At 69.8% G+C, this 56,742-nt stretch carries 48 protein-coding genes (2 of these 48 cut by a window edge); 26 read left to right on the forward strand and 22 right to left on the reverse strand.

Annotation, left to right across the window (positions count from 1 at the left end):
- Together ACIQ6S_RS00570 and ACIQ6S_RS00575 are read right to left on the reverse strand one after the other, a co-directional pair.
- Window positions 1-121, reverse strand: the beginning of a protein-coding gene (locus ACIQ6S_RS00570; RefSeq protein ID WP_397606631.1) for a DUF4197 domain-containing protein. The gene continues 656 nt to the left of window position 1, outside the view; 121 of the gene's 777 nt are visible here — the first part of the coding sequence; it begins with the start codon at window positions 119-121; its stop codon lies off the left edge, out of view.
- A gap of 41 nt (window positions 122-162) precedes the next feature.
- The gene (locus ACIQ6S_RS00575; protein ID WP_397606632.1) at window positions 163-2,304 is read right to left on the reverse strand and encodes a TonB-dependent receptor family protein; all 2,142 of its coding nucleotides are present in this window, start codon (window positions 2,302-2,304) and stop codon (window positions 163-165) included.
- Window positions 2,305-2,461: 157 nt separating this feature from the next.
- Here ACIQ6S_RS00575 and ACIQ6S_RS00580 point away from each other — a divergent pair, with 157 nt between their 5' ends.
- Both ACIQ6S_RS00580 and ACIQ6S_RS00585 read left to right on the forward strand, forming a co-directional pair.
- Window positions 2,462-3,184, forward strand: coding sequence for an NAD(P)H-binding protein (locus ACIQ6S_RS00580; protein ID WP_397606633.1), 723 nt, complete (start codon window positions 2,462-2,464; stop codon window positions 3,182-3,184).
- A gap of 35 nt (window positions 3,185-3,219) precedes the next feature.
- The gene (locus tag ACIQ6S_RS00585) at window positions 3,220-4,704 is read left to right on the forward strand and encodes an aminotransferase class V-fold PLP-dependent enzyme (protein WP_397606634.1); all 1,485 of its coding nucleotides are present in this window, start codon (window positions 3,220-3,222) and stop codon (window positions 4,702-4,704) included.
- A gap of 6 nt (window positions 4,705-4,710) precedes the next feature.
- Here the strand turns inward: ACIQ6S_RS00585 and ACIQ6S_RS00590 are convergent, their stop codons facing one another.
- Both ACIQ6S_RS00590 and mfd read right to left on the reverse strand, forming a co-directional pair.
- Entirely contained in the window at window positions 4,711-5,298 is a 588-nt protein-coding gene (locus tag ACIQ6S_RS00590) for a GNAT family N-acetyltransferase (protein WP_397606635.1), read from the reverse strand.
- Window positions 5,299-5,305: 7 nt separating this feature from the next.
- Window positions 5,306-8,755, reverse strand: a complete 3,450-nt coding sequence (gene mfd / locus ACIQ6S_RS00595; protein WP_397606636.1) for a transcription-repair coupling factor — start codon at window positions 8,753-8,755, stop codon at window positions 5,306-5,308.
- A gap of 205 nt (window positions 8,756-8,960) precedes the next feature.
- Here mfd and ACIQ6S_RS00600 point away from each other — a divergent pair, with 205 nt between their 5' ends.
- The 7 genes from ACIQ6S_RS00600 (at window position 8,961) to ACIQ6S_RS00630 (ending at window position 22,923) form a co-directional block, all read left to right on the forward strand.
- Complete coding sequence (locus ACIQ6S_RS00600) at window positions 8,961-9,779, forward strand: hypothetical protein (protein ID WP_397606637.1); 819 nt, start codon at window positions 8,961-8,963, stop codon at window positions 9,777-9,779.
- A gap of 3 nt (window positions 9,780-9,782) precedes the next feature.
- Window positions 9,783-11,225 carry a cytochrome c3 family protein gene (locus ACIQ6S_RS00605; protein ID WP_397606638.1) on the forward strand — a complete coding sequence of 481 codons (1,443 nt, stop codon included), beginning with the start codon at window positions 9,783-9,785 and terminating at the stop codon, window positions 11,223-11,225.
- A 137-nt stretch (window positions 11,226-11,362) separates the two neighbouring features.
- On the forward strand, window positions 11,363-13,162 hold the full coding sequence (locus ACIQ6S_RS00610; RefSeq protein WP_397606639.1) for a heme-binding protein: 1,800 nt from the start codon (window positions 11,363-11,365) through the stop codon (window positions 13,160-13,162).
- Entirely contained in the window at window positions 13,159-15,261 is a 2,103-nt protein-coding gene (locus ACIQ6S_RS00615) for a hypothetical protein (protein ID WP_397606640.1), read from the forward strand. Before ACIQ6S_RS00610 ends, ACIQ6S_RS00615 begins: the two co-directional genes overlap by 4 nt.
- A 4-nt stretch (window positions 15,262-15,265) precedes the next feature.
- Window positions 15,266-19,054, forward strand: coding sequence for a hypothetical protein (locus ACIQ6S_RS00620; protein WP_397606641.1), 3,789 nt, complete (start codon window positions 15,266-15,268; stop codon window positions 19,052-19,054).
- A complete protein-coding gene (locus tag ACIQ6S_RS00625) occupies window positions 19,051-20,454 on the forward strand; it encodes a multiheme c-type cytochrome (protein WP_397606642.1) in 1,404 nt (467 codons plus the stop codon). The genes ACIQ6S_RS00620 and ACIQ6S_RS00625 overlap by 4 nt, the downstream gene beginning before the upstream one ends.
- 3 nt (window positions 20,455-20,457) lie before the next feature.
- The gene (locus ACIQ6S_RS00630) at window positions 20,458-22,923 is read left to right on the forward strand and encodes a cyclic nucleotide-binding domain-containing protein (protein WP_397606643.1); all 2,466 of its coding nucleotides are present in this window, start codon (window positions 20,458-20,460) and stop codon (window positions 22,921-22,923) included.
- A gap of 33 nt (window positions 22,924-22,956) precedes the next feature.
- Here ACIQ6S_RS00630 and ACIQ6S_RS00635 read toward each other — a convergent pair whose 3' ends face one another.
- Window positions 22,957-23,490, reverse strand: coding sequence for a GNAT family N-acetyltransferase (locus ACIQ6S_RS00635; protein WP_397606741.1), 534 nt, complete (start codon window positions 23,488-23,490; stop codon window positions 22,957-22,959).
- Window positions 23,491-23,626: 136 nt separating this feature from the next.
- Between ACIQ6S_RS00635 and ACIQ6S_RS00640 the strand changes: the two genes are divergently transcribed.
- The 9 genes from ACIQ6S_RS00640 to hisIE are packed head-to-tail and all read left to right on the forward strand — an operon-like array spanning window position 23,627 to window position 31,359.
- Window positions 23,627-24,016, forward strand: a complete 390-nt coding sequence (locus ACIQ6S_RS00640; RefSeq protein ID WP_397606644.1) for a YerC/YecD family TrpR-related protein — start codon at window positions 23,627-23,629, stop codon at window positions 24,014-24,016.
- A 37-nt stretch (window positions 24,017-24,053) separates the two neighbouring features.
- On the forward strand, window positions 24,054-24,953 hold the full coding sequence (gene hisG, locus ACIQ6S_RS00645) for an ATP phosphoribosyltransferase (protein WP_397606645.1): 900 nt from the start codon (window positions 24,054-24,056) through the stop codon (window positions 24,951-24,953).
- Window positions 24,954-24,975: 22 nt separating this feature from the next.
- Window positions 24,976-26,274, forward strand: coding sequence for a histidinol dehydrogenase (gene hisD, locus ACIQ6S_RS00650; protein WP_397606646.1), 1,299 nt, complete (start codon window positions 24,976-24,978; stop codon window positions 26,272-26,274).
- A complete protein-coding gene (gene hisC / locus ACIQ6S_RS00655; protein ID WP_397606647.1) occupies window positions 26,271-27,374 on the forward strand; it encodes a histidinol-phosphate transaminase in 1,104 nt (367 codons plus the stop codon). Before hisD ends, hisC begins: the two co-directional genes overlap by 4 nt.
- 9 nt (window positions 27,375-27,383) lie before the next feature.
- Entirely contained in the window at window positions 27,384-28,526 is a 1,143-nt protein-coding gene (gene hisB, locus ACIQ6S_RS00660; RefSeq protein ID WP_397606648.1) for a bifunctional histidinol-phosphatase/imidazoleglycerol-phosphate dehydratase HisB, read from the forward strand.
- Window positions 28,523-29,158, forward strand: a complete 636-nt coding sequence (gene hisH, locus ACIQ6S_RS00665) for an imidazole glycerol phosphate synthase subunit HisH (RefSeq protein WP_397606649.1) — start codon at window positions 28,523-28,525, stop codon at window positions 29,156-29,158. Before hisB ends, hisH begins: the two co-directional genes overlap by 4 nt.
- A gap of 8 nt (window positions 29,159-29,166) precedes the next feature.
- A complete protein-coding gene (hisA, locus tag ACIQ6S_RS00670) occupies window positions 29,167-29,946 on the forward strand; it encodes a 1-(5-phosphoribosyl)-5-[(5-phosphoribosylamino)methylideneamino]imidazole-4-carboxamide isomerase (RefSeq protein ID WP_397606650.1) in 780 nt (259 codons plus the stop codon).
- On the forward strand, window positions 29,946-30,719 hold the full coding sequence (gene hisF / locus ACIQ6S_RS00675) for an imidazole glycerol phosphate synthase subunit HisF (RefSeq protein ID WP_397606651.1): 774 nt from the start codon (window positions 29,946-29,948) through the stop codon (window positions 30,717-30,719). The genes hisA and hisF overlap by 1 nt, the downstream gene beginning before the upstream one ends.
- Window positions 30,712-31,359, forward strand: a complete 648-nt coding sequence (gene hisIE, locus ACIQ6S_RS00680) for a bifunctional phosphoribosyl-AMP cyclohydrolase/phosphoribosyl-ATP diphosphatase HisIE (RefSeq protein WP_397606652.1) — start codon at window positions 30,712-30,714, stop codon at window positions 31,357-31,359. Before hisF ends, hisIE begins: the two co-directional genes overlap by 8 nt.
- On the opposite strand, the gene ACIQ6S_RS00685 is transcribed toward hisIE, so the two are convergent.
- On the reverse strand, window positions 31,349-32,551 hold the full coding sequence (locus ACIQ6S_RS00685; RefSeq protein ID WP_397606653.1) for a diguanylate cyclase domain-containing protein: 1,203 nt from the start codon (window positions 32,549-32,551) through the stop codon (window positions 31,349-31,351). The two genes, hisIE and ACIQ6S_RS00685, sit on opposite strands and share 11 nt — an antisense overlap.
- Before the next feature lie 97 nt (window positions 32,552-32,648).
- Here ACIQ6S_RS00685 and ACIQ6S_RS00690 point away from each other — a divergent pair, with 97 nt between their 5' ends.
- Window positions 32,649-34,253 (forward strand): calcineurin-like phosphoesterase C-terminal domain-containing protein, encoded by a 1,605-nt coding sequence (locus ACIQ6S_RS00690; protein ID WP_397606654.1) that lies wholly within the window; start codon window positions 32,649-32,651, stop codon window positions 34,251-34,253.
- A gap of 19 nt (window positions 34,254-34,272) precedes the next feature.
- Here ACIQ6S_RS00690 and ACIQ6S_RS00695 read toward each other — a convergent pair whose 3' ends face one another.
- Window positions 34,273-35,412 carry a glycosyltransferase gene (locus tag ACIQ6S_RS00695; protein WP_397606655.1) on the reverse strand — a complete coding sequence of 380 codons (1,140 nt, stop codon included), beginning with the start codon at window positions 35,410-35,412 and terminating at the stop codon, window positions 34,273-34,275.
- Window positions 35,413-35,594: 182 nt separating this feature from the next.
- On the opposite strand from ACIQ6S_RS00695, the gene ACIQ6S_RS00700 reads away from it, so the two are divergent.
- Complete coding sequence (locus ACIQ6S_RS00700; RefSeq protein ID WP_397606656.1) at window positions 35,595-36,674, forward strand: alkene reductase; 1,080 nt, start codon at window positions 35,595-35,597, stop codon at window positions 36,672-36,674.
- On the opposite strand, the gene mtnC is transcribed toward ACIQ6S_RS00700, so the two are convergent.
- Genes mtnC through ACIQ6S_RS00715 form a run of 3 tightly spaced genes read right to left on the reverse strand, consistent with a single transcriptional unit; the run spans window position 36,664 to window position 38,560 of the window.
- Window positions 36,664-37,371 carry an acireductone synthase gene (mtnC, locus tag ACIQ6S_RS00705; protein ID WP_397606657.1) on the reverse strand — a complete coding sequence of 236 codons (708 nt, stop codon included), beginning with the start codon at window positions 37,369-37,371 and terminating at the stop codon, window positions 36,664-36,666. The two genes, ACIQ6S_RS00700 and mtnC, sit on opposite strands and share 11 nt — an antisense overlap.
- Entirely contained in the window at window positions 37,368-37,928 is a 561-nt protein-coding gene (locus ACIQ6S_RS00710; RefSeq protein WP_397606658.1) for a 1,2-dihydroxy-3-keto-5-methylthiopentene dioxygenase, read from the reverse strand. The genes mtnC and ACIQ6S_RS00710 overlap by 4 nt, the downstream gene beginning before the upstream one ends.
- On the reverse strand, window positions 37,925-38,560 hold the full coding sequence (locus ACIQ6S_RS00715; protein WP_397606659.1) for a methylthioribulose 1-phosphate dehydratase: 636 nt from the start codon (window positions 38,558-38,560) through the stop codon (window positions 37,925-37,927). The genes ACIQ6S_RS00710 and ACIQ6S_RS00715 overlap by 4 nt, the downstream gene beginning before the upstream one ends.
- Window positions 38,561-38,696: 136 nt before the next feature.
- Here ACIQ6S_RS00715 and ACIQ6S_RS00720 point away from each other — a divergent pair, with 136 nt between their 5' ends.
- Entirely contained in the window at window positions 38,697-39,005 is a 309-nt protein-coding gene (locus tag ACIQ6S_RS00720) for a high-potential iron-sulfur protein (RefSeq protein WP_397606660.1), read from the forward strand.
- A gap of 52 nt (window positions 39,006-39,057) precedes the next feature.
- Here ACIQ6S_RS00720 and rmuC read toward each other — a convergent pair whose 3' ends face one another.
- From rmuC to ACIQ6S_RS00735, 3 genes are all read right to left on the reverse strand, one after another.
- On the reverse strand, window positions 39,058-40,599 hold the full coding sequence (rmuC, locus tag ACIQ6S_RS00725; protein WP_397606661.1) for a DNA recombination protein RmuC: 1,542 nt from the start codon (window positions 40,597-40,599) through the stop codon (window positions 39,058-39,060).
- A gap of 118 nt (window positions 40,600-40,717) precedes the next feature.
- Window positions 40,718-42,052, reverse strand: a complete 1,335-nt coding sequence (locus ACIQ6S_RS00730; RefSeq protein WP_397606662.1) for an amino acid permease — start codon at window positions 42,050-42,052, stop codon at window positions 40,718-40,720.
- Between the two features lie 15 nt (window positions 42,053-42,067).
- A complete protein-coding gene (locus ACIQ6S_RS00735) occupies window positions 42,068-43,606 on the reverse strand; it encodes an amino acid permease (protein ID WP_397606663.1) in 1,539 nt (512 codons plus the stop codon).
- 142 nt (window positions 43,607-43,748) lie between these two features.
- On the opposite strand from ACIQ6S_RS00735, the gene ACIQ6S_RS00740 reads away from it, so the two are divergent.
- Entirely contained in the window at window positions 43,749-44,294 is a 546-nt protein-coding gene (locus ACIQ6S_RS00740; RefSeq protein ID WP_397606664.1) for an NUDIX hydrolase, read from the forward strand.
- A gap of 3 nt (window positions 44,295-44,297) precedes the next feature.
- On the opposite strand, the gene yeiP is transcribed toward ACIQ6S_RS00740, so the two are convergent.
- Window positions 44,298-44,861 carry an elongation factor P-like protein YeiP gene (yeiP, locus tag ACIQ6S_RS00745; RefSeq protein WP_397606665.1) on the reverse strand — a complete coding sequence of 188 codons (564 nt, stop codon included), beginning with the start codon at window positions 44,859-44,861 and terminating at the stop codon, window positions 44,298-44,300.
- Window positions 44,862-44,870: 9 nt separating this feature from the next.
- Window positions 44,871-45,641 (reverse strand): SDR family NAD(P)-dependent oxidoreductase, encoded by a 771-nt coding sequence (locus tag ACIQ6S_RS00750; protein WP_397606666.1) that lies wholly within the window; start codon window positions 45,639-45,641, stop codon window positions 44,871-44,873.
- A 101-nt stretch (window positions 45,642-45,742) separates the two neighbouring features.
- Between ACIQ6S_RS00750 and ACIQ6S_RS00755 the strand changes: the two genes are divergently transcribed.
- The gene (locus ACIQ6S_RS00755; protein ID WP_397606667.1) at window positions 45,743-47,113 is read left to right on the forward strand and encodes an HD-GYP domain-containing protein; all 1,371 of its coding nucleotides are present in this window, start codon (window positions 45,743-45,745) and stop codon (window positions 47,111-47,113) included.
- A 16-nt stretch (window positions 47,114-47,129) separates the two neighbouring features.
- Here ACIQ6S_RS00755 and ACIQ6S_RS00760 read toward each other — a convergent pair whose 3' ends face one another.
- Genes ACIQ6S_RS00760 through ACIQ6S_RS00780 form a run of 5 tightly spaced genes read right to left on the reverse strand, consistent with a single transcriptional unit; the run spans window position 47,130 to window position 52,207 of the window.
- Window positions 47,130-47,996 (reverse strand): GNAT family N-acetyltransferase, encoded by an 867-nt coding sequence (locus tag ACIQ6S_RS00760; RefSeq protein ID WP_397606668.1) that lies wholly within the window; start codon window positions 47,994-47,996, stop codon window positions 47,130-47,132.
- Entirely contained in the window at window positions 47,983-48,891 is a 909-nt protein-coding gene (locus tag ACIQ6S_RS00765) for a hydroxymethylglutaryl-CoA lyase (RefSeq protein WP_397606669.1), read from the reverse strand. The genes ACIQ6S_RS00760 and ACIQ6S_RS00765 overlap by 14 nt, the downstream gene beginning before the upstream one ends.
- Window positions 48,888-50,891 (reverse strand): biotin carboxylase N-terminal domain-containing protein, encoded by a 2,004-nt coding sequence (locus ACIQ6S_RS00770; RefSeq protein WP_397606670.1) that lies wholly within the window; start codon window positions 50,889-50,891, stop codon window positions 48,888-48,890. Before ACIQ6S_RS00770 ends, ACIQ6S_RS00765 begins: the two co-directional genes overlap by 4 nt.
- Window positions 50,891-51,415, reverse strand: a complete 525-nt coding sequence (locus ACIQ6S_RS00775; protein ID WP_397572515.1) for a cupin domain-containing protein — start codon at window positions 51,413-51,415, stop codon at window positions 50,891-50,893. The genes ACIQ6S_RS00770 and ACIQ6S_RS00775 overlap by 1 nt, the downstream gene beginning before the upstream one ends.
- Before the next feature lie 3 nt (window positions 51,416-51,418).
- The gene (locus tag ACIQ6S_RS00780; protein WP_397606671.1) at window positions 51,419-52,207 is read right to left on the reverse strand and encodes an enoyl-CoA hydratase-related protein; all 789 of its coding nucleotides are present in this window, start codon (window positions 52,205-52,207) and stop codon (window positions 51,419-51,421) included.
- Between the two features lie 146 nt (window positions 52,208-52,353).
- Here ACIQ6S_RS00780 and ACIQ6S_RS00785 point away from each other — a divergent pair, with 146 nt between their 5' ends.
- The 3 genes from ACIQ6S_RS00785 to ACIQ6S_RS00795 are packed head-to-tail and all read left to right on the forward strand — an operon-like array spanning window position 52,354 to window position 54,673.
- Window positions 52,354-52,605: a ferrous iron transport protein A gene (locus tag ACIQ6S_RS00785; protein WP_397606672.1), complete on the forward strand. Its 252-nt coding sequence runs from the start codon at window positions 52,354-52,356 to the stop codon at window positions 52,603-52,605.
- A complete protein-coding gene (locus tag ACIQ6S_RS00790) occupies window positions 52,605-54,446 on the forward strand; it encodes a ferrous iron transporter B (protein WP_397606673.1) in 1,842 nt (613 codons plus the stop codon). Before ACIQ6S_RS00785 ends, ACIQ6S_RS00790 begins: the two co-directional genes overlap by 1 nt.
- On the forward strand, window positions 54,446-54,673 hold the full coding sequence (locus tag ACIQ6S_RS00795; protein WP_397606674.1) for a DUF6587 family protein: 228 nt from the start codon (window positions 54,446-54,448) through the stop codon (window positions 54,671-54,673). Before ACIQ6S_RS00790 ends, ACIQ6S_RS00795 begins: the two co-directional genes overlap by 1 nt.
- 38 nt (window positions 54,674-54,711) lie before the next feature.
- Here the strand turns inward: ACIQ6S_RS00795 and ACIQ6S_RS00800 are convergent, their stop codons facing one another.
- Entirely contained in the window at window positions 54,712-56,319 is a 1,608-nt protein-coding gene (locus ACIQ6S_RS00800) for a hypothetical protein (protein ID WP_397606675.1), read from the reverse strand.
- Window positions 56,316-56,742, reverse strand: partial view of an Hsp70 family protein gene (locus tag ACIQ6S_RS00805; protein WP_397606676.1) — the end only. Its footprint extends 1,271 nt past the window's final position; 427 of the gene's 1,698 nt are visible here — the last part of the coding sequence; its start codon lies off the right edge, out of view; the stop codon is at window positions 56,316-56,318. Before ACIQ6S_RS00805 ends, ACIQ6S_RS00800 begins: the two co-directional genes overlap by 4 nt.

A 56,742-nucleotide genomic window follows, 5' to 3' on the forward strand; every position in this document is an offset into this window, starting at 1 on the left:
TGCGTTGCAGGGCGCGCTCCAGGCCGGACTGCGCAAGCAGCGAGGGTGCCGCCGCAAGGGCGGGGAGGCCGACAAGGAGCGCGGCGAGCAGTTCGCGGCGGCGGGCGGATGGCTGGCGCATGGCGGGGCTCCGGCGGGGGAGCCCCGAGCATACGCCGGGGCTTACCAGCCGTAGCGCAGGCCGGCGACGATCTGCCGCGGGTTGCCGAACAGCAGGCCGCGCGTGCGGTCGACGATGTACTCGCGGTCGGTGAGGTTCTTCACCGCGACATAGGCGCTCCAGGCGCTGCCCGTCGGTTCGTAGTTCAGGGTGGCGTTCCAGGTGGCGTAGCCGTCGAGCTGGCCGAACTGGCCGTCGCCGTTCACCACCGGGTGGCGCGAGTTGGCGAAGTCCCCCCACTGGCGGCCGATCTGCTGCACTTCCACCGAGCCGTCCCAGGCGCCCCGCACGTAGCCGACGCGGAAGGTGGTGGTCAGGTCCGGGGCGTAGGGCAGGCGGTTGCCGGCCAGGCTGCCGTTGGCGGCGGCGCCGGTGTCGACGCGGCGTAGCACCGTGCTCTGTTCGGCGGTGGGCAGCCAGGTGACGGCCAGGTTGGCGTAGAACTCGCCGCTGCGTCGCTGCAGCGCGCCGCGGTTCATGCCCGCGGCGAATTCGAAGCCCGCGTACTCGGTTTCGCCCTGCGCCAGCGGCGTGCTGCCACCGGCGATCGAGCCCACCACGACCTGATTGTCGAAGTCGGTGCGGAACATGGTGGCCTCGATGTCGATGCCCTGCCAGCGCGTGCGCAGGCCGAGTTCGAGGTTCAGGCTGTCCTCGGCGCCCACGGCGACGCTGGTGCCGTTGCCGGCGATCAGGTCTTCGACGCGCGGCGGGGCGAAGCCTTCGTGGACCGAAGCGAACAGCACGACGGCGTCGCTGACGAACCAGTTGGCGCCCAGGCCCCAGGTGGTTTCGGCGACGTCGTCGGAGCCGCCCAGGCCGCCGGGCAGGCGGTTCAGGCGGGTGAATTCGATGTCCTCGCGACGCACGCTCGGGGTCAGCTGCAGCGCGCCCAGATCGAAGGTGGTCGTGGCGAAGGCGGCCAGCGCTTCCGCCGTGCGCAGGTTGTTCTCGACGAGGGTGCCCGTGCGCGCGGCCGGGGACGTGCCGTTCACCTGGAAGCGCACCTGGTCCTCCTCGTGCCAGCGCAGGCCCACCTCGCTGTTGCCCGCCGTCCCGAACAGGCTGGTGTCCCACGTCAGGCGGGTGTCCACGCCCCACGTGTAGTACCGCCGCAGCCGGCCTTGGGCCGAGTTGCACAGCGCCGGATTCACGCGCTCGCCGCGCAGGCGGGCATCGCGGAACGCGGTACCGCACTGCGTGTCGGAGGTCGTGCTGGACTGGCGCCACCAGTCGCGGACGAACTCGGTGTAGTAAGCCGAGGTCAGCAGTTGCAGGCCTTCGCGCGGGGTCCAGGCGTGGCTGGCCGAGAGCGCACCGTGCTCGATGTCGAAGAGGTCGTCCTCGAACGGGTAGTACTCGGCGCCGAAGTTGCGGTACTCGGCATCCGTGAGGCCGGAGTAGCCGACCTCGGATTTTTCCCGAAGCGTGTTGGCCCGGAAGGTCAGGGCGTGTTGCTCGGTCACCTGCCACTGGTACTTCGCGAACAGGTCCGTCTGCTCGAGTTCGGTGTTGTCACGGGCGCCGTCGCCCTGCTTGTGGCCGAGATCGACCAGCAGGTTGTTGCCGCCGACGCTGGCGTGCAGCGCGCGGTAGCCCCGCGTGCCGGCGGAGAGTTCCGCGTGTCCGGCGGCCTCTTCCGGCGGGATCGGGGTGATGTAGTTGATCGCGCCGGTGATCGTCTGCGGGCCGAAGCGCAGCAGGCCGGCGCCCTTCAGGACTTCGATGCGGTCATAGCGCTGGATCGGCGCGTGGTAGTAGCTGGCGTTGTCGCCGTAGGGCGCATACATCGCCGGCAGGCCGTCCTCGAGGATCAGCACCTTGGTCGAGCGCGTCGGGTTGCTGCCGCGGATGCCGATGTTCGGGCGCAGGCCGAAGCCTTCCTCGTCGCGGACGGTCACGCCGGGCACCTTGCGCAGCGCCTCGTTCACGGTGAGCGCGCGCGCCGACACGAGCACGCTCTGATCGAGGGTGGTGGCGCTGCCTTCGGCCGTCTCCGGGGCGGGCAGGCGGCCTACCACCTCGATCGTCGCCAAAGTGCGCTTGGCGTTCGCCGGTTCGGGGGCCGGGGCGGGCGCGGCGAGGCCGGGAAGGGGAGCGAGGGCAAGGGCGAGGGCGAGCGAAAGCGGGGTGCGGCGGGTCATGGTCCGGACGAGTTGCAAATGCGAATGGTTATTATGCGGGAATGATTCCGTTTCGTCATCCGTCCGCGTTCACGGCGCAAAACCGTGGCGGCCATCGGATTTCCGGAAAGAAGCCCGTGCTAGCCTCGGGCGTCCTTCACGCCCCCACCACGTCGCCATGCAGGCTCGTCTGCCGCTGCCGGAAACCGACGCGCAGACCCGCCGGGTGCTGTTGACTGGGGCGTCGGGGCTGGTCGGTGGGCAGGTGCTGAAGCGCTTGTTGGCATCGGGCGAGCCTTTCGAGGTCGTGGCGCCGACGCGCACGCCCTTGATGGCCCAGTCGCCTCGTCTCCGCAATATCGTCTACGACTCCAGCACGGCCGAGCGCCGCACCGACAGCGGTCTGCGCCGCAGTCTCGCCGGCTTGAAGGCGGACATCTGGATCTGCGCTCTTGGCACGACGATGGGCAAGGCGGGCAACCAGGCGGCCTTCGTGGCCGTCGATCGCGACCTCGTCCTGAAATTCGCCGCGCTCTCGCGGGCCCTCGGGGCGCGCCACGCCATCCTCGTGTCCTCGGTCGGCGCGGACGCGAAATCGGGCAACTTCTACCTTCGCGTCAAGGCCGAAGCCGAGCGTGGCCTGGCCGAGCAGAACTTCCCGCGCGTCGACATCCTGCGCCCCGGCCTGCTGCTGGGCGAGCGTGGCGAGCGCCGGCCCGGCGAGCATCTGGCCCAGCGCTTGGCGCCCCTCTACAACCCGCTGCTCTGGGGGCCGCTGGCGCGCTTTCGCGCCATCGAAGCCAGTGCCGTGGCCGGGGCGGCGGTGTCCCTTGCGCGTGACGGCGGAAGCGGCTGGTTCGTGCACGAGTACGCTTCTCTGCGAAAATTGGCCGGCCGCTGAGCCGCGCCATCGCGCGGCCGCCCATGAGGTCCACCGTGCCGACGTCGCTCGAATCCCGCTTCACCCCCTTCCGCGAACAGATCATCGGCATCGACCAGACGTTCCGGTCGCCGTTCGGAGAGCAGGCGATCCGCTACGCGGACTGGACCGCGAGCGGTCGGCTCTATGCACCGATCGAGCGCGCCTTGCTCGAGCGGTTCGGGCCCTTCGTGGCGAACACGCACAGCGAATCCAACACGACGGGAACGCTGATGACGCGCGCCTACCAGGCGGCGCAGGCGATCATCAAGCAGCATGTCAACGCCGGCCCGTCCGACGTGATCATCACCCAGGGCAGCGGCATGACCGCGATGATCAACAAGTGGCAGCGCATCCTCGGCCTGCGCGTGCCCGAGCAGCTCGCGGCCTACGTCACGCTGCCGGAGCGGCGCCCCATCGTGTTCGTGACGCACATGGAGCACCACAGCAACCAGACGTCGTGGGTGGAGACCATCTGCGACGTCGAAGTGGTGCCGGCCGACGAACGCGGCCTGGTCTGCCCCGACCAGCTCGATCGCCTGCTCCGTGAGTACGCCGATCGGCCGTTGAAGATCGGTGCCTTCACTGCCTGTTCGAACGTGACCGGCATCCAGACGCCGTACCACGATCTCGCCAAGGTGATGCATCGCCACGGCGGCCTGTGCTTCGTCGACTTCGCGGCTTCGGCCCCTTACATCGACATCGACATGCATCCCGCCGATCCGGAGAGCAAGCTCGATGCGATCTTCTTTTCGCCGCACAAGTTCCTCGGTGGCCCCGGGACGCCCGGCGTGCTGATCTTCGACAGCGCGCTGTACCACAACCGCGTGCCGGACCAGCCCGGTGGCGGCACGGTGAACTGGACCAATCCCTGGCAGCAGCACGCCTTCGTCGATGACGTCGAGGCCCGCGAGGACGGCGGCACGCCGGCGTTCCTGCAAACCATCAAGGCCGCCATGGCCATCCGGCTCAAGGAGCAGATGGGCGTCGCGAACATCCTCGCGCGCGAGCATGAGTTGCGGGACATCCTGATGCCCGGGCTTCGTGCGATCCCGGGCGTGCACCTGCTGGCCGACCACCTCGAGGAGCGCCTCGGCATCTTCTCGTTCTATGTCGAGGACCTGCACTACAACCTGCTCGTGCGCCTGCTCAACGACCGCTTCGGGGTGCAGGTGCGCGGTGGCTGCTCGTGCGCGGGCACCTACGGCCACTACCTGCTGAGCGTCGACCCGAACCGATCGCGGGCGATCACCGAGAAGATCGACAGCGGTGATCTCTCGGACAAGCCGGGCTGGATCCGACTGTCCATCCACCCGACCACCACGGACGACGAGGCCCACGCGCTGGTCGAGGCGGTGCGTGCCTGCGTGTTGAACGCCGCCGAGTGGTCGAAGGACTACCGCTACTGCAACAAGCGCAACGAGTACGTGCATCCCACCGATGCCGACGGCGCCGAAGCGATGCTGTCGTGGTTCGAAACCCCGGCTGGCGCGGCGGCCTGAGGGCCTTCAGCCGCGCCACTCGTTGGCGATGAGCCCGTAGATCGCGGAATCCTGCCGTTCCGTGCCGCTGCGCCAGCCTTGGCGCAGCGGGCCTTCGCGCTGGAACCCCAAGGCTTCGAGCAGCCGGCACGACGCCGCGTTGCGAGGATCGACGTCCGCTTCGACCTTCTGCGCCGCGATTGCAACGAACGCGTGATCGAGGGCGAGGTGGACCATCCGCCGGCCGAAGCCCTGTCCCCACAGCGCGGGATCGAGCAGGTAGCCGATCTCCGTGCGCGGGCGCGGAGGGTCGATGCGGAAGAGCGTGACCCAGCCGACCAGCCCAGGCGATCCGGGCCGCCGCGCCGCGAACCGCAGCAGCTTTCCCCCGCGTGCGCCGGCCTCGACGTCATCGAGGAAGGCATGGGCACGTGGCAGGTCATCCGGTGCCCACGCCGCGGTGCTCCAGTAGCGCATGGCGTGCGGGTCGGCGTGCAGCCGGGCCAGTGCGGCGGCATCGGCGACAGCGTCGCGTTCCGGCCACGGACCGAGCTGGATGCCTTCGCCCTGGAGGATCGGAAGGGCGGCAGCGTGCGGTCGGTGCGCCGAACGCATGCCGCGCTCAGCCCTGCGCCAGTGTGGTGAACAGCGCCCGCGCGGCGCGGAGACGGCTCGGTGCATCGGGCAGTTCGAGCTTCATCTTCAGCCTCTCCGGGCCGTCCATCGCGTAGACCTTGGGCTGGCCCTGGATCATCCGGATCACCGACATCGGATCGATGTTCGGCTTCGAATCGAACACGAGGCGTCCGCCGGTCGGGCCGAGATCCAGCTTGCGGATGCCCAGTCGCGCGGCATCGAGCTTCAGCTCGCTCACCGCGAACAGGTGCTTCGCCGCATCGGGCAGCACGCCGAAGCGGTCGACCAGCTCGACCTGCAGTTCCTTCAGGCGGTCGACGGACTTCGCCGCGCTGATGCGCTTGTACTGCGTGAGGCGCGCATGCACGTCGGGCAGGTAGTCGTCGGGCAGCAGCGCGGGCAGGTTGAGGTTGATCTCCGGGCCGATCGGGGCGCCGGCATCGAGGTCGGGGATCTTGCCGGCCTTGATCGACTTGACCGCGCGCTCCAGCAGTTCTGTGTAGAGCGAGAAGCCGACCTCGGCGATCTGGCCGCTCTGCTCCTCACCCAGCAGCTCGCCGGCGCCGCGGATCTCGAGGTCGTGCGTGGCCAGCATGAAGCCGGCACCGAGTTCCTCGATCGCGGCCAGCGCTTCGAGCCGCTTCTCGGCATCGCCGGTGAGTTTGGGCGGCACGATCAGGTAGCAATACGCACGATGGTGCGAACGGCCGACGCGGCCGCGCACCTGGTGAAGCTGCGCCAGCCCGAAACGGTCGGCTCTGTTCACCACGATCGTGTTGGCGCTCGGGATGTCGATGCCCGATTCGATGATCGTGGTGCACACCAGCACGTTGAAGCGCTGGCGGTGGAAATCGAGCATCACCTGTTCCAGCTCGCGCTCGGGCATCTGGCCGTGCGCCACCCGGATGCGGGCATCGGGCACGAGGGCCTGCAGGTCGCGGGCCATCTTCTCGATGGTGTCGACCTCGTTGTGCAGGAAGTACACCTGGCCGCCGCGGGCCAGTTCGCGCTGGAAGGCTTCGACGACGGTCTCGTTCTCCCACGGCGCGACGAAAGTCTTGACCGCGAGGCGGTGCGCCGGTGGCGTGGCGATGATCGACAGGTCGCGCAGGCCGCTCATGGCCATGTTCAGCGTGCGCGGGATCGGCGTGGCGGTGAGCGTGAGCAGGTGCACCTCGGCGCGCAGGGCCTTCAGGCGCTCCTTCTGCCGCACGCCGAAGCGCTGCTCCTCGTCGACGATGACGAGGCCGACGTCCTTGAACTTGACGTCCTCCTGCAGCAGCCGGTGCGTGCCGACGATCACGTCGACCTTGCCCTCGGCCACTTGCTCGAGCACGGCCTTGACGTCCTTGGCCGACTTGAAGCGCGACAGCACCTCGACGCGGATCGGCCAGTCGGCGAAGCGGTCGCGGAAGTTCCGGTAGTGCTGCTCGGCGAGCAGGGTGGTGGGCACCAGCACCGCCACCTGCTTGCCGGCGGCGGCAGCGACGAAGGCCGCGCGCACCGCCACTTCGGTCTTGCCGAAGCCGACGTCGCCGCAGACCACGCGGTCCATCGGCGAGGGCTTGGCGAGGTCGGTGATGACGGCTTCGATGGCGCTGAGCTGGTCGGGCGTTTCCTCGAACGGGAAGGTCGCCGCGAAGGGCTCGTAAATCGCGCGGTCGACCGGCAGGGCGAGGCCGGCCCGGGCTTGGCGCCGCGCCTGGATCTCCAGCAGTTCGGCGGCGACGTCGCGCACCTTGTCGGCGGCGCGCTTGCGCGCCTTCTCCCAGGCTTCGCCGCCGAGGCTGTGCAGCGGGGCATGTTCGGTGGACGCGCCCGAGTAGCGCGAGACGCGCTCCAGCTGCGAGACCGGCACGTAGAGCTTGTCGCCCTTGGCGTACTCGATGACGAGGTACTCGCCGGCGACGCCGCCGGCCTCCAGCACCTCGAGGCCACGGTAGCGGCCGACGCCGTGCTCCTCGTGGACGATCGGCGAGCCGACGCCGATCTCGGACAGGTCCTTGATGATGGCGTCCGGGTCCCGCACGCCGCGGCGCGTGCGGCGGCGCGACTGCTCGGCCTTTTCCGGGAACAGCTGGCGCTCGGTGAGGACCGCGATCGCGGGTTCGGTCAGCGCGAAGCCGGCATCGAGCGGCACGACGCCGATGGCGTAACGATGGTCGCTGGCGAGGAAGGACGCCCAATCGGCCACCGTGGGGGGCTTCAGGTCGGCGGCCGCCAGCACGTCGATCAGCGCTTCGCGGCGTCCCGGCGAATCGGCGGCGACGAGCACTCGTCCCGGATAGCTCGACAGGAAGGCGCGGAGCGCGGCGGCCGGGGCTTCGCCCTTTGCGGCGAGCGGCAGGTTGGGCGCCGGCTGCGCATCGAGCGTCAGGCCCTTCTCGAAGCGGGGGTGCTCCGGCGGCACCTGCTCGATGCGGACATGGCGGTTCAGTGCGGCGCGCAGCTCGTCGAGGCGTAGCCACAGGTCTTCCGGCGGCAGCACCGGGCGCTCGATGTCGTGGCGTCGCTGCTCCCAGCGCTGCGCGCATTGGGCGAGCTGCTGCTCGGCCGCGGGCTCCCAGCCGGTATCGAGCACCACCAGCGCATTGGCTGGCACGTGGTCGAACAGACTGGCGGTCCGTTCGAAGAAGAACGGCAGGTAGTACTCGATGCCGGCCGGTGCCACGCCTTCCTTGAGGTCCTGGACCAGCGGGCAGCGACGCGGATTGACGTCGAAGCGGTCGAGCATCGCCTCGCGGGCGCGTTTGCAGGAGGCTTCGTCGAGCGGGAACTCGCGGGCCGGCAGCAGTTCGATGGCCTCGATGGCGTGCATCGAGCGCTGCGTCTCGGGGTCGAAGCTGCGCAGCGAATCGATGGTGTCGTCGAACAGTTCGATGCGGTAGGGCTCGGCGGCACCCGTCGGGAACAGGTCCAGCAGCGCGCCGCGAACGCTGAAGTCGCCCGGATCATTCACCTGCGGCACGTGGCGGTAGCCGGCGGCCTGCAGTCGGCGCTTTTCTGCGTCGAGGTCGAGCTTCTGCCCCTTCTTCAGGTCCAGGACGTTGCCCGCCACCCACGACGGCGGGGCGAGGCGCTGCAGCAGGGTGGAGACGGGCAGGACCAGCACGCCGCGCTTCAGCGCCGGCAGCCGGTACAGCGCCGCCACACGCTCCGAAATGATGTCCGGGTGCGGCGAGAACAGGTCGTAGGGCAGGGTTTCCCAGTCCGGGAAGTGCAGCACCGGAAGGCCGCGTGCCAGCGCCTTCAGGTCGGCTTCGAGACGCAGCGCGGCGGCCGTGTCGCGCGCCACGGCCACGACGAGGCCTTCATGGCGGTGCGCGCGTTCGACGATCGCGAGCGCGGCAGCGGTCGGGTTGACGGGGAGGCGCCAGTCGGCGCGCTGCTGGCCGCGGGCGGGGAGCGGCGCGGCGGGAAGGCTGGGAAGCGTCATGAGGCCGCGGAGTTTAGCCCTTCGGCCGCGCGTGGAACGGGTCGGCCCGAGCCGCCGCGGGGTCGGATCGCGAGGCGCGTGCACAAAGTCTTGACGCTCCGGGGCCGTCGCGGCCTAATCGGCCCTAGGGGAAAACGAGCCATGCATCACGTTCCACGCCGCGGTCCGCGGCGTGGCCGCCGGTGCTTGCCAAGGGGACGCGCGGATGGCGAATGACAACATCCTGAGCCACGAGCGTCTGCGCTACTTCAAGTGGTCGGCGCTGCTGATGGCCGCCAGCATCACCTGGTACGCGGTCGACACCCCGCGCTTCGGGCCGGGGGGCGGCACGGTGCTCGGCTACACCCTTGGCACCGTCGGGGCCCTGCTGATCGTCTGGCTGCTGCTGTTCGGAATCCGCAAACGCCAGTACCTCGGCGGCGCGGGCACCGTTCGCGGCTGGCTGTCGGCACACGTCTACCTCGGGCTGTCGCTGCTGGTCGTCGCCACCCTGCACACGGGATTCCAGTTCGGCTGGAACGTCCACACGCTGGCTTACGGCCTGATGGTGGCGGTGATCGCGAGTGGCGTGTGGGGCGTCGGCGTGTACCTGCGCAATCCCGGCCTGATGAGCGACCTCCTCGACGGAAAAACGCTGGAGCAGCACGCCGCCGCGCTGGGCGAGATCGACGGGCAGGCCCGTGCGCTGGCGGCAACGATCTCGCCGCGCTTCCTCGAGCTTGTCGAGGCCTCGGCCAAGGCGCCGATCGGCCTGCCGGGCTGGCGCCGGCTGTTCCGACGCGTGCCGGGCTGTGCCACGACGGCGGCGGTCGAATCCCTGCGCACGGACCTGCGCGCTTCCGAGCGCGAGGTGCGCGACCTGTTCGCGCTGCAGTTCCGTCGCCTGCAGCAGCTGAAGCGCATCCGCGCCTACCTGCGCCTGCGGGCGTGGACGGAAGTGTGGCTGGTCGTGCACGTGCCGCTGTCGCTGGCCCTGCTGGGCGCGCTGCTGGCGCACATCCTCGCGGTCTTCACCTACTGGTAGCCCATGGCCTCGAGCTCGCCCTCCGACCCGAATGCCGCCGAACTCGACGCCCTGCGTCGGCCCCTGCGCGGCCGTCGCCTGCTGTCGTGGACCCTGCTGCTGGCCGCCCTCGCGACCTTGGCGCTGGTGCCTTGGTGGTTGTCGAACTCGGCTGCCGAACGGCAGGCGAGTGCGGCGGCCGGCGACGCGCTGAGGATGACGGCGGTGAGCGCGGAGGACATCCAGGCGCATCGGACCGCCCATGCCTGGGATCGCGTCTGGGATGCCGGACCGCTCGATTCCGCGCACTCGGCGCTGTCCCTCGACTGCCGCGCCTGCCACAGCGAGCCCTTCGCCCGCGTGCGCGACGAAGACTGCACCGCCTGCCACCTCACGGTGACGACGCACGGCGGGCCCTCGCCGCCGATCGCCGGTGATCCGGCACCGCGCTGCGCCACCTGCCATCGCGAGCACCAGGGCGCGCAGGGGCTGGCGCTGCAGAACATCGCGCAATCCGGGCCGGCCTGCGTCGATTGCCATGCCGAGCTGGCCGCGCGGAAGCCCGAACTGGGGCTGCTCGACGTGCGCGATTTCGGCGACGCCCATCCGGAGTTCGCGGTGCGCGTGGCCGGGGACGGCGGGGCCCTGCGCAAGCTGCGCCTCGATGCCGAGCCGGCCATCGAGCCGACCGGCCTGAAGTTCCCGCACGACGTGCACCTGAAGGCCGGTATCGATGGGCCGGAGGGCCCGCAGACGCTCGCTTGCGGCAGCTGCCATCGCGCGACCGAGGACGCGCTGGGCTTCGAGCCGGTGCGTTTCGAAACCGACTGCGAGAGCTGCCACGCGCTCACGCTGGAGACCTCGCTGGCCCGCCGCAGCGTCCCGCACGGTTCGGTGGACGACGCGCTGTCGATGATCCGCGAGTTCTACAGCTTCGCCGCGAACAACACCGATCCACGCCGCGCCGAGGCCGTTCCGGGCGCGGTGCAGCGGCCCGGTGCGACGGACGCGGCCGATGCGCGATTCGTCGGACGCCCCGGCGATGCCCTGGCCCTCGCGCGCATCGAAGCCACCGACCTGTTCGAGAAGCGCGCCTGCGCGGTCTGCCACACCGTCACCCGCGTGGCCGAGAACGGCCCGCCCGGCTCGCCGGGGGGCGATCTGCCGCAGTACCGGATCGATCCGGTGGCGCCGGTGCATCCTTGGATGCCGGGCGCCCGCTTCAGCCACGCCGCGCACGTGCAGACCGAGTGCAGTGCCTGCCACGCGGCGGCCACTTCGACGGACGCCAGCGAGGTGCTGATGCCGGGTATTGCCGGTTGCCGCGACTGCCATGCGGGCGCCGTGGCCGAACCGACCCAGGTGCGGTCCGACTGTGGCCTGTGCCACGACTACCACCCGGCCCACGCCGCGCTGCAGGAGGCGGACGTACTCGCGGGCCGCCCGGTGCCGACGGAGGCGCAATGACGGCATCGGGCCGGCCGCGCCGTCGCCCCCGCAGCGCCGCGCGACATCGCGCGACGTTCGCTGCCGTTCTGATGCTGGCTGCAGCTTCTTCCGGGGCGGTGGCCCGCTGCCCGGGCCCGGCCGCGCCGAACCAGCGCTTGGAATCCGCCGATGTGGGTCGCGTGGTGGCGCAGGCGGCCGACGTCGCGCAGCGCCTGAACCAGCCGGCCACCATCGCCGTCGTCGATCGCGTGGGCAACGTGCTGGCGGTGTTCCAGACCACCGGTGCCGCACCCACCGTGCGCATCACCAGTGGCGTGTCGAGCGGCGGTGGGCTCGAAGGCCTGGTCGTGCCGAGCACGGCGGCGGCCATCGCGAAAGCGGTCACCGGCGCCTACCTGTCGTCGTCGGGCCAGGCCTTCAGCACGCGAACCGCCAGCTTCATCGTGCAGGACCACTTCCCGCCGACCATCCGCAACGTGCCCTCGGGGCCGCTGTTCGGCGTGCAGTTCAGCCAGTTGCCCTGCGGCGACCTGGTGCAGGCCGGCAGCGCCCTCGGCATCGGCCCGCGCCGCTCGCCGCTCGGGCTGTCCGCGGACCCCGGCGGTTTCCCGCTCTACAAGGGCGGCAGCGTGGTCGGCGGCATCGGCGTCATCGCTGGCAGTGCGCCCACCTACAGCCTCGATCTCTTCCCCTTCGACTTCGACAACGATCCCGAGGAAGTGATCGCGCACTCGGCGCTGGCCGGCTTCGCGCCGCCCGAATGCATCCGTGCGGAGCGCGTCACGGCCGGCGGCGTGAGCCTGCGCTTTTCCGACGCCGATGGCCGTTTGCTGGCCACCACGGCCACCGTGCCCAACGGAGGTGCCTTCGTTGATGTCGGCGGCTACTACGTCGCTTCGGATGGTCCTCGCACGGGCCGCATCTTCGGTCTGCCGGAATCCGGCGTGGCGCGCGAGAACGTCAACCTCGCCGGCGGCGCCCACGGCCTGCTGAATCCCGATGGCAGCAACCGTTATCCCCCGATCGCCGCGACCGGCCTGAGTGCGAACGACGTGGTGAGCCTGCTCGACGAAGCGCTCGCCGTCGCGAACGCCGCGCGCGCGCAGATCCGCATCCCGCTCGGCTCGCCGGCGCAGGTGACGGTGTCGGTGGTCGATGCCCAAGGCGTGGCGCTCGGCATCGGCCGCACGCCGGACGCGCCGATCTTCGGCATCGACGTCTCGCTTCAGAAGGCGCGTGCGGCCGCGCTGTTCTCGCGCACCGACGCCGCGGCGCGCATCGCGGCGGCGAACTCCGCAGCGCAGCAGGCCTTCTACTTCAACGGCGATCCGCGCGCGGCCGTGGCCTTCTTCCAGCGCCCGACGATCTTCGCCGACGGCACCGCCTTCACCGCGCGCGCCATCGGCAACATCGCGCGGCCGCTGTTTCCCGATGGCATCGATGGTCGCTCGCGCGGGCCGCTCGCCAGCAGCAAGCCGAACTGGAGCCCGTTCAACGTCGGCCTCCAGCTCGACCTGGTGTTTCCGGGCCTCGCCGCCTCGCTGGCGCCGGGTGGCCCGGTCATCAACCGCTGCACCGCTGCGGCCATCGGTGCCGACAACGGCATCCAGATCTTCCCCGGCGGCGTGCCGATCTACCGGAACGGCGTGCTGGTCGGTGCCGTGGGCGTTTCCGGCGACGGCGTCGACCAGGACGACATGATCGCCTTCCTCGGCATCACCCGAGCGGGGCGCTGGCGCGGCGGCGGTCTCGGTCACGCGCCGCTGGCGAAGCGCGCCGACCAACTCGGCCTGCGCTACGTGCAGTGCCCGCAGTCGCCCTTCAATGGCAGCGATGCGCAGAACGTCTGCGGCGGCGATGGCGACCTGCCGACGACGGGGGCGGCGCCGGTGACCGCCGCGCTGCCGCAGATCCCCGCACTGCTGCGTCGCGAACGCATGGAGGACCGCCGATGACTCGCCGGCTCCGCGCGCGCTTGCGCCCGTTGAACCTCTCCGGCGCCTGCGCCGCCGCGCTGGCGCTGTCGGGGGCGATGCCGGCACGCGCCGATTCGGAAGCGCCGCCTGTCGCTGCCCGCGCCGACGTCGCCCTCGTGCAGGTGATGGCGCCGCGCCTCGTGCTTGTCGCGGCCGCGCGTGCCAATGCGGAGCCGCGCTTCGACGTGGCCCGCGGTCGCCTGCTCGAAGTCGTGGCGAGCCGGGGCGAGTGGATCGAAGTGCGCGTTCGCGGCGGCGCCATGGCGGCCGAGGGCGGCACGGCCTGGCTGCGGCGCGAGCGCTTGCCGGACGGCCAATGGAACGTCGAACCGATGCGCGCGCCGGGCGCACCGCGCGTGGTGGGCGCGGATGGCGTGCCGGCGCCGGCCATCGAGCCGCTGGTGCGTCCCGGCGGCGATGTCGCACCGCTGGTGACGCTGCCGCCGCCCCAGCCCGGCCAGGTCGAGGCGCCATTGCCGAACCTGCCGCGCGAATCGGTGTCGGTGCCGGACCGCTGGCGGATCATGCAGGGCCTCGGCTACCGCTTCCCCTGGTACGACCCGTACCACCAGAACGTGCTGAAGGGCGATTTCCCCATCCTCGAATGGGGCAGCGACTGGTTCCTCGCGCTGAACCTCGTCAGCGACACGCTCGGCGAGGCGCGCCGCTTCCCGGTGCCGGTGGCGCAGGTGATCGGCACGCCGGGGCAGGGCAACGACATCTACGGTCGCAACCGCTTCGAGATCGGCGCGCAGACCTTCATCCTCAGCGCCTCGGCCATCAAGGGCAACACCACCTTCAAGCCGCCGGACTACGAGTACCGCATCGTCCCGGTGATCAACATCAACCGTGTCGTGGCGCAGGAATCCGGACTGCTGCGCATCGATCCGGAGGCCGGCCGCACCCGCACCGACACCTTCTTCGGGCTGCAGGAGCTGTTCTACGACAAGCACCTGCGCAACGTGTCGGACCGCTACGACTTCGACAGCCTGCGCATCGGCATCCAGCCCTTCACCAGCGATTTCCGCGGCTTCCTGTTCCTCGACCAGCCTTTCGGCGTGCGTCTGTTCGGCAATCGCGACAACAACTTCTGGCAGTACAACCTGGCGTGGTTCCGCCGGATGGAGAAGGACACCAACAGCGGCCTCAACGACATCACCGAGCCGCTGCGCCACGACGACGTCTTCGTGGCGAACGTGTACCGGCAGGACTGGCCGAGGCTCGGCTTCACCTCGCAGGCCACGGTGGTGCACAACCGCAACCGCGAGGACCGCTTCCGCTACGACACCAACGGCTTCCTGGTGCGCCCGGCCTTCCTCGGCGACCTGCGGCCGCACCGCTACAACGTCACCTACCTCGGCGTCAGCGGCGATGGTCACCTCACCTCGTGGTTCCCGAAGTCGCGGCTGAACCTCACCACCACGACCTATGTCGCGCTGGGTGATTACGAGCGCCATCCGCTGGCCCAGCGCTCGCAGAGCATCCGCGCGCTCTTCCATGCCAGCGAGCTGTCGCGCGACTTCAGCTGGGTGCGCGTGCGCGCCAGCCTGCTCTACGCCAGCGGCGACAAGGACCCCTACGACGGCAAGGCCACCGGCTTCGATGCGATCTTCGAGAACCCGCAGTTCGCCGGTGCCGACACCAGCTACTTCATCCGCCAGACCATCCCGCTGATCGGCGGTGGCGGCGTCGCGCTGAGCGGCCGCAACGGCCTGTTGCCCTCCCTGCGCTCGTCGAAGGAGCAGGGGCAGTCCAACTTCGTGAACCCCGGCCTCGCGCTGGCCGGCGTGGGCGCCGACATCGACCTGACGCCGGAGCTGCGCATCACCACCAACGTCAACCACCTGCGCTTCCTTGAAACGGAAGTGCTGGGCGTGCTTCGCAACGAGGCCCCGCCGCCGAAGTCGATCGGCTGGGATGCCTCGGTGGGCGTGCAGTGGCGACCGCTGTTCATCCAGAACATCGTCGTGAACGGCTCGCTGGCGGTGCTGAAGCCGGGCGACGGCCTCCAGCGTTTCTACGGAACGGAGCAGGGCACGCTGTACTCCGGGATCGTCAACGTGCTTCTGACCTTCTGAGCCCATGACCGACGCCAACGTCCATCGCTCCACTTTCCGGCTGCGCGCCGCGCTGTTCTCGCTGAGCGTGACGCTGGCGCTGGGCTCGGTGTCGCTCACTGTGCGCTCGGCCGGCATCGAGAAGGTCGAACGCACCTACCACGAGTTCCCCGCGGCCCCGGCGCGGCAGCCGCAGACGCTCGCCGATACGAAATCCGTGGGCTGCACCACCTGCCACGAGAAGACCGACCAGCCGACCATGCACGCCAACCCCGGTGTGGTGCTGGGCTGCGCGGACTGCCACGGCGGCGATCCCGCCGTGCGGCGCGGCAGCGAGGCGCCGGACAGCGAGGCCTACACGGCGCTGAAAGATGCGGCCCACGTGCTGCCTGCCGACGTCGGCACCTTCGGCCACGGGCCGGGCAACCCGAAGCACAGCATGGCGCGCTGGACGCAGGAGCATCCGGCCTACGTGCGCTTCGTGAACCCCGGCGACCTGCGCATCGCGCGCGAGGCCTGCGGCGCCTGCCACCTGCCGATCATCCAGGCGCAGGAACGCAGCCTGATGGCCACCTCCGCGATGCTCTGGGGCGGTGCGGCGTACAACAACGGCATCCTGCCGAACAAGATCTACAACCTCGGCGAAGCCTATTCGCGCGACGGCACGCCGGCCCTGCTCCGGAACCCGGTCGACGCCAGCGACCCGGCCCTCGCCGCGCGCGGGGTGCTGCCTTACCTCGCGCCGCTGCCGGCCTGGGAGACGGTGCCGCCGGCCGACGTGTTCCGCGTCTTCGAGCGCGGCGGCCGCGTCATCAACTCGCAGTTCCCCGAAATCGGCCTGCCGAATTCGCTGGGCCAGATCCAGCGCCTCGACGAGCCCGGACGCCCCGATTTGCGCCAATCGAACCGCGGGCCGGGCACCGGCAGCCGCATCGCGGTGCCGGTGATCAACCTGACGAAGACGCGGCTCAACGACCCGCACCTGTGGATGCTGGGCACCAACGACAACCCCGGCGACTACCGCAGCTCGGGCTGCACCGCCTGCCACACGGTTTACGCGAACGACCGCGATCCGCGCCATTCCGGCCCCTACGCCGTGCACGGCAACCGCGGCCAGACGGCGACGGTCGACCCGACCATCCCCGCCGGCACGCGCGGCAGCCCGATCCAGCACGCGTTCACGCGTTCGATCCCGTCTTCGCAGTGCATGGTCTGCCACATGCACCAGCCGAACATCTACGTGAACTCGTTCTACGGCTATGTGCAGACCGACTACGAGAGCGATGCCGCGGCCCTGTGGCCGGAAGAGCAGCGCTACCCGACGGCGGCGGAGATCCGCGAGATCAACCTGCGCAATCCGGAAGAAGCGGTCGTGCGTGGCAAGTGGTCCGACCCGGAGTACCTCGCCGAGATCTCGCGGCTCAACCCGACCCTGAAGGACACCCAGTTCGCCGACTACCACGGCCACGGCTGGGTCTTCCGCGCCGTCTTCAAGCGTGACCGCGAGGGGAACCTGCTCGACGCCGAAGGGGCGCAGGTCGCCAACGACGACCCCGAGAAGTTCGACAAGGCCGTGCACCTCTCGTCGATCCACCTCGACAAGGGCATGCACTGCGTCGACTGCCACTTCGAGCAGGACATGCACGGCAACGGCCACATCTATGGCGAAGTGGCCGCCGCCATCGAGATCGACTGCGCCGACTGCCACGGCACGGCGCGGGCCTACCCGACGCTCACCACGTCCGGGCCGGCGGCGCGCCCCGGCGGCATGGACCTCTCCCTGCTGCGCACGCAGGACGGCCGGCCGCGCTTCGAATGGCGCGATGGCGCGCTGTACCAGCGTTCGGCGCTGTACCCGGACCTCGAGTGGAAGATGAGCCTCACGCGCGATTCGGTGAACCCGGCCAACGCGGACTACAACGAGAAGGCGGCTCGCGCCAAGCTCACGCAGATGGGGGCGGCGGCCCGCAACGGCGAGTGGAACGCCGAGGCCGCTTTCGCCAACGCCTCGGACGTCGAGCTGGCCCACGGCGACGACAAGATGGAGTGCTACACCTGCCATCTGTCGTGGACGACCAGCTGCTCCGGCTGCCACCTGCCCATCCAGGCCAACTGGAAAACCGAGCGCAACCACTACGAAGGTGGCGAGACGCGCAACTACGCCACCTACAACGTGCAGGTGGTGCGTGATGACGTGTTCCAGCTGGGCCTGCACGGCACGGTGAAGGGCAACACCATCGCGCCGATCCGCTCGAGCTCGGCCTTGGTGCTGAGCTCGCAGAACATCAACCGCGAGCGCATCTACATCCAGCAGCCGCCGGTGGCCTCCAGCGGCTTCTCCTCGCAGGCCTTCGCGCCGCATTACCCGCACACCGAGCGCCTCACCGAAACCAAGCAGTGCGAGGACTGCCACGTCTCGGGCAATGGCGACAACAACGCGATCATGGCCCAGCTGCTGCTGCAGGGCACCAACTTCGTCAACTTCATCGGCGGCTACGCGCTGGTGGGCGAAGAGGGCCATGTCGAGGGCGTCAATGTCACCGAACTCGACGAGCCGCAGGCGGTGATCGGCAGCTACCTGCAGCGCATGGCGTATCCGGACTTCTACCGGCAGCACGAAGCGCGCGACCGTCAGCTCCGCGAGGCCTACGGCATCGACAGCGACGGCCCGGCGCAGTGCATCCAGATGCGCGGCGAATACGTCTACGTGGCGGAAGGCGAGGGCGGTTTCCGCGTCTACGACGCGGCCTCGCTGCCCAACAAGGGCTTCTCGCAGCGGATCATCCGCGCGCCGTTCTCGCCGCTGGGCCACGACGCCCACGTGCCGTCGAAGAACGCCACCTGCATGGCGCTGCCCACCAACCAGCCGATCGCCCCGTTCAAGAACGAAGGCGAGCTGATGCGGGTGACCAACCAGGAGCAGCCCTTCCACCCGATCTACCACTACGCCTTCGTGGTCGATGCCGAGGAAGGCCTGATCGTGGTGAAGGTCGACACCTTCGCCGACGGCGAGCCGCGCAACAATTTCCTCGAGCGTGCGGCCACGTGGAACGAGGGTGGCGTGCTTTCTGGCGCCCGCCACATCGTCGTCGCTGGCCACTACGCCTACGTCACCACGCCGCGTGGCGTGCAGGTGGTCGACCTCGACGACCCGCTGAAGCCGAAGGCCTTGGCCTTCGTCGCGCTGGACGACGCCCGCGCCACCGCCGTGCAGTTCCGCTACCTGTTCGTCACCGCCGGCAGCGGCCTGCACGTGGTCGACCTCACCGACACTCGCGCTCCGCGCCTGCTGCCCACTTCGGTGGCGCTGCAGGATGCCCGCCGCGTCTACGTCGCGCGCACCTATGCCTACGTCGCGGCCGGCGCGGAAGGTTTGGCGATCATCAATGTCACGCGGCCCGAGGCGCCCACGCTGCTGACGCGCTTCACCGCGGACGGCGCGATCAACGATGCACGCGACGTGGTGGTCGGTTCGACCAATGCCTCGCTGTTCGCCTACGTTGCCGACGGACGCAACGGCCTGCGGGTGATCCAGCTCACCTCGCCGGAAAGCCAGCCGAACTTCTACGGCTTCTCCCCGGAGCCGAAGCCGGCGCTGATCGCCAGCCGCGCCACCCGCAGCCCGGCGATCGCCCTCTCGAAGGGCCTCGACCGCGACCGCGCCGTCGACGAGACCGGCGGTCAGATCGCGGTGTTCGGCCGGCTCGGCTCGCGGCCGTTCAACCTCGAAGAGATGCAGCGCCTGTACCTGAACCCGGACGGGACGGTGTGGACTGTCCGCAACACCTTGCCCGCTGCTGGAGCCCGTCAATGATCCCGCGCGATGCTCTGGTCATCCTGCTGCTGGCGATGGCGCCGGTGCTCCCTGCCTTCGCCACGCCCGGCGCCAGCTCGACGCCGGTGGCATGGACGCCGTCCGACGACGCCATCCGCGCCGAGAACGCGCTGCGGCAGCCGATGCCCGATCGCGCCTCCGGCACCAGCCTCGGCACCGTCACGTGCGCCAGCAGCACCTGCCACGGGTCGGTGCTGGCCTGGGACGACGTGGTGCTGCACAACGAGTACACCACCTGGGCGCGGCTCGATCGCCACACCCGCGCCTACGCCACCCTGCTGACGCCCGCGAGCGTGTCGATCGCGCGGAAGCTCGGCCTCTCGACGCCGGCGCACGAAGCACCGGAATGCCTCGCCTGCCATGCCTATGCGCCACCCGCCGAACAGCGCGGCGAGCGCTTCGTGCTCTCGGACGGGATCAGCTGCGAGGGTTGCCACGGCCCGGCGGAGCGCTGGGTGGCGTCGCACACGTCGTCCGACGCGTCGCACGCGAAGAACCTCGCCAACGGCCTGTACCCGACCTCTGATCCGGTCGGCCAGGCGCGGCTGTGCACGTCCTGCCACGTCGGTGACGGCGACCGTTGGGTGACGCACCGGATCATGGGTGCCGGCCATCCGCGCCTCGGCTTCGAAGTGGGCACCTTCGCCGCCCTGCAGCCGCCGCACTACGCTATCGATGCCGACTGGCGCCAGCGCAAAGGCGATTTCTCTGCCGGGCGCGTCTGGGCGCTGGGCCAGCTGTTCGGTGCGAAGGCGATGCTCGAAACGCTGGCGCATCCGACGCGCGGCCGCGACGGCCTGTTCCCGGAACTCTCTGCCTTCGATTGCCACGCCTGCCACAAGCCGATGAGCGCGAACCGCTGGTCGCCGCGTCTCGGCATCGGCCCTGGGCGCGTGCGCGTCAACGACGGCCACCTGCTGATGCTGCGTGCCATCACCGAGGCCGTGGTCCCCGATCAGGCTGCGGCCTTCCGCAACGAGGTGCGCGGCGTGCATGCCGCCGTCTCGGCCGGGCAGGGAGATCCCCAAGCCGCGCTGCGCCGCCTGATCGCCCGCCTCGATGCGCTGGTTCCGGTGCTCCGTGCGCAGGCGTTCGATGCCGCGCAGATGCGCGCCGTGCTGCAGCGGTTAATCGCCATCGGTCGTAGCGGCGAGTACAGCGATTACGCCGGTGCGGAGCAGGCCTATATGGCTATCGCGCCGCTGTTGGAGCAGCTCGCTGCCGACGGCCAGCTGGCGGATGCCGCCGCGCTGCGGCCGCTGCTGGCCCGCGCCCGCGAGACGCTGGCGGGGGAAGACACCTACCGGGCCGAGCGCTTCCGCGCGGCCCTCGATGCCTTGGCCGGCGCCGTCCGCGCGCCGGCCGGAACGGAGGGCTGAGCCATGGCCGTGCGTGCTCACGATCGCCCCGCCGAATACGACGTCGTCATCATCGGCGCCGGGCCGGCTGGCCTCTCCGCCGCCTCGCGTGCTGCCGCCCGCGGCAACCGCTACGTGCTGCTGGAGGCCGCTCCGCACCCGTCGGACACGATCTTCAAGTACCAGAAGGGCAAGCACGTGATGGCCGAGCCCGGGTTCCTGCCGCTGCGCAGCGGCATGAGCTTCGCGGCCGGCAAGCGCGAGACCGTGCTTGGCACCTGGAACGACGAACTCGCCACGCAGGGGATCCACATCCTCCACGGCAAGCGCGTCAACGGCATCGACCGCGACCCGAAGGCCGCGCCGTTCACGGTGCGCTGCGAGGACGGCAGCAGCTACACCACGCGCAACGTCATCCTCGGCATCGGCCTGCAAGGCAACGTGCGGAAGATGGGCGTGCCGGGCGAGGAGCATCCCAACGTCCAGTACACGCTGTCCGACCCGGACGAGTACGAGGGCGAGACGGTGATCGTCGTCGGCGCCGGCGACGCCGGCATCGAGAACGCGATGGGCCTGATCGCGAAGAACACCGTGCACCTGATGAACCGGCAGGAGGAGTTCACGGTCTGCAAGGACGCCAACCGCGACGCCATCCAGGCGCAGGAGCGCGCCGGCAAGGTGCGCATCTGGCATTCGGCCTTCGCCGCGCGCGTCGATCCCCCACCGGCCGATCCGAAGCTCGCGCCGGGTGCGAAGCCGCCGCTGATGAGCTTCGTGTTCAACGGCAAGGTGGGCGAACAGAGCATTCCCTGCCACCGCATCATCGTCCGCGCTGGCGCGATCCCGCCGCGCAAGCTGGTCGAAAGCTTCGGCGTGCAGTTCCCGAACGAGGATCCCTCGGCCATCCCGGTGTTGTCCGAGGCCTACGAATCGAACGTGCCCGGCCTGTTCATCGTCGGCGCGCTGGGCGGCTACCCGCTCATCAAGCAGGCGATGAACCAGGGCCACGAAGTCGTCGACACCCTCAACGGCGACGTGGTCGAGCCGGTCGACGAGCCGTTGCTGCGCGATCGCCTGAAAGCGTGGCGCCCCGGCGTGGCGGCCTCGACCGTGGTCGACGAAATCGGGCGGCACCCCTTGCTCGGAACGCTCACCAAGCTTCAGCGCCGCGAGCTGCTGCTGGAAAGCACCGTCCACGTGCTGCCGAAGGATGCGGTGGTCTTCAAGAAGAACGACTACAGCAACAGCTTCTGGTCGATCATCGGCGGTAACGTGCAGATCGACACCGACGGCGACGAGGGCAACCGTCGCGCCGTCGTGCTCGGCGCCGGGCGCTTCTTCGGCGAGATGGGCCTGCTCTCCGGCCGCCGTCGCACCGCCACCGTGTCGGCCGGCCTGAACTGCGTGCTGATCGAAACGCCGCGCCGCACCATGCTGAAGCTGATGAGCGCTTCCGAGCGCTTGCGCGACAAGATCGACCAGGCCTTCGTGCGCAACGCGGTGTTCAACTACATCGGCCCGCTGCTCGGCACCGAAGTGATCGACGCGATGATCGACCGCGGCGTCACGCTGAAGCGCTTCAACGCCGGGCAGGTGCTGTTCAAGGAAGGCGACGCCGCCGACGGCCTCTACCTGATCCGCCGCGGCTCGGTGGCCGTGTCGAAGCGCATCAAGAGCGAAGACCGCGTTCTCGCGTATGTCAGCGCCGGCAACTACGTCGGCGAAATGGCCATGCTCGACGGCGGTGCGCGCACCGCGACGGTGACGGCCTCGGTGCTGACCGAGGTGCTTGTGTTCGAGGCCGAAGGCATCCGCAAGCAGATCCAGTCCACGCCGGCGCTTCGCAAGGCGCTGGAAGGGATCATGCAGGCGCGCACCGAGCAGAACATCGCCGCCGAGCAGGACGTCGAGGACGGCAGCGCGCTCTCGCGCTTCCTGCTCAAGCAGGGCGTGGGCGATGCCTCCGACCTGCTCGTCATCGACGAAGGCCTGTGCGTCCAGTGCAACAACTGCGAGACCGCCTGCGCCGAGTCGCATGGCGGCACCTCGCGCCTCAAGCGCGAGGCCGGCGCCACCTTCGCCCGCGTGCACCTGCCGGTGGCCTGTCGCCACTGCGAGAACCCGCACTGCATGAAGGACTGCCCGCCCGACGCGATCCGTCGTGGTCCGGCCGGCGAAGTCACCATCAGCGAAGCCTGCATCGGCTGCGGCAACTGCCAGCGCAACTGCCCCTATGGGGTGATCCAGATGGCACCGGAAGCACCGCCGAAGCCCGGGGGTGGCCTGCTGTGGCTGCTGCTCGGCCTCGGTGCCGCGCCGGGCGAGCGCAAGCCCGAAGTCGAAGGCGATGTCGTCAAGAAGGCCGTGAAGTGCGACATGTGCACCGGTATCAAGGGCGGCCCGCGCTGCGTCGATGCCTGCCCGACCGGTGCCGCGAAGCGACTCTCGGCGGAAGCCCTGTTCCGGCAGATCCGCCAGGTCGCGGACTGATCCAGTCCCGCCGCGCCCCGAGGGGCCGGCGGTTCAGAGCGTCTTTTCGATGCGCACGAGGCCCGGCTCGTCCGAGGGCAGTCGACGGAAGCCCAGCTGCTGCGCGAGGTGCAGCATCTGGGTGTTCTCCTGCAGCACGTCGCCGTACACGGCGTCGAGGCGCTTGAGCTTCGCCCAGCGCAGCATCTGCTTCATCAGCAGCGTGCCGAGTCCCTGGTTGGCCAGATAGCGGATCACCAGGATGGCGAAATCGGCCCGTCGTGTGCCGGTGTCGATGGCCGCGCGCACCACGCCGCCCACCAGCGCCTGCCCGGGAGCCTCCGGCTCGGCCAGCACCAGGGCGAACTGCGTCCTTGGATCGATGTGGGTCAGCCGCCGCGCCATCTCCGGCGTCAGCTCGGTCAGCGGGTGCAGGAAGCGCATCCGCACCTCCTCCGGCGTCAGCAGGGCGAATCCCGCACGCAGGGGTTCGGCGTCGGCGGGGAGGATGGGCCGCAGCCAAAGCCGCCGCCCGTCGTCGAGCTGTAGTTCGTCCTGCCAGGGTTTGCCCAAGGGCCGTCGGTGGATCACGGGTGCGCCTCCGCTCAGGTGCCCAGACTCGCGCATCCCCGGCCTGCGGTCGAGATCGTCGGGTGAAGACCGGCCAGTTCATCGCTGTCGGCCTATTGACCAATGTAATAACGCGCTATTACAGTGCGCGCCCATGAAGCGCCGTCCCGCCATCGATCGCTCCCCCGTGTCCGTCGCCACCCCGGTGGCGCCCGGCCCCGGCGTGGGCGCGCGTCTCGACGGGCTGGTCGAGGCCCTGCGCGCCCTGCGCGACGCCGACGAAGTCCGCCGTTTCCTGATCGATCTCTGCACCCCGGCCGAGCTCGAGGCCATGGCTGACCGCTGGGCGGTCGTGCCGGAACTCGCCGAAGGGCGCGCCTATCGCGACATCCACGACCGCACCGGCGTGAGCGTCACCACCGTGGGCCGCGTCGCCCGCTGCTTGTCCCTCGGCGCTGGCGGCTACCGCCTCGCTGCCGAACGCCTCGGGCATCTGTCGCCGGGCGCGGCCTTCGCCGTGCCCGGCCACCACGACACGCCCTGATCCTCCAACCGATTCGCTTTCCCACGGAGCCCGCACCATGCGGACGCACGATCGCCTGCGCATTGCCATCCAGAAATCCGGCCGCCTCTCGGACCCCGCCCGCGACCTGCTCGCGCGCGCCGGCCTGAGCTTCCGCGAGAGCCGCGACCGCCTGTTCTGCTACGGCGAATCGCTGCCCATCGACCTGCTCCTCGTCCGCGACGACGACATCCCAGGGCTGATTGCCGAAGGCGTCTGCGACCTCGGCATCGTCGGCCTCAATGTGCTGGCCGAGCAGGACTACGAGCGGCAGGCGAAGGGCGAGGGCGAGGCCTTCAGCGTCGTGCGCCGCCTCGGCTTCGGCCGCTGCCGCCTCTCGGTGGCCGTGCCGCAGGACTGGGAGTGGCCCGGCCCGCAGCGCCTCGCCGGCCTGCGCTGCGCCACCAGTTACCCGGCGCTTCTCGCCAAATGGCTGAAGGACAACGCCGTCGATGCCGAGCCAGTGCTGCTGTCGGGCTCGGTGGAGATCGCGCCGCGCCTCGGCAAGGCCGAGACCATCTGCGACCTCGTCTCGACCGGCGGCACGCTGGTGGCCAACCAGCTGAAGGAAGTGGCGGTGATCCTCGAGAGCGAGGCGGTCATCGCCGGGCCCTCGAAGCCCTTCAACGACGAGCGCCAGGCGCTGGCCGACCTGCTGCTGCGTCGCCTCGACGGCGTGCTGTCGGTGAAGGCCGCGAAGCTGCTGATGCTGCAGGCCGAGCGCGCCGCACTGGGCGAACTGCTGAAGCTGCTGCCGGACGTGGATGCGCCGCTGGTGACCACGCTCGACGGCGATGGCTCGCGCGTCGCGGTACAGGCGCTGTGTCGCACGGCGGTGACCTGGCAGCGCCTCGAGGACATGAAGAAGGCCGGTGCCAGCGCCCTGATGGTGCTGCCGGTCGAGCAGATGCTGGCCTGAGCACGACGATTGGATGACGACCATGAAGACCCTCGACTGGGCCGGGCTTTCCGCTGACGAGCGCGCCGCCGCGCTTGCGCGGCCGCCCTCGAATTCAAGCGAGGAGCGCATCGCCGCCGTGCAGCGCATCCTCGCGCAGGTGCGCGCCGACGGCGACACGGCGCTGCGCGCGCTGACCCGCCGCTTCGACAACGTCGAACTGGATTCGCTCGAGGTGGGCGCCGCCGAGTTCGACGCCGCCGAAGCGGGCCTCGATCCGGCGCTGCGCGCGGCGATGATCGAAGCCAAGTCGCGCCTCGATGCTTGGCACCGCGCCGGCGCGCCGACGGAGTTCGAGATCGATACCGCCCCGGGTGTGCGCTGCGGCCGCGTGCTGCGCGCCATCGACACCGTCGGCCTGTACGTGCCGGCCGGCTCGGCGCCGCTGCCTTCGACCGCGCTGATGCTCGGTGTGCCCTCGCAGATCGCCGGCTGCCGCGAGGTGGTGGTGTGCACGCCGCCGCGGCCCGACGGCAGCGCCGATCCAGCCGTGCTGGTGGCGGCTCGGCTGTGCGGCGTCCGCCGCGTGTTCAAGATCGGTGGCGCGCAGGCCATTGCCGCGATGGCCTTCGGCACCGAATCCATTCCGCGCTGCGACAAGCTCTTCGGCCCCGGCAACGCGTGGGTGATGCTGGCGAAGTCGCAGGTCACCGCGCTGCCCGACGGCCCGGCCATCGACATGCCGGCCGGCCCCTCGGAAGTGCTGGTCATCGCCGATGCCGGCGCCAATCCGGCCTTCGTGGCCGCCGACCTGCTGGCGCAGGCCGAGCACGGCCCCGATTCGCAGGTGGTGATGGCCACGGACAACGCGGCCTTCGCGGCGGCCGTCGAGGCCGAAGTGAAGGCGCAGGTCGCGCGCCTGCCGCGCGAGGCCATCGCCACGAAGGCCCTGGACTTCGCCCGCCTCATCGTCGTGCCCACGTTGGACGAGGCCTTCGCGATCAGCAATGCCTACGGCCCCGAGCACCTGATCGTGCAGCTTCGCGAGCCGCGGGCGTGGCTGTCGAAGATCACCTGCGCCGGGTCGATCTTCCTCGGCGACTTCGCGCCGGAATCACTGGGCGACTACTGCTCCGGCACCAACCACGTGCTGCCCACCGGCGGTGCGGCGCGGGCGTGGAGTGGTGTCTCCGTGGCGAGCTTCCAGCGCAGCATCAGCGTGCAGCAGGTGAGCCGCGAGGGCCTGCGCGCCATCGGTCCCTGTGCCGTCACGATGGCTCGCGCGGAGTCGCTCGAAGCCCACGCGCAATCGGTCGTCCAGCGTCTGGAGGCCTCGGCATGAACGTGCTCGATCTCGTCCGCACCGACCTGCGCGATTTCGGCGGCTACGGCTCGGCGCGCAAGACCGGCCTCAAGGGCCGCGTCTGGCTCAACGCAAACGAGAGCCCGTGGGCCTCGCCCGCCGATCCGGGGCAGGGCCTCAACCGCTACCCCGAGCCGCAGCCGGCTGCGTTGCGGGCGCGCCTCGCGGCGCTCTACGGCGTGCCCGAGGACAGCCTGCTGATGACGCGCGGCAGCGATGAAGGCATCGACCTGCTGACGCGCGCGCTCTGCCGCGCCGAGCGCGAGGCGATCCTCGTTTCCCCGCCGGTGTTCGGCATGTATGCCGTGTCGGCGCGTGTGCAGGGTGCGCCGGTGGTCGAAGTTCCGCTGGTCGACGATGGCGACCGCTTCCGTTTCGACATCGACGCCGCCCTGCGCGCTCTGGAACTGTCCGTCGCCAAGGCGCCGGTCAAGATCCTCTACGTCTGCTCGCCGTCGAATCCGACCGGCGGCGCGGTATCGAACGCTGACCTCGAGCGCCTGCTGCGCGGTGTCGCTGGCCGCGCGCTGGTCGTGGTCGACGAAGCTTATGGCGAGTACAACGAGGCACCCGGCGCGCTTGCGCTGCGCGAGCGCTTCCCGAACCTCGTCGTGCTGCGCACGCTGTCGAAGGCTTATGCGCTCGCCGGCGCGCGGCTCGGCATCACCATCGGTGACCCCACGCTGATCCGCGTGCTCGCCGCCATCGCTCCGCCGTACCCGCTGGCGTCGCCGGCCGTCGCCTTGGCGCTCGATGCCGTGTCGCCCTCGGCCGCCGACGAGGCGAAGCGTCGTGCCGGTCGCATCGTCGCCGAACGCGGCCGCGTGGCCGAAGCGCTGCGCGGGCTCGACGGCGTGCGCGCCGTCTACGCCTCAGACGCCAACTACCTGCTGGTGCGCTTCGCCGATGCCGAGGCCGCCATGCAGGCCTTGCTCGCCGCGGGCGTCGTCGTGCGCGACCAGCGCGCGGCGCCCCAGCTCAAGGATGCCCTGCGCATCACCATCGGCACCGCGGAGGAGAACGACGCGATGCTCGCCGCCCTTGCTGCCCTCCCTGCGCGCGTCGCCGCGACGGCCTGAGACCCTGCCATGCCCCAGAAGATCCTGTTCATCGACCGCGACGGCGTGCTCATCGACGAGCCCGCCGACGAGCAGATCGATGCCTTCGAGAAGTTCCGACTCACCCGCGGCTGCATCGCCGCCCTGCAGAAGCTCCGCGACGCCGGGTTCCAGTTCGTCATGGTGAGCAACCAGGACGGGCTCGGCACGCCGAGCTTCCCGCGCGAGGCCTTCGAGGGCCCGCAGCGCCTGTTGCTGCAGATCCTCGAATCGCAGGGCATTACCTTCCGCGAAGTGCTCATCGACGAGAGCTTCGCGCGCGAGAACCTGCCCACGCGCAAGCCCGGCATCGGCATGGTCATGCACTACCTGCGCGACCGCGACATCGACCTCGCGAACAGCGCGATGGTCGGCGACCGCGAAACGGACATGCAGTTCGCCACCAACCTCGGCGCGCGCGGTTTCCGCTTGAAGGACGGCCACTACGACTGGGCGGGGATCGCGCACGCGCTCACCGCCTCGCCGCGCACGGCCACCGTCGAGCGCACCACGAAGGAGACGAAGATCACCGTGCAGGTCGACCTCGACCGCGCGAGTGAGCCGGCCATCGCCACCGGCCACGGCTTCTTCGACCACATGCTGGAACAGCTCGGCAAGCACGGCGGCTTCGGGCTCGCGGTGCGCTGTGCCGGCGACCTGCACATCGACGAGCACCACACCGTCGAGGACTGCGCGCTGGCCATTGGCCAGGCGTTGAAGCAGGCGCTGGGCGACAAGCGCGGCATCGGCCGCTACGGCTTCGATGGTGGCGAAGGGCAGGGCGGCGAACCCGCGTCGGCTGGCGCGGAGGCTTTCGGTGCCGACGCCCGCGCGGCCTTCGCGCTGCCGATGGACGAAACCCGCGCTGCGGCCGTGGTCGATTTCTCCGGCCGGCCGTACTTCGTCTTCGATGGGACGTTCCCGCGCACCGAGGTCGGCGGACTGGCCACCGAGCTGGTGCCGCACTTCTTCCGCTCGCTCTGCGAGACGTCCGGCCTGAACCTGCACCTGCAGGTGCGGGGCGAGAACACGCACCACATGGTCGAAGCCTGCTTCAAGGTCGTCGCGCGCGCGCTGCGCCTCGCGATCCGCCGCGAAGGCACGGCGCTGCCGAGCACCAAGGGCGTGCTGTGACGGACACGTTGCCCGCCCTCGATGCCTCGCGCATCCGGCTGGTGCTGCTGGATTCCGGCGGCGCCAACCTGGGCTCCGTGCAGGCCGCGTTCGCGCGGCTCGGCGTGGAGGCGCCGGTCACCAGCGACGCGCAGCGCATCCGCGCGGCGACCCACGTGCTGCTTCCCGGCGTCGGCGCCGCGGGCCCGGCGATGGCGCGGCTGCGCGCCAATGGGCTGGACCGCCTGATCCCCACGCTTACGCAGCCGTTGATGGGCATCTGCGTGGGCATGCAGCTGCTCTTCGAGCATTCGGTCGAGGGCGAAGTCGCCTGCCTCGGCCTGCTGCCGGGCCGCGTCGAGCGCCTGCCGGAATCGCCGGGCGTGCGCGTGCCGCACATGGGCTGGAACCGGCTGCAGGCCGCGTCGGCCGAAGCCGCGTCCCACCCGCTGATGGTCGGGCTCGACGGGCGGCATGCCTACTTCGTGCACAGCTACGCGTATCGCGGCGACGCGAACGCGCTGGCCACCAGCACGCACGGCGATCCGTTCACCGCCATTGCCGCCCGTGGCCACGTCATGGGGGCGCAGTGCCACCCCGAGCGCAGCGCCGCGACCGGCGCGCGCCTCCTCCGCAACTTCCTCTCGCTCTAGGCGTCATCGTGTCCTTCATCCTCTATCCCGCCATCGACATCCGCGAAGGCCGCGTCGTGCGTCTCCGCCAAGGTGACTACGACGCCGAGACCCGCTACGCCGACGATCCGCTGGCACTCGCCAAGCGCTACGCCGACGCCGGCGCCGAGTGGCTGCATCTCGTCGACCTCGATGCCGCCAAGGCCGGCGGCTGGACGCTCGCCCCGCTCGTCGAGGCGATCCGCCGCGAGACCACGCTGAAGGTGCAGACCGGCGGTGGCGTTCGCGACGACGGTGACGTTCTGACCATCCTCGGGGCGGGCGCCTCGCGCGTCGTCATCGGTTCGCTGGCCGTCCGGCAGGCGAACCGGGTGCTCGGCTGGCTGGAGCGCTTCGGCGACGATCGGATCACCATCGCTCTCGACGCCCGCGCGGACGACGCCGGCGTATTCCGCTTGCCGGTGCATGGTTGGACCGAGGCCTCGGGCCTCGCGCTGTTCGACCTGCTCAAGCGCTATGCCGACACCGGCCTGCGCCACCTGCTGTGCACCGACATCGCGCGCGACGGCATGCTCGCGGGCCTCAACCTCGACCTCTACCGGGAGATCGCCACGCGCTTCCCCGAGGTTTCGGTGCAGGCCTCGGGCGGCGTAGCCTCGCTCGACGACGTCCACGGAGCCCTCGCGGCCGGCGCGGGCGGTGCCATCCTTGGCAAGGCGCTGTTGGACGGCCGGTTCACCTTGGCCGAGGCCATCGCCGCGATCGATGCCAAGGGCGCCGCGGTGGGCCCGTCGAAGGAAACCGCCTGATGCTCGCGCGACGCCTCATTCCCTGCCTCGATGTCCGCGACGGCCAGGTCGTCAAGGGCGTGCGCTTCCGCGACCACGTCGTGATGGGCGGCATCGAGGAACTCGCCCTGCGCTATCGCGATGAAGGCGCGGACGAGCTGGTGTTCTACGACATCACCGCCAGCCCCGAGGGCCGCAGTGTCGATCGCACGTGGGTGGAGCGCGTCGCGAGGATCATCGACATCCCGTTCTGCGTGGCCGGCGGCATCCGCTCGGTCGAGGATGCACGGGCGATCCTCAATGCCGGCGCCGACAAGGTCTCGGTGAACTCGCCGGCGCTCGAGCGTCCGGAGCTGGTCGACGAACTGGCCGCCGCGTTCGGCGTGCAGTGCGTGGTGGTCGGCGTCGATTCGCTGAAGGACGCCGACGGCGAATGGCGAGTGCGCCAGTACACCGGCGACCCCTCGAAGACGAAGGCGCTGGGCCGTCGCACGCTGGACTGGGTCCGCGAGGCGCAGGGGCGTGGCGCCGGCGAGATCGTCCTGAACTGCATGGGCAGCGACGGTGCGAAGACCGGCTACGACCTTGAACAGCTGGCCGCCGTGCGCGCCATCTGCCGCGTGCCACTGGTCGCTTCGGGCGGTGCCGGCGCGATCGAACACTTCGTCGATGCGTTCCGCGTGGCCGACGTCGATGCCGCGCTTGCCGCATCGGTCTTCCATTCGGGTACCGTGCCGATCCCTGAGCTCAAAGCCCGCCTCGCCGAGGCCGGCATCGAGGTGCGACGTGACTGAACCCACCCCCGGCGCCCCGGCGCCCTTCGATCTCGACGCCCTCGACTTCGCGAAGCAGGGCGGCCTGCTGCCGGCCATCGTGCAGGACGCGCGCACGCGCCGCGTGCTGATGCTCGGCTACATGAACCGCGCCGCCGTCGAGGCGACGGTCGCCACCGGCAAGGTCACGTTCTTCAGCCGCAGCAAGAACCGGCTGTGGATGAAGGGCGAGACCTCGGGCGACATCCTCGAGTTCGTCGCCATCACCACCGACTGTGATGCCGACGCGCTGCTGGTGCAGGCCATCCCGCATGGGCCCACCTGCCACTTGAAGCGGGCGAGCTGTTTCCCCGATGCCCCGGGCAGCGTGCTGGCCGAACTCGAAGCCACCATCGAGCAGCGCGAGCGCGAGCGCCCTCCGGGCAGCTACACGACGACGCTGTTCGAATCCGGCGTGCGCAAGATCGCGCAGAAGGTCGGCGAAGAGGGTGTCGAAACGGCGTTGGCCCTCGTCGCGCAGGATGACAAGGCCGTGCTCGACGAGGCGGCCGACCTGCTGTTCCACACGCTCGTGGGTCTTCGCGCACGCGGCCTCGGCCTCGGCGACGTCGAGCACGTGCTGTCGAAGCGGCATCAGGCCAAGGCGCGCGTCACTGGCTGACGTCGCGCTTCGGCGCAGCGTCGGTCGTTCCCCCGGCGCCCGCCGTGCAGACGCGGTCGCGGCCACTGCCCTTCGCCGCGTAAAGCGCGCGGTCGGCGCGCCGCATCAACGCCTCGATGGAGCCCAGTCCGAAGCCGCTGGCGATGCCGATACTGACCGTCGCACGGATCTTCTCCCCATCGTGGTCGACCTCGAGGCGGCGGACCGCCTCGAGTACTTTCTCGGCGACGCGCTCCCCTGCCTCGGGGTGCGCGTCCACCAGCAGGGCGATGAATTCCTCTCCGCCGATGCGGGCGACACGGTCGGATTGGCGCACGCTGCTCTGCACGGCCTGCGCGAACCGCTCGAGGTAGACGTCCCCCGCCGCGTGGCCGAGGCGGTCGTTGATGGACTTGAAGTGGTCGATATCGAGTGCCAGCACCACGACGGGTGTTTCGGCCGGAATACGCATGACCAGCATGGCGAGTTCATCCTCGAGCCCGCTGCGGTTCAGGCAGTGCGTCAGGGCATCGGTGCGCGAACGTCGAACGAACACCACGAGGGCGCGGAAGCTCGCGAGCATCATCACGCACAGGTTGATCGTGTTCCACAGCGCAAGGTCGAGCCAGACCCAGTCCGCGTAGTTGGGGACGAGGACCGGGCCCGAACCGGTCCACTCCTGCACCGACCCGATGGCGTAGAGCGGCACCAGCGCCGCGATGCAGGCGCCGGCCGCGATCGCCGGCACGCGGTACGGGGCCTGTTGGCGACGCAGGAGGACGACGGCCAATCCCACGAGGCCGAGGCTGTTGGTCAGGTCCGATGACAGCTTCAGCGGGTCGATGCCCGGCCAGGGCAGCAGCGCCGATAGCAGGAGCACGACGGCGAAGCCCGATGCGACGACGGTGATGCGCGGACGACGCGGATCCTCGAGCAATCGGGCCATGCCATCGGCCATCGCCGCGCATCCGGCGGTCGAAGCGAGGAGCGCCGACCAAGCGATCCAGGGACGCTGCGAGGCGGGCACCCCGGCATCCAGCATGAGGATGAACAGGCTTGCGCCGGCGGTGAAACCGATGTGGCCGAAAGCGTAAAGGACGGCACCGCGCAGCGCCGGGTGCCGCGAGACGGCCACCAGCGACATCATCAACATGCAGAACGCCAAAGCGACGGCGCAATCGGCGATCAGCGAGTGCAGCAGGTCGGAACCCATCCTTCCTCCAGAGGCGCCGCGGTGCACTTGACCCAGCCGGGCGAAGCCTACCGTCCCTGCACCGTATCATTCCCGCCGGTCCCCTCAAGCCCGCCGAATGGCCTTGTCCGCCTTCCGCCTGATCGCCCCCTTCCGCAGATACGGCCGTGTCCACGGCCTTGCCCTCGCGCTGGCTCTGGTCGTGGTGGCGGATGCCGTCGCCATGTCGTCACCCGAGCCGATGCTGTCCGGCCAGGTGTTCGTTGACGCCAACGGCAACGGCCAACGCGATGCCGGCGAGCGAGGCTTGGTCGGCGTGTCGGTCGCGCAGGGCGCGACGCTGTCGAAGAGCGACGCGGACGGACGATTCGGGCTCCCGCTGGCCCCGGGTTCCGACCTGCCGGTCTTCGTCGTAAAGCCCGCGGGCTATCGCCTGCCCCTCCGCGCTGACGGCCTGCCGGACTTCTGGCGCCCCGCGGGAACGGCGGCTTGGGACATCGCCTTGAGCGAAGCGCCTGTGCGACCGCCTTACGACGTGCGCTTGTTCGGCGATCCCCAGCCGAAGAACCGCGCCGATGTGGACTACTTCGAGCGCGACATCGTCGCCGACGAAGCCCGCCTTCCTCGTGCGCGCCTCGGCGTCTCGCTCGGCGACATCGTCCACGGCAACCTCGCCCTGCTGCCGGCCATGGCCCGTGCCACCGCGGCGACGCGCACCCCGTGGCTGCACGTCAGCGGCAACCACGATCGCGACCATGGCGCGGCCACCGACGAGGCGTCGCTCGACAGCTTCCGGCAGGTCTTTGGTCCCGACACCTTCGCGTGGGAGGAGCCCGGCCTCGCGGTGGTCGTGCTTGACAACGTCATCCACCAGCCCGGCAGCGGCGTGCCGGCGCGCTATGTCGGCGGATTGCGCGAGGCGCAGTTCCGCTTCCTCGAGGCGTGGTTGCCGACGGTGCCCGGCGAGGCGCTGCTCGTGCTGGCGATGCACATCCCGCTGTTCGACGACGACCCGGATCCCGCCATCGACTCCTTCCGCGACGCGGACCGCCAGCGGCTGTTCGACCTGCTGGAACGGCGCGCCAACACGTTGGTGCTCTCCAGCCACACGCACATCCAGCAGCATCGCTGGCATGGCGCCGAGGCCGGTTTCGCTGGCGCCACGCCCTTGCACGAGTACAACGTGGGCGCGGCCTGCGGCGCGTTCTGGACGGGGGTGAAGGATGTGCGCGGCATCCCCGACACGCGCATGGCCGACGGCACGCCCAACGGCTACGCCACGCTCACCGTCCAAACGGAGGGTCGCTACGCGCTGCGATGGCACGTGGGCGGCGCAGCCGATGATCCGCCCTTCGGCTTGCACGCGCCGAAAGTGCTGCGCCGTGGCGCGTGGCCGGGCTTCGGTGTCTACGCGAATGTCTGGATGGGCGATGCCGACACGCGCGTGGATTACCGCGTGGGCGGTGGCGAATGGCAGCCCATGCGCCGCGTCGAGCGCGCCGACCCCGAACTGCGGGCCATCAATGCCGACGATGACCGCAGCGATGTCCTGCGGGGCTATGACCGCGCGCCGGAAGCCATTCTCTCGCCGCACCTGTGGCGTGGCGCGCTGCGGACCGACCTGCCGGCAGGCGAGCACGAGGTCGAGGTGCGCGTCTTCGACCGCTGGCGTGGCGAGCTGCGCCGCAGCACGCGCTATCGGTTGGCCGACGTCGAGCCCTGAGGCAGGCTCGGCGCGGGGCTCAGAGCAGGATCGGCAGCAGGCTGGCTTTGGCGGCCAGCAGCAGAACGAAGCCGGCCTTCGCCCACTGCCAGGCGTCGTGCCGGCCTGGCGCGCGCCCGCGATCGGCCCATTCCGCCGCGGCGATGCGCGCGCGACGGAGGGTTTCCTCGATCCGGGCGTCCTCGCTGAACCGCGTGGTGGCTTCATGCTGGGCCGCCGAGCGGATCGCGCGTGCCTTCTCGGCGGGCAGCGCATGCACATCGGCCAAGGTGCGCTTCCATGCGGCCGCATCGCCTTCCGGCACGAGGAAGCCCGTGCGCCCGTGATCGATGTAGATCCGCGACGACATCGCATTCGTCGCCACGACGATGGCGCCGAGGGCCATTGCGTTGCAGATCGTCTGGTCGGCGGTGCAGCGCTGAAGTCCCGGCGTGATCGCCATGGCGAACACCCGGCTGTCGGCCACCGCCTGCCAGTAGGTCCGGAAGGTCCAGTCGCTGACGACTTCGACGTTCGGGAGGTCGGCGGCCCAAGCCTTGACCTGCGCCGTCACCGGCGAGGGTGGCAGGCCGATGCGCAGGGTCCAGGGCTCGCCGCGCACCGCCTCGAGCAGGGTGCGGTAGTCGCGGTAGCTGTGCCCACCGGTGACGATGGCCTCGCCGGGTTCGGCCTGCCGCTGCAGGTCGTAGCCCGTGAGCGAGGTCGACCACGGCAGTGGCTTCACCACGGCGTCCGGCAGGCCAAACACCGACACGTAGAGCGGGATCTCTTCGCGCGAATGGGGCTGGACTTCGGCCAGCAGGCGACGGCCGAGCCAGAGCGGCAGGCGCTGCGCCAGCCGGTGCAGCCACGCGTTTCCCGGCTGCCAATGCGCATCCACGATCAGGTGCGGGGCGGTGATCCACGGGCACAGGGACGCGAGCGCCAGATAAACGAGGTCGGCCCGTTCGCCGCCATTGATCAGCACCGCGTCGGCCGAGCCGGCGCGGCGCAGGAGGCGCGAGATCACCGACGGGTCCGGCACGCCCATGCGTTCCCAAGCCCGCCGCCAAGGGCCCGGGCGAGGCGAAGGCGAGGCCGCCACCGTCTCCACGCTGGACGTCCAGCGCGGCGACTTATGGAAGGGCAGGGTGGAGACGATGCGTGTCACCGGGGACATCCGTGATCCGAGTGTGCGTTCCCTCACAGTTTATCGGGGCCGCCTTCCGGCCCGGTGCACGGCCGTGTGAAAAGTCGTGGCAGCCGGCCGCGAAACGCTGCGTTCCGCCGGCGGACCCTCGCCAGCGCTTGGGAGCTGGCCGCGGCGCCCGCACCTTCGGATTCCCAACCTGCGGAGCCGCCATGAGCCCCCTGTTCACCCCGATCACCGCTGGCGCGATCACCCTGCCGAACCGCATCGCCATGGCGCCGTTGACCCGCGCCCGCGCCGGCCGCACCCATATCCCGAACGCGCTGATGGCCGAGCACTATGCGCAGCGCGCCGGCGCCGGCCTGCTGATCGCCGAGGCGACCATGGTCTCGGCGGACGCCAGCGCCTTCACGGGTGAACCCGGCATCTTCGACGAGGCCTGCGTGGCGGGTTGGAAGGGCGTGACCGACGCCGTGCACGCGAAGGGCGGCCGAATCGCGCTGCAGCTCTGGCATCCGGGCCGAGCCGCCCATTCGCTGCTCGACGGCGGCCGCCAGCCGGTCTCCAGCAGCGACCGCGCCATCCAGGGCGACACCATCCACACGCCGGACGGCCCGAAGCCCTACGAAGTGCCGCGACGTCTCGACGTCACCGAGCTGCCGGGGATCGTCGACCTGTTCGTGGAGGGGGCCAAGCGCGCGATCCGCGCAGGCTTCGACGGCGTGCAGATCCACGGCGCCCACGGCTACCTGATCGACCAGTTCCTGCGTGACAGCGTCAACGACCGCACCGACGGCTACGGCGGCAGCATCGAGAACCGTGCCCGCCTGCTGCTGGAAATCGTGGATGCGGTGTCCGCCGAGGTCGGCGCCGGCCGCGTGTCGGTGCGTATTTCGCCGCTGGTCGCCTACAACGACATCCGCGACAGCCAGCCGGTGGCGCTGGTCGAGTACGTGGCCCGCGAGCTGGACGCGCGCGGCATCGGCTTCCTCGAGATCCGCCACGGCGACCAGTCGCTGCCGGAGGAGCAGGCCGTCGGTGCGGCGGCCCGCCGGAGCTTCCGCGGCCCGCTGTTCCTTAACGGTGGCTTCGACGCGGTGTCCGCCGCCGAGGCCATCGCTTCGGGCCGCGGCGACGTCATCGTGTTCGGCAAGCCCTTCATCAGCAATCCGGACCTCGTCGATCGCCTTCGCACGAACGCGCCGCTGGCCGAAGTGGACTTCTCGACGCTCTATTCGCCGGGCCCCAAGGGCTACACCGATTACCCGGCGCTGGACGCCGTCACGGCGTGATGGCCGCGAAGCTCTCCACGAGGCGGTGGCCGTTGGCCATCGCTTCGCGCGGGGTCGGGTAATCGTTGCGACGGTCGAGCAGCACGGTGCGAAGGCCCGCCTCGCGGGCCGCATCGAGCTCCTCGACCACGTCGGAGAGGAAGAGGATGTGCGAGGGCGCCACGCCGATGTCGGCGGCGATGTGGCGGTAGCTGCCGACCTCGCGCTTGCCGCCGATCTCGGTGTCGAAATAGCCGGAGAACAGTGGCGTGAGGTCGCCCACGTCGCTGTGGCCGAAGAACAGCTTCTGCGCCGGAACCGAGCCTGAGCTGTAGACGTAGAGGTCGTGACCCGCGGCCTTCCAGCGCTTCAGCGCGTCGCCCGCGTCGGCGTAGACGTGCGCCCGGTATTCGCCCAGCGCGTAGCCCTCGGCCCAGAGTTGGCCCTGGATGGCCTTCAGCGCCGTGTGCTTGCGGTCCTCGTCGATCCAGGCGAGCAACTGCTGGACCGCGGCTTCGTCGCGTGAATCGTGGTGCGGGTGGCCGATCTCGAGCGCGACGGCGTCGAGCCACTTGCGGATCTCGGGCTCGTGGCGGCGCGACTCGACGAAGCCCGGGAGGGCGGCGCGAGCGTAGGGGAACAGCACATCCTTGACGAAGGCGATGCTGCTCGTCGTGCCCTCGATGTCGGTGAGGATGACGGTGGGGGGCGTGTTCAAGCCAAAGCCTCGCCGCGTTCGAAGCGGGGGAAGCGCTGCGCGATGTCGCTGCCGGTGAAGTTCGCGACCCAGCCTTCGACGTTGGTGAACAGGCGGATGGCGATGAAGAACGGCTCCGGGCCCATGTCGAACCAGTGCGTCGTGCCGTCCGGCACGCCGATCAGGTCGCCGGCCTCGCACAGGATCTCGTAGACCTTGCCGCCCACGTGCAGGGTGAACAGGCCCGAGCCCGCCACGAAGAAGCGCACCTCGTCCTCGCTGTGCGTGTGCTCGTTGAGGAACTTCTGGCGCAGCGCGTCCTTCTGCGGGTGGTCGGCCGTCAGGCTGATCACGTCGACGGCCTTGTAGCCGCCCTCGGCCATCAGGCGATCAATGTCGCCCTTGTACGCGGCGATCACCTCGTCCTGCGAGGCGCCCGGCTTCACGGGCGCGTTGGCAGCCCAGTGCTCGAAGCGCACGCCGATCTTCGCGAGTTCCGCGGCGATGGCGCTGTGCTCGCGGGTTTCGAGCAGCACGGTGGACGGGTCGGTGTCGTTGAACAGGCGGATGCGGCTCATGCGTGCAGTCTCCGGAGCTCGAGTTCGCAGGAAAGGAGGAATTCGAAGGCATCGAGGTGGCGGCGGGCCTCTGCCATGTCGCGGCCCCACGCGTACAGGCCGTGGCCTTCGATCAGGTAGCCCCACAGCGGGCCGCGGTCGAGTTCGGCCTCGACCATCGCGGCCAGCGCCGGCATGTCCTGCGAGTTCGGCAGCACGGGCACGCGTACCGCGCCTTCGTGGGTGTCGTTGCCGCGGAAGGCCTTCTGCAGCTCGTAGCCCTCGAAGGTGATGTGGCCGTGCTTGGCGAACAGGCGCGAGGCGATCGTCTGCGTCTTCGAGTGTGTGTGCAGGATGCAGCCCACGTCGGCGAAGCGGCGATAGAGCTGCGTGTGCAGCAGCGTTTCGGCCGAGGGGCGCTTGTCGGTCGCGACCGGGCGGCCGTCGAAGTCGACGACCATGATGTCGTCCTGCACCAACCGGCCCTTGTCGCGGCCGGATACCGTGATCGCGCAGTGCTGCGCGTCGAGGCGCTGCGAGAAGTTGCTGCTCGTGGCGGGCGTGAGGCCGGCGTGCGCGAGCTCGCGGCAGTTCGTGATCAGGCTGCCGGCGGCGTCGGCGAGACGGTGCGGGTCGTAGGGGAGGGCGCTCATGGGCGAAGTTTAGGGTGCGCCGGGTGAATGGGCCATTCGCGATGCGAAGCATTCGCCAATGGGCTTGCGGGTCGTCAAGTGTCCGCGACGCGAAGCGGACTAACGTGTCGGTGAGCCAACCCACCGGGAGAGCCCCATGGATACACCGAACCGTCGTCGTTTCCTGCAGCTGGGCGCCGTCGCCCTGGCCGCGCCTTTCGCCGCCCGTCTCGCCATTCCGGCGGCGCAGGCGCAAACCCTGCCCAAGCTGCCTGCCGACCACCCGCAGGGCAAGGCGCTCGCCTACATCGACGATGCGTCCAAGACCACGCATGCCAGCTTCAAGCCGGGCAGCAATTGCTTGAACTGCCAGTTCTACACGGCCGCCAACCAGGGTTGCACCCTGTTCGCTGGCTTCAGCGTGGAGCCGAAGGGCTGGTGCGCGGCCTGGGCGAAGAAAGCCTGATCGACCCGCCCCGTCCGCCGTGGCGGACGGGGTTCCCCGGGGATCTCGCCCCTCAGGAGGCGTCCGGCGGGCTGTCGAGCAGCGGCAACGCGCCGGGGTCTGCGCCGGCCACCGGCAAGAGGTCCTCGTGGAGCGGTCGCTTGCCTTTGGCGCCGGCCTCGACAAGGCGACGGGCGCGCGCGACGACCGATTGCGGCGACTCCGACAGGCGGTTCCGCGCCGTCTTGAACGCCTTCTGGCCGGCATCGAGCTTGGCTTCGATCTCGTCGAAGTCCGCAATGAAGGACGAGAGCGCGTCGAGCAGCTTGCCGGCCTCGTCGCCGATGATGCCGACCTGGCGCTGCAGCTTGTCGCGCGTCCACAGCCGTTCGACGACACGCAGCATCGCCATCAGCGTGTTCGGTGAGACGAACACCACCTTGCGCTCGAAGGCCTCGGCTTGCAGGCCCGGATTGAATTCGAGTGCGGCGGCCAGCGCCCCTTCGATCGGCACGAACATCACGGTGAGGTCGAGCGACTTTCCGCCCATCGCCTTCGGGTAGTTCTTTTCGGCGAGGTCGCGCATGTGGCCGCGCAGCGCGGTGGTGTGTCGCGCCAGGGCCTCCTGGTGCGCTGCAGGCGTGTCGGCGTTGCAGGCCTCCGCCCAGGCGACGAGGTTCACCTTGGCGTCGACGACCACCTGACGGTCGTCCGGGAGGTGCACCAGCACGTCGGGGCGCAGCAGGCTGCCACTGTCCTCGTCGCGCGCGCTGTTCTGCTTGACGTAATTGCGGCCTTCCTCGAGGCCCGAAGCCTTCAGCACGGTGTCGAGGATCATCTCGCCCCAGTCGCCGCGCGTCTTCGCGTTGCCCTTCAGTGCGCGCGCGAGGTCGTCGGTCGAGGTCGCCATCCGCTGATTGAGCTGCTGCAGCTGCTCGATGGAGCCGCGCAGCGTGTGCACCGTTGCGGTCTGGTCGGTGCCCAGCTTCCGCAGCTCGGCCTGGAACTCGTTGAGTTTCGTCGCGAACGGCGTGAGCGCGGACTCGAGGCCCACTTTCGAGGCGACCGCGGAATCGCCGATCTTGCGGTCCAGGGCCACGGCCTTTTCGTCGAACACCTTGCTGGCCACTTCGATGAAGGCGCTACTGAGCTTGGCCTGCGCGTCCTCGAGGAAGGCCTTGGCCTGCTCGCGCGAGGAGATCGCGGCGTCGCGTTCCGCCGCCGCCGCCGCCAGCGACGACGACAGCGTCCTCGCTTCAAGCTGCGCCGCGTCCATCCGGCCGCGGGTCTCTTCGGCGTTGCGTTCTGCTTTCGCCTGCGCCTCGCGGGCGGCGTCGAGCTGCGCGAGGGCGCCGGCCTCGCGCGCGGTGGTGGCGGTCAGCTCGTCGCGCAGGCCGCGCAGCGAGGACTCGGCTTCCGCCACGCGCCGCTCCATGTCCGGCAGGCGGGCCGCATCGCGCAACAGGCCGTCGATGCGCGATTGCTGCTCGCCGATCTGTGCCTCCAGCTGCGTCGCGCGCTCTTCCAGTGCCCGGCGGCGGCGCCACTGCCCGATCGCCACCGCGCAGGCGGCCACGAGCAGGGCCAGCAGGGTGGCCGGGATCCCGAGGTTCATCGATGCGTCGTCCATACGCCGCCATTCTAGGCGCGTGACGTCTCACGGGCGGAGACGGAAAACGAAAACGGCGCGGAGAACCGCGCCGTCGTCGTGGGCTGGCGTTGCCGCCGGCCGATCAGGGCGTCGGCGCGGTTCGCGATCCGAACAGGCGGAAACCGCCCCAGGCCAGCAGGGCGATCAGTGCCGCACCGGCCACCATCTTCAGCGGCGAGGAGACGATCAGCAGGGCGCAGGCGATGAGCGCGCCGATGCCGAGCAGGCGGTCACCGCTGGAAGGACGCCGCGCGGGCGTTCCCAGCAGCAGGCTCAGGCCCGCTGCCGCATAGGCGAGGACCACCAGCAGTACGACCATGCCGACGATGTCGCCGAACTGCGACGCCACCGTGTCGCTGATGGTGATGAAGGCGATGGCGCTCATGCCGACGGCCACGGCGAACAGGCCCCAGCCCGCGGCGCCGTTCGGGCGCAGCACACCGAAGATCCGCGGCAGGTAGCCGCGCTGCGCGGCACGCGCACCGGATTCACCAGAGACGAGCATCCAGCCGCCGAGCGTGCCGGTGGCCTTCAGCGCGGCGGCGGCGGCGATCATCGGTACCGCCCAGGCACCGAAGATCTGTCCGGCCACTAGGGCGAACGGGGCGCTCGACGCAGCGAGTTCCTGCGCAGGCACGATGCCCATCACCAGCACGGACGAGACGAGGTACACCGTGCCGGCGATGCCGATGCCGGCCAGCGTCGCGCGCGGCACGTTCTTCTCCGGATCGCGGACGATGCCGGCGACCATCGCGCCGGTCTCCAGCCCGACGAAGGCCCAGAACACCGGGGCGAGGGCCGAGAACATCAGCGCCAGGTCGGACTGCGGGTTCGGTACGCCGTTGTCGCCGACGTTCCAGGCTTCGCCGCTGGTATTCCAGGCCGACAGGAACAGTTCGCCGTCGAAGCGGCCCCAGCCGCCCAGCAGCACCGCGGCGACCGGCAGCAGGCCGAAGATCACGCACATCGACTGGAAGCGGGCCACGCCACGCGGACCGAACAGGTTGATGGCGAACATCGTCCAGATCAGCACCAGCTGGCCGAACAGCTGCACCGTCGAGTTGCCGCCGTCGAGCGGCAGCAGGGTGACGAGGTAGCCGAAGGCCGCGACGGCGATGGCGTTGTTGCCGATCCACGAGCTCAGCCAGTACAGCGCGGTGGCGAGGAAGCCCATGTCGCGGCCGAGCGCCGGACGCACGTAGTCGTCCGGCGATTCGAGGTTGGGGTAATCGCGGGCGAGGCGCGAGAACGCCCCGCCGAGGAAGGCCGCGATGACCGTGCAGGCCAGCCAGCTCAGGGCGGTCACGCCGCCCTGCGTCGCCAGCGTGGCCGGCAGCAGGAAGAACCCCGAGCCGATCATGTTGTTGGCCACCACGAAGGTGGCCAACACCGGCCCGATCTTGCGAGCGTCAGTCATCGCGGGGCTGCTCCGTCAGGCCTTGCGCAGCTTGCTGTTGCGGAAGCCGTAGAAGAAGTAGATCAGGAAGCCGAGCACGGTCCAGCCCGTCATCACCTGCCAATGGTCGGCGAACGGCTGGATGAACAGGTACAGGCACGAGATCACGGCGATCGGCACCACCAGCCACACGCCCCACACGCGGAACGGGCGGGCCAGTTCCGGACGGGTGTAGCGCAGGATCAGGACGCCGGCCGAGACGGTGGCGAAGGCGAGCAGGGTGCCCATCGAGACGAGGTCGCCGAGGAAGCTCAGCGGCAGGAAGCCGGCCATCACGGCCGCGAAGATGCCCACGATGATGGTGCCGACGTAGGGCGTGCCGTACTGCGGGTGCACCTTCTCGAAGGCCTTGGGCAGCAGGCCGTCCTGCGCCATCGCGTAGAAGATGCGCGGCTGGCCCATGAGCATGACGAGGATCACCGAGCTCAGGCCGGCGATGGCGCCGATCTCGACGATGTGCTTCAGCCACTCCAGCTGCGGGTAAGCCTGCATCGCCGTGGCGATCGGCTTCGAGGTGCCCAGCTCGGTGAAGGGCAGCAGGCCCGTCATCGTGGCGGCCATCGCGATGTACAGGATGGTGCAGAACACCAGCGAACCGAGGATGCCGATCGGCATGTCGCGCTGCGGGTTCTTGGCTTCGCCGGCGGCGGTCGAGACGGCGTCGAAGCCGATGTAGGCGAAGAACACCACGGCGGCGCCGCGGATCACGCCATCCATGCCGTACTGGGCGTGGCCGGCGGTTTCGACGGTCGGCGGGATCATGGCGATCGCGCTCGGGTCGGTGGCGCAGGCCGCGACCAGCTTGGCCGCGAGTTCGGCGCTGAGCAGGCCGCCGCTCTTGGCGACGGCCGTGCAGGCGTTCCAGTTCTCAGGGTTGATGAACTGGAAGGCGAAGCCCAGGAACAGCACGATCACGGTGACCTTGATGAACACGATCAGCGCGTTCACCCAGGCGCTCTGGGTGATGCCGCGGTAGCAGAGCGCGCTGATGGCCGCCACGATCAGAACGGCCGGCAGGTTCAGCGTGGCGCCGGTGCTGACGAAGCTCTTGGTCTCGGCGACGAAGGTGTAGGGGGCCTGCGAGAGCGCGTCGGGGAAGGCCATCCCGAAGGTCGAGAGGAAGCTGTTGAGGTAACCCGACCAGCCCACGGCCACCGTGGAGGCGGCGAACAGGTATTCGAGGACAAGGTTCCAACCGATGAACCAGGCCACGACCTCGCCCATCGTGCTGTAGGTGTAGGAGTAGGCCGAGCCGGACACCGGCATCATCGCCGCGAACTCCGCGTAGCAGAGGCCGGCGAAGGCGCAGGCGAGGCCGGCCATCACGAAGCTCAGCATCACGCCGGGGCCGGCGTAGTTCGCCGCTGCGGTACCCGTCATCACGAAGATGCCCGCGCCGATGATCGCGCCGATGCCGAGCAGGAACAGCTGGCGTGCGCCGAGCACGCGCTTGAGGCCAGTGTTCGCGAAGGCGTTCGCGTCGACCGGCTTGATGGCAAACAATTGGTTGAGCATCCCGAGATCCCCTGGGTGGTGCGGTGTGGAACAAGCTGGAGTGTCGCCGCCCGATTCCCCTGGAACGCGGGCAACGGCGAACCATACCCGGGGCAGTCACGGGGCGGCAATACATTCCCTTCACGTCGGCGATAATGGTGCGATGGACCCGAAGATCGCCGAATTCATCGACAGCCTGGCGCGATATGCGCGGACCTGTCCCGAACATCGCTCATTGGCGGACGATTACGCCGGATTCGCGGCCCTTGCGCCCGACGTCTTCACCCGCGCGCACCTCGCGGGGCATTTCACTGGCTCGGCCTTCGTGGTGTCCGCCGACGGTGAGCGGGCGCTGCTGCTCCACCACGCCAAGCTCGACCGCTGGCTGCAGCCGGGCGGCCATGCGGATGGCGAGATCGACCTCGCGGTCGTCGCCCTGCGGGAGGCGGAGGAAGAGACCGGCCTGTCCGGGCTGGTGGTGGAGCCGGCCATCTTCGACCTCGACCGCCACGGCATCCCGGCCCGCGGCGCGGAGCCGGAACACTGGCACTGGGACGTCCGCTTCGTGGTGCGCTGCACCAGCGGCGAGACGCCCCGGATCAACAGCGAATCCCGCGCCTTCGCCTGGCGGGCCATCCGGGACTTCGCCGGCGACGGGTCGCTCGACCCGTCGATCCGGCGGATGGCGGCGCGCTGGCTCGCGCGCTGAGGCTCAGGCGCGGCCGCTGAACTCGCCCGTCGCGGTGTTGATCAGCACCTTCTCGCCATTGCTGATGTACTCCGGGACCATGATCTCGACACCGGTGCTGAGCTTGGCCGGCTTCGGGCGCTTGGTGGCCGTGCCGCCCTTCATTTCCGGCGGCGTATCGACCACTTCCAGCGTCACCGTGGCCGGCAGCTGCAGCGCCACCGGCGCGTCGTCGATGGTCTGGATGTAGCAGCCGGTGAGGCCGTCGGTGATGTAGCCCGCGGCCTCGCCGATCGCCTCCGGGTCCAGCGTGTACGGGGTGTAGTCCTCGTCGTCGAGGAATACGAAGGCCTCGCCGTCCTTGTACGAGAAGCTGGCCGCGCGGCGCACCAGGTCGACTTCCTTCAGTTCGTCGTCGGAGCGCAGCGACAGGTCCAGCTTGGTGCCGCCGGGCACCGAGTACATCGTGAAGCGGAAGGTGACGTTGCCGCCGCGCGCCTGCGGAGAGCTGCGCTCGATGTCGCGGATCTGGTACACGGTTCCGTTGTGATCAACAACGTTCCCCTTCTTGATTTCGAAAGCCTTCATGGGATGCCCTTATTTCGGCTGCATGCGGATGGCGCCATCGATGCGGATGGTTTCGCCGTTGAGGTAGCGGGTCTGGAGGATGAAGCCCACGGTTTCCGCGAACTCCTCCGGCTTGCCGAGGCGCGACGGGTAGGGCACCTGGGCGCAGAGGCTCTGGTACACGGCCTCGGGCATGCCATCGACCATCGGGGTGTGGAACACGCCCGGGGCGATGGTCATGACGCGAACGCCGATGCGGGCGAATTCGCGGGCCATCGGCAGGGTCATGCCGACCACGCCGCCCTTGCTGGCCGCGTAGGCGGCCTGACCGATCTGGCCCTCGTAGGCCGCGACAGACGCGGTGTTGACGATGACGCCGCGCTCGCCGTCTTCACCCGGCTCGTTGCCTTGCATCAGCGCCGCCGCGGCCTTGGCCACGTTGAAGCTGCCGACGAGGTTCACCATCACCGTGGTGGCGAAGGTCGAAAGCGGCATCGCGCCTTCCTTGCCGAGCACGCGGCCCGCCCCGAGGATGCCGGCGCAGTTGATCGCGGCGTTCAGGCCGCCCATCGCGTCCTTCGCCGCCTGCACGTTGGCCGCCACGCCGGCCTCGTCGCTGACGTCGGTGCGGAAGAAGTGCGCGTTGCCGGCGCCGAGTTCGGCCACGGCGGCCGCGCCGCGCTCGGCGTTGACGTCGAACAGGGCGACCTTGCCGCCGTTCGCCACGAGGAATTTCGCCACGGCGAAGCCGAGGCCGGAGGCGCCGCCGGTGACGACGGCGCGGACATGGTTCAGATGCATGGGGGTGCTCCGGAAAAGACGCCGGATTTTAACCGAGCCCGCTGCCCGGCCGTGGGCTTCCCGGGCACACTGGCGCCATCGCGTCGAGGTCGGGAGGGGGCATGGAGCGGATCGCGGTCGAGCGCCTGCGGGTGGGGCTGTGGGTGTCGATGGAGAACGTCCCCGGCACTGGCTTCCTGTTGCGCAGCGAAGCACAGATCGCCACCTTCGCCCAGGTGGGCGTGAGCCACGTCTGGCACGAGCCGGAGCGCAGCGAGGTGGCGCCCTTGCCGGAGCCCGAGTCCGTGCCCGAGCCCGAGCCGGTGCCTGACGACCGGCCGGGCCTTGCGCCTGCGGACGGAGGCGGCTTCGAGGCGGTGTCCGGCCCGACCATCGCCGGCGGCGGCATCGAGATCGTCGCGGCGGCCGAACCCGAGCGGATCGAGGGCGGCGCGGTCGAGCGTGGCGCCCGTGTGTCGGGCTTCGACGACGAGCCAGCGACGGCACCCCCGACCGACGCGCTCGACGCGCAGCGGCAGAGCCTCGACCGCTGCGAGCGCCGCTTCAGCGCGGTCTCGAAGGCGTTCCGCAATGTGCTGCAGAACGTCCGCGCCCAGCCCGAGGAGGCGCGCGCCATCGCGGAGGTCGAAGTCGGCGGCATGGTGCGCGCGGTGCAGCAGGAACAGGACGTCGCCATCCGCCTGCTCTCGGAAAAAGCCGGCCAGGAGACGGCGCTGCATGCCATCAACGTGTCGGTGCTCTCGGTGCTGCTCGGACGGGCCATGGGCCTCGACGACGCGATGATCGAGGCCATCGGCGTGGGTGCGCTGCTGCATGACGTCGGCAAGATCGAACTGCCGGACGTCATGCGCGGCAAGGCCGACTCGCCGAACCCGACGGAACGCCGCATGTTCCAGAGCCACGTCGAGCACAGCCGCAGCCTTGCCGAGAAGATGGGCCTCGGGGAGGCCGCGGCGGCGATCGTCGCCCAGCATCACGAGGCCAGCGACGGCAGCGGGTATCCACAGGCACTGAAGGGCGAGGCCATCCACCCGGCCGCGCGCGTGGTGGCCCTCGTGAACCACTACGACAACCTGTGCAATCCGCCGAACCCGATCCACGCGCTGACGCCGCATGACGCGATCGCGGCGGTCTACCGGAAGACGAAGGAGAAGTTCGACGTCGCCGCCCTGAACGCCTTCGTCCGGATGATGGGCATCTACCCGCCTGGCTCGGTGCTGCACCTCTCCGACGGCCGCTTCGCACTGTCGGTGGCGGTCGACCCCGCCAACGCGATGAAGCCGAAGGTGCTGATCCACGACCCGGCCGTGCGGCCCGAGGATGCGCTCATCGTGCCGTTGGCCGAGCATCCGGAGCTCTCGATCCAGCGGGCCATCAAGCCGATGGCCCTGCCGCGTGCGGCCTTCGACTACCTCCAGCCGCGCAAACGCACCAGCTTCTTCATCGAATCGAAGGCCCGGCGTTTCGGCTGAGCGGCGTGGCGCTGGCTCAGAGCGCCCGCAGGTAGAAGCGGTTGCAACCGAAGTGGCCGGTGGCCCCCATGGCCTGCGTGATCCGCTGGAAGCCGGCGCGCTCGTAAAGCGCCTGCGCCGCGTCCATGCCGGTGAGCGTCTCGAGATAGCACTGGCGGTAGCCGAGGCGCCGCGCGGCATGCAGGCAGCGGGCGATCAACGCCGTGCCGGCACCGAGGCCGCGGAGGCCGGGCTTGAAGTACATCTTGCGCAGCTCGCACACGCCCTCGACGCCATCGAGGGGCGCGATGCCGCCGCCGCCCAGCACGGTGCCGGCGACTTCGACGACGAAGTAGGCCGCGCCGGAGCGCGCATAGGCCGCATGCATGGCCGCCACTTCGGCATCGTGGATGGCAAAGCCCGGGCCATCGGCGCCGAACTCCGGCATGACGCTGCGGATGATGTCGGCGACGGCAGCATCGTCGGTCGACCGCATCGGGCGCATCACGAAGCGCGCCGCGTCCTCGATCTGGCTCAGGTCGGCCTTGCGCACCCAGCCGGCATCGCCCTTCGCCGAGTAGCACCAACGCCAGCCGCCCTGGTCGTCGCCGACCAGAAGCCGCTCACCCGGCGTCAGCGCCAGTTCGCGGGCGTCGTAGTCGGCGATCGCGACGGCCGAAGCGGGCAGGGCATCGAGCGATTGGCCCTCGCCAAGTTCAAAGGCGTGGCGTAGCACCCAGCCTTCGCCGCCCTCGGGCGTCACGCCCCAGTGGAAGTCGGGCCACTCGTCGTCGTTGCGCGTGATCGTCAGCGCCGTTCCGGCGTGGAATGCGATCGGGTGCTCATACGTCGGGCGCCGGCCGGCATAGGCCACGGCCGCGCGGAGTCGTTCATTGCTTTGCACGGTTCACCTTGCTCATGGAATCGCGGCCCAGCACCGACGACAGCCAGCGGCCGGTCGTGATGAGCGCATCGAGGTCGACGCCGTGGGCGAAGCCCATCCCGTCGAGGAGGTAGACGATGTCTTCGGTGGCGACGTTGCCACTCGCGCCCTTGGCGTAGGGGCAGCCGCCGGTGCCGGAAACGGCGGCATCCACCACGCGCACGCCGGCCTCGAGGCAAGCGGCGACGTTGGCGACGGCCTGCCCGTAGGTGTCGTGGAAGTGCACGGCCAGAGCGTCGATCGGTACCTCGCCAGCCACGGCTTCGAGCATGGCGCGCGCCTTGCGCGGCGTGCCGACGCCGATGGTGTCGCCCAGCGAAATCTCGTAGCAGCCCATCGCGTGCAGGGCCTTGGCCACGCGCACGACCTCGGCGACTGGCACCTCGCCCTGATAGGGGCAGCCGAGCACCGTCGAGACGTAGCCGCGCACGGCCACGCCGTCGCGTTTCGCCGCTTCGAGCACGGGCGCGAAGCGTTCCAGCGATTCGGCGATGCTGGCGTTGATGTTGGCCTTGCTGAAGGCCTCCGAGGCCGCGCCGAAGATGGCGATCTCGGTCACGCCGACGCTCCGCGCGCGCTCGTAGCCCTGCAGGTTCGGCACCAGCACCGGGTAACGCACGCCCTCGCGCTGCGCGACGCCGGCATAGACCTCGGCAGCGTCGGCCATCTGCGGCACCCACTTCGGGCTGACGAAGGCCGTCGCTTCGACGGTGCCGAGGCCCGTGGCGGCAAGCTTTTCGATCAGCGCGATCTTGTCGGCGGTGCCGACCAGCGCTTTCTCGTTCTGCAGGCCATCGCGCGGGCCGACCTCGACGATGCGAACGACGTCGTTGGTCACCGTGGCGGCCGTGCTCATTCCAGCACCACCAGCACGGCGTCGGCCTCGACGAAGTCACCGGCGGCGGCGCGCACTTCCTTGACGGTGCCCGCGCGCGGCGCCTTCAGGCTCAGCTCCATCTTCATCGCCTCCATCACCGCGCACTCCTGGCCTTCGGCCACGGTGTCGCCCGGTTTCACCTTGGCCAGCACCACGCGGCCCGGCATCGGGGCCTTCAAAGTGCCATCACCACCTGAGCCTGCCTTGCCGGCGAAGGCGTAAGCGCCAAGGCGTTCGATAAGCCAGCGCTGCGTGCCGTCGTGCAGCAGCACGGAGCCCGCATCGACATGGGCGCGGGCCAGCACGGCAATGCCGTCGACGCGGGCCGAGGCGCGGCCGTCGTCACCGAGCCGCAGGCCGTCGACGCGGATCGTCGAAGCCTCGCCTTCGAGCCCGATGACGTAGTCGCCGCCGTGCCCGCGCGCACTGAGCACGTGGCGGACGCCGGCGGCCTCGAGCACGAGGCGTCGCGCACCGCCGTGGCCGAGGCGCCAGCCGTCGGCGATGGCCCAGGGCGAGGTCGGGTCGGTGCCGGCCGCCGCGCGTTCGCGCGTGGACTGTTCCTCGCGCATCAACACCGCGGCCGCCGCGAGGGCGAGCATCGGCGCGGGCGGCGGCGTGGCCGGGGTGAGCACTTCCCCCAGGGCGCGGTCGAGGTAGCCGGTGTCGATGGTCCCCTCGACCACGCTCGGGTGGCGCACCAGCGCTTCGAGGAAGGCCACGTTCGACTTCGGCCCGCGGATGTCGCAGTCCGCCAGCGCTTCGCGCAGTCGTGCGAGGGCGCGCGGTCGCGTCTCGTCCCACACGATGAGTTTCGCGATCATCGGGTCGTAGAAGATCGTGACCGTGTCGCCTTCCACCACGCCGCCATCGAGGCGCACGTGCGCGGAGGGCGCTGGCAGGCGCAGGCGTTCCAGCTTGCCGGAGCCCGGCAGGAAGCCGGCCGCCGGGTCTTCCGCGTACAGGCGCAGCTCGATGGCGTGGCCGTGCTGGCGCACCTCGTGCTGCGCGAAGGGCAGGGCTTGCCCAGCGGCGACGCGCAGCTGCAGCTCGACGAGATCGAGCCCGGTCACCAGCTCCGTCACCGGGTGCTCGACCTGGAGGCGCGTGTTGATCTCCATGAAATAGAAGCCGCCGTCCTGCCCGACGATGAACTCGACGGTGCCGGCGTTGACGTAGTCGATGGCCCTCGCGGCCTGCACGGCCGCGGCGCCCATCGCCTCGCGAAGGTCGGTGTTGAGGAAGGGCGAGGGCGATTCCTCGACCACCTTCTGGTAGCGGCGCTGCGCCGAGCATTCGCGTTCGTTGAGGTGCAGGGTGTGGCCATGCGCGTCGGCGAACACCTGGATTTCGATGTGGCGCGGCTTCTCGACATAGCGCTCCAGCAGCACGCGGTCGCGGCCGAAGGCGTTCTTCGCCTCGCGCTGGCAGCTCTCCAGCGCCGCGGCGAACTCACCCGAAGCGCGCACGATGCGCATGCCCTTGCCGCCGCCGCCGTGCGCGGCCTTGATCATCAGCGGGTAGCCGATGGCGTCGGCCTCGCGCTGCAGAAGCTCGGGTGACTGGTCGGCGCCGGTGTAGCCCGGCACCACCGGCACGCCGGCCGCGTGCATCAGTTCCTTGGCGCCGGCCTTGCTGCCCATCTTCCGCATCGACGTGCCCGAGGGGCCGACGAAGGCGATGCCCGCCGCGGCCACCGCGTCGGCGAAGTCGGCGTTCTCCGAGAGGAAGCCGTAGCCCGGATGGATGGCCTGCGCGCCGGTCTTCTTCGCCACTTCGAGGATGGCGTCGCCGCGCAGGTAGCTGTCGCCGGGCGCCGGGCCGCCGATGCGGTGCGCTTCGTCCGCGAGTCGGACGTGCTGGGCGTCGGCGTCAGCGTCTGAGTAGACGGCGACGGTGCGGATGCCGAGCTTGCGCGCGGTGCGGATGACGCGGCAGGCGATCTCGCCGCGGTTGGCGATGAGCAGGGTCTGGAACATCACTCGCCGTCCCAGTAGCCGAGGTTGTCGGCTTCGCGGTTGCGCAGCCGGATGGCCTGCGGCACGCCGTGCTCGTCGCGGCCGAGATGGTGCGAGGCGCCGGTCTTGCCGGAGTCCGGGTACTGGTAGAGGTCGGGGGAGATCATCGTGCTCACGGCGAGGTAGCGCAGCGTCGTGCTGGCCGAGGTGTTGCGGATCTGGTGGGCCGTTTCCGGCCCGCCGACGGGGCAGGCGATCACGTCGCCCACGCGCAGCGGATAGCGCTCGGCGCCGACGCGCAGTTCGCCTTCGCCTTCGAGCACGAGGAACATCTCCTCGTTGCCGTAGTGGTTGTGCGCGGGGAAGGCGGCTTTGCCGGGCGGCACGATCGTCACGTTGTAACCCAGCTTCTGCGCGCCGATGCGGGGCGAGATCGGGGCCACCATGGCGCCTTGGTATTTCTCCGGGCTTTCGTCCGGCGGGGCCGTGATCAGGCGCGGCGTGAGCGCATCGAGGTTGATGACCGGGCAGGGGCGCTCGCTCATGGCTCAGCCCACCCAGCGCGGCGCGCGCTTGTCGAGGAAGGCGCCCAAGCCTTCCTGGCCTTCCGGCGAGACGCGCAGGCGGGCGATCAGCTTGGCGTTCTCCGCGTCGATGCGCTCGGCGTCCTCGCGGGCCATGCCGCCCATGCGCAGGGCCAGCGTCTTCGCTTCCGCCTGCGCGATGGGGCCGCCTTTGCCCAGCCAGTGCAGCTCGCGGTCGACGGCGTCATCGAGCTCGCCGGCCGGCACGCAGCGATGCAGAAGCCCGATGCGCGCGGCTTCCGGCGCTTCGAAGACTTCCGCTGTCTGGAAGAGCTTGCGGGCTTGGCGTGCACCGATGGCGGCCACGACGTAGGGCGAGATCACCGCCGGCACGAGACCGAGCTTGGCTTCCGACAGCGAGAACTTCGCGCCTTCGACGGCGATGGCGATGTCGCAGCAGGCCACGAGCCCGACGCCGCCGCCGTAGGCCGAGCCGTTGACGCGAGCGATCGTCGGCTTCGGAAAAAAGTTCAGCGTGCGCATGAGCCGCGCGAGTTCCAGCGAGTCGGCCAGGTTCTCTGCTTCGCTGGCCTTGGCCATGCCGCGCATCCAGTGCAGGTCGGCGCCGGCCGAGAAGGTGCTGCCTTGGCCCGTCAGCACGAGGGCGCGCACCGAAGCGTCGGCGGCCAGCGCGTCGAGCATGGTGTTCAACGCGCCGATGAGGCCGGCATCGAAAGCGTTGTGGACCTCGGGGCGGGCCAGGGCCAGCCAGGCGACGGCGCCGCGCCGCTGCAGGTCGATGGGATGGGACACGCGTCCTCCGGAAGGGGGGATGGCTCCGGCCGACGCCGGAAAGCCTTCGATTCTAGCGACTGCGCCTGCCTCCCCGACGCTCGCGGCGGGGTCGGCTCCCTGTGAGGGAAATGTCTATAATGAGAACGGTTCTCAAGGACCCGCTCGTGACCCTTCTCGATTTGCCGCCCGGCAGCACCGCCACCGTCGCCGCCGTCCACGATGTGCAGGCCAACGATGCCATCGCCCGGCGCCTCCGCGAACTCGGCTTCGTCGCCGGAGAGCCGGTGCGCGTGGTGACGCGCGGCCCCTTCGGCGGTGATCCGCTGCTGGTGCAGATCGCCGGCACGCGCTTCGCGTTGCGTCGCGTCGAAGCCGCCCGCGTGCAGCTGGTTCCGGAAGCCGGGGCGACGCCGTGATGCGAGCCGCGCTCGTCGGCAACCCCAACTGCGGCAAGACCGCGCTGTTCAACCGCATCACCGGCAGTCGGCAGAAGGTGGCGAACTACGCCGGCGTCACCGTCGAGCGCAAGGAGGGCCGCGCGCGGCTCGCCTCCGGCCGTGAACTCGCCATCCTCGACCTCCCCGGCGCTTACAGCCTGCAGGCCGCCAGCCTCGACGAAGCGGTAACCCGCGACCTGCTGCGCGGCTTCTATCCCGGTGAGCCCGCGCCCGACCTGCTGCTCTGCGTGGTCGATGCCACCAACCTGCGCCTGCACTTGCGCTTCGTTCTGGAGCTGAAGGCGCTGGGCAAGCCGATGCTGGTGGTGCTGAACCTCGTCGATGCCGCCGAACGGCGCGGCATCGCCATCGACATCGCGCGCCTTTCCGCGGAACTCGGCGTGCCCGTGGTTCCCACCGTCGCCGTGCAGCGCGGCGGTGCGGATGCGCTGCTGGCCGCCATCGACGCCGGCAAGGCCCGCCTGCCACCGGCCGCCGCGGCGAACGCGATGCCCGACGCCGAGGCCCTGCATGCGGAAGTGCATCGCTTGCTTGATGCCGCCGTGCGGCTGCCGCCCGCCGCGCTCACGGTCGAAGACCGGCTCGACCGCATCGCGCTGCATCCGGTGCTCGGCTTCGTGCTGCTCGCCGTCGTGATGTTCCTGATGTTCCAGGCCGTGTATGCGTGGGCCGAACCGCTGATGGCCGGCATCGAGTCCGCCACCGCGTGGCTGGGCGCTACGGTCGCCGCGTGGATGCCGGCCGGGCCGCTGAAGAGCCTCGTCGTCGATGGCCTCATCGCCGGGCTCGGCGGCGTGGTGGTGTTCCTGCCGCAGATCCTGATCCTCTTCCTCTTCATCCTCGCGCTCGAGGAGAGCGGCTACCTGCCGCGAGCGGCCTTCCTGCTCGATCGCGTGATGGCGGGCGTCGGGCTCTCCGGCCGCAGCTTCATCCCGCTGCTGTCGAGCTTCGCCTGCGCCGTGCCCGGCATCATGGCCACGCGCAGCATCCAGGACCCGCGCGACCGCCTCGCCACCATCCTGGTCGCGCCGCTGATGACCTGCTCCGCGCGCCTGCCGGTGTATGCGCTGCTCATCGGTGCCTTCATCCCGCAGCGCGACGTGCTGGGCGTGTTCAACCTGCAGGGCCTCGTGCTCTTCGCGCTGTACGCCGCGGGCATCCTCTCGGCGCTCGCCGTGTCGTGGGTGATGAAGCGCTGGCGCCGCGACACCCGCGAGCACGCGCTTCTGCTGGAGCTTCCCGCCTATCGATGGCCGAACCCGCGCGACGTCGCCATCGGCCTCTACGAGCGCGCGGCGATCTTCCTGAAGCGCGTGGGTGGCATCCTGCTCGCCCTCACGGTGCTGCTGTGGTTCCTCGCCAGCTACCCGGCGCCGCCCGACGGCGCCACCGGGGCCGCCATCGACCACAGCTTCGCCGGCATGATCGGCCACGCCATCGTGCCGCTGTTCGCACCGCTCGGCTTCACCTGGCAGATCTGCATCGCGCTGATCCCGGCCATGGCCGCGCGTGAGGTGGCGGTCTCGGCGCTGGCCACGGTCTACGCCATTTCCGCCGTCAGCGACGACCAAGCCGGTGCGCTGGCGCCGCTGATCGCGAACGACTGGTCGCTGGCCACGGCGATCGCGCTGCTGGTGTGGTTCATCTATGCGCCGCAGTGCATCAGCACCCTGGCCACGATCAAGCGCGAGACCAACAGCTGGCGCCAGACCGGCATCGCCACGGCCTACCTGTTCGCACTGGCGTACGGCGCGACACTGATCGCGTACCAGCTCGCCGTCGCGATGGGGGCGGGCTGATGCTGCAGGAGTTCGTTGTTGGCGTTGTCGTGCTGGCCGCCGCGGCCTTCGTGCTGCACGATCGCGCGCCGGGACTGAGCCGTCGGCTTCGCGTTGCGATGGCCGTGCCGCTCGTGCGCGAGGGGAGGCCCGCTTGGGTGAAGCGGGCAGGGCGCTGGATCGCGCCACTGCGTGTTGCATCGAACGGTTGTGGTGGCTGCCCCCCCAAGTGCCGAAACGGGCAGTGAAGTGGCGTTGATTGCCCCTTGGACCTCCGCGTGAAGGCTTAGCCCGGCACCATCATTGCGATGCAGCCGACGAGCGCGCAGGCAATCGAGGAAAGCAGCAGACCGGCGGGCTCAATTCTAATCGTGGCGCGATACTGGTTACGTTCCCAAAGGTCGCCACTCCGGAGTGCGGCACGGTCGCCCGCAACGTACGCTAACCAGACGATCCAACAGGCGAAAAGGACACAGAGCTCGGGAACAACTATCGCGAAAACAATCCTCACCACCGCCACCATGGCGAACGACAGTAGAACGACGGCGGCAGTGGATCCAAGGAGTCGCTGCGTGGTGAGCAGCGCGACGCCGATGTATGCGAGACAGGCGGCTCCCTCAGCATTGGGATCGATGCTCATCCAGACCGAGGAGCCAAGCAGGGTCCACTGACTGATGCGATGTGCCGCAGGCGTGCGGGAGTCGTTCTCCAAACGGTCGGACCATCGCACAACAGCCGATATGCACGTTCGCATTGCGCGGATGAGCAGTGTCCAGCAATCAATCATTGCCACGCCGGCCGTCCAAAGTGCGATGAATACGATGGAGAGCGAGATCGGCGCCGGCACGTGCCTGCCGAAGAGTTGTAGTGAATGCTCGATCATCAGGTAAACGATCGCCGCGAAAGGCAAAGCCCAGGCCGCTCCACGAGTCGCATGGAACGCCAGCCCTGGAATCGTAAGGCGGCTGTCGTTACTGATTGATCGAAGCCAAGCTTGCGTCTCTGGCGCCACAAGGAAGTTGACTTGAGGGCTTTGGGTTGACTCGAGGCGATCAAGCAACTCCAAGGTTTTCTTTAGATTCCGCGGCAACGCGAGCCAAAGGAGCGAAGGCACCCCTGGCAACCGCGTCCGAAGAAAATGCCAAGCCGGTAGGTGAACGCGTCCCTCCATATGCGGTTCGCCGCGCGATTGGGCCTCGATGGCGGAAAGAAGCTGGTCCAGAGCGATTTTGGCGGCGGCTTCTCGGGCACTCGCCATCTGCTCGTCGCTCGGCATCTCGAGCTCCGGCGCAGCGGGGAACTGGAGGCTGTACTCGATTTCCCGAACGCGATCGATGATGGCTGGGTGCAGCTGGAGCTTCGCGTCTATCCCGAAGAAGTCAAAAACAGTGTCGACATGTTCTCGGCTTGTTCGCAGCTGGTGGATTCGATTCGACAATGCTTCGGCGACGAAAGGGATAAGTGCCCACTTCAGGTCGACCGAAAACAGGTCTGGATGGTCGTCGAGCCAACGGCGGAGGTCTTCCGGGCGTTCGTGGGTCAGCCTTGGCGCCAAATCATCAAAAAAGGCCGTGAAGTCGAAACCTCGTTCCATCTCCGCCGGCGGCGCCTCGGGCGAGGGAGGATCGATCAGGCGCCCAAGCTCGGGCGGCGCGTCGTTGGCGCTATCGCCGGCGGCCGGCTTTGCCTCGGCGGTTGGCGCTTTCTGTTCCGCCTCGCGCTCGCGGTGCTTTGCTGCGCCCAATGCCCACTCGTAGGCGTCGTTCAGCCGCTGGAAGCCGATCGGATCCTCGTCGGGTCTCGTGGTCTTCAGGGCGCGCGCGTAAGCACGCTTGATCGCCTTCGCATCAGCGTCGTCGCCGATGGCAAGGATGTCCCAAGGCGTCGCGCTCATCGGTGCAGCCGCGCGTCGAAGGCGTCGAGCGCCTCCTCGAAGGAGGCGCGGTGCGCCGCGACGAGGTCGCGGTCCTGCGTCAACAACGCCGACTGGAACTGCACGATCATTCCCTGCAGCTGCTTGCGGTCTTCGCCCAGCGCTTCAGCGAAGAGGCGTTCGGCGCGCGCGATGATCGCGATGTTGGGTTGCTCGTCGCGCGGATGCACCTTCAGCGCCGCCAACTCGGCCAGCCTCGCCTTCACTTCGGCGTCGTCGAGGCCGGAACCGTCCTGCACGATGACCAGTTCGCGAACGACTCCCGACTTCTGCACCTTGGCCTCGACCTGCAGGACACCGTTGATGTCGTAGGTGAACCGCACATCGACACCGCGCTCTTCGGGGTTGCCCGGTGGCAGGGGGATGTCGAGGGCGCCGAGGGCG

The sequence above is a fragment of the Silanimonas sp. genome (assembly GCF_044377035.1).
Classification (GTDB): domain Bacteria; phylum Pseudomonadota; class Gammaproteobacteria; order Xanthomonadales; family Xanthomonadaceae; genus Silanimonas.

Bases quoted from the DNA above. Each gene is read 5' to 3' on its own strand.
- ACIQ6S_RS00575 (WP_397606632.1), bottom strand. From the start codon at position 2,304: ATGACCCGCCGCACCCCGCTTTCGCTCGCCCTCGCCCTTGCCCTCGCT.
- ACIQ6S_RS00580 (WP_397606633.1), top strand. From the start codon at position 2,462: ATGCAGGCTCGTCTGCCGCTGCCGGAAACCGACGCGCAGACCCGCCGG.
- ACIQ6S_RS00590 (WP_397606635.1), bottom strand. From the start codon at position 5,298: ATGCGTTCGGCGCACCGACCGCACGCTGCCGCCCTTCCGATCCTCCAG.
- mfd (WP_397606636.1), bottom strand. From the start codon at position 8,755: ATGACGCTTCCCAGCCTTCCCGCCGCGCCGCTCCCCGCCCGCGGCCAG.
- ACIQ6S_RS00600 (WP_397606637.1), top strand. From the start codon at position 8,961: ATGGCGAATGACAACATCCTGAGCCACGAGCGTCTGCGCTACTTCAAG.
- ACIQ6S_RS00605 (WP_397606638.1), top strand. From the start codon at position 9,783: ATGGCCTCGAGCTCGCCCTCCGACCCGAATGCCGCCGAACTCGACGCC.
- ACIQ6S_RS00615 (WP_397606640.1), top strand. From the start codon at position 13,159: ATGACTCGCCGGCTCCGCGCGCGCTTGCGCCCGTTGAACCTCTCCGGC.
- ACIQ6S_RS00620 (WP_397606641.1), top strand. From the start codon at position 15,266: ATGACCGACGCCAACGTCCATCGCTCCACTTTCCGGCTGCGCGCCGCG.
- ACIQ6S_RS00625 (WP_397606642.1), top strand. From the start codon at position 19,051: ATGATCCCGCGCGATGCTCTGGTCATCCTGCTGCTGGCGATGGCGCCG.
- ACIQ6S_RS00630 (WP_397606643.1), top strand. From the start codon at position 20,458: ATGGCCGTGCGTGCTCACGATCGCCCCGCCGAATACGACGTCGTCATC.
- ACIQ6S_RS00640 (WP_397606644.1), top strand. From the start codon at position 23,627: ATGAAGCGCCGTCCCGCCATCGATCGCTCCCCCGTGTCCGTCGCCACC.
- hisG (WP_397606645.1), top strand. From the start codon at position 24,054: ATGCGGACGCACGATCGCCTGCGCATTGCCATCCAGAAATCCGGCCGC.
- hisD (WP_397606646.1), top strand. From the start codon at position 24,976: ATGAAGACCCTCGACTGGGCCGGGCTTTCCGCTGACGAGCGCGCCGCC.
- hisC (WP_397606647.1), top strand. From the start codon at position 26,271: ATGAACGTGCTCGATCTCGTCCGCACCGACCTGCGCGATTTCGGCGGC.
- hisB (WP_397606648.1), top strand. From the start codon at position 27,384: ATGCCCCAGAAGATCCTGTTCATCGACCGCGACGGCGTGCTCATCGAC.
- hisF (WP_397606651.1), top strand. From the start codon at position 29,946: ATGCTCGCGCGACGCCTCATTCCCTGCCTCGATGTCCGCGACGGCCAG.
- ACIQ6S_RS00685 (WP_397606653.1), bottom strand. From the start codon at position 32,551: ATGGGTTCCGACCTGCTGCACTCGCTGATCGCCGATTGCGCCGTCGCT.
- ACIQ6S_RS00690 (WP_397606654.1), top strand. From the start codon at position 32,649: ATGGCCTTGTCCGCCTTCCGCCTGATCGCCCCCTTCCGCAGATACGGC.
- ACIQ6S_RS00695 (WP_397606655.1), bottom strand. From the start codon at position 35,412: ATGTCCCCGGTGACACGCATCGTCTCCACCCTGCCCTTCCATAAGTCG.
- ACIQ6S_RS00700 (WP_397606656.1), top strand. From the start codon at position 35,595: ATGAGCCCCCTGTTCACCCCGATCACCGCTGGCGCGATCACCCTGCCG.
- ACIQ6S_RS00710 (WP_397606658.1), bottom strand. From the start codon at position 37,928: ATGAGCCGCATCCGCCTGTTCAACGACACCGACCCGTCCACCGTGCTG.
- ACIQ6S_RS00715 (WP_397606659.1), bottom strand. From the start codon at position 38,560: ATGAGCGCCCTCCCCTACGACCCGCACCGTCTCGCCGACGCCGCCGGC.
- ACIQ6S_RS00720 (WP_397606660.1), top strand. From the start codon at position 38,697: ATGGATACACCGAACCGTCGTCGTTTCCTGCAGCTGGGCGCCGTCGCC.
- rmuC (WP_397606661.1), bottom strand. From the start codon at position 40,599: ATGAACCTCGGGATCCCGGCCACCCTGCTGGCCCTGCTCGTGGCCGCC.
- ACIQ6S_RS00730 (WP_397606662.1), bottom strand. From the start codon at position 42,052: ATGACTGACGCTCGCAAGATCGGGCCGGTGTTGGCCACCTTCGTGGTG.
- ACIQ6S_RS00735 (WP_397606663.1), bottom strand. From the start codon at position 43,606: ATGCTCAACCAATTGTTTGCCATCAAGCCGGTCGACGCGAACGCCTTC.
- ACIQ6S_RS00740 (WP_397606664.1), top strand. From the start codon at position 43,749: ATGGACCCGAAGATCGCCGAATTCATCGACAGCCTGGCGCGATATGCG.
- yeiP (WP_397606665.1), bottom strand. From the start codon at position 44,861: ATGAAGGCTTTCGAAATCAAGAAGGGGAACGTTGTTGATCACAACGGA.
- ACIQ6S_RS00750 (WP_397606666.1), bottom strand. From the start codon at position 45,641: ATGCATCTGAACCATGTCCGCGCCGTCGTCACCGGCGGCGCCTCCGGC.
- ACIQ6S_RS00755 (WP_397606667.1), top strand. From the start codon at position 45,743: ATGGAGCGGATCGCGGTCGAGCGCCTGCGGGTGGGGCTGTGGGTGTCG.
- ACIQ6S_RS00765 (WP_397606669.1), bottom strand. From the start codon at position 48,891: ATGAGCACGGCCGCCACGGTGACCAACGACGTCGTTCGCATCGTCGAG.
- ACIQ6S_RS00770 (WP_397606670.1), bottom strand. From the start codon at position 50,891: ATGTTCCAGACCCTGCTCATCGCCAACCGCGGCGAGATCGCCTGCCGC.
- ACIQ6S_RS00775 (WP_397572515.1), bottom strand. From the start codon at position 51,415: ATGAGCGAGCGCCCCTGCCCGGTCATCAACCTCGATGCGCTCACGCCG.
- ACIQ6S_RS00790 (WP_397606673.1), top strand. From the start codon at position 52,605: ATGCGAGCCGCGCTCGTCGGCAACCCCAACTGCGGCAAGACCGCGCTG.
- ACIQ6S_RS00795 (WP_397606674.1), top strand. From the start codon at position 54,446: ATGCTGCAGGAGTTCGTTGTTGGCGTTGTCGTGCTGGCCGCCGCGGCC.
- ACIQ6S_RS00800 (WP_397606675.1), bottom strand. From the start codon at position 56,319: ATGAGCGCGACGCCTTGGGACATCCTTGCCATCGGCGACGACGCTGAT.